The organism is Nitrosospira multiformis (assembly GCF_900110185.1).
GTDB classification, from domain to species: domain Bacteria; phylum Pseudomonadota; class Gammaproteobacteria; order Burkholderiales; family Nitrosomonadaceae; genus Nitrosospira; species Nitrosospira multiformis_A.
On sequence record NZ_FOCT01000014.1, the window covers coordinates 1 to 57671 of the forward strand.

Annotated in this window: 49 protein-coding genes and 1 pseudogene (1 of these 50 running past the window's edge); 28 read left to right on the forward strand and 22 right to left on the reverse strand. The window is 54.5% G+C overall.

Going from position 1 to position 57671, the window contains the following annotated elements; genetic code table 11:
- The first annotated feature begins 215 nt into the window (after positions 1 to 215).
- Positions 216 to 1460: a lipoprotein-releasing ABC transporter permease subunit gene (locus tag BMY01_RS13740; protein WP_074748666.1), complete on the forward strand. Its 1245-nt coding sequence runs from the start codon at positions 216 to 218 to the stop codon at positions 1458 to 1460.
- Positions 1453 to 2130 carry a lipoprotein-releasing ABC transporter ATP-binding protein LolD gene (gene lolD / locus BMY01_RS13745; protein ID WP_074748571.1) on the forward strand — a complete coding sequence of 226 codons (678 nt, stop codon included), beginning with the start codon at positions 1453 to 1455 and terminating at the stop codon, positions 2128 to 2130. The genes BMY01_RS13740 and lolD overlap by 8 nt, the downstream gene beginning before the upstream one ends.
- A gap of 112 nt (positions 2131 to 2242) precedes the next feature.
- Here the strand turns inward: lolD and BMY01_RS13750 are convergent, their stop codons facing one another.
- Entirely contained in the window at positions 2243 to 2839 is a 597-nt protein-coding gene (locus BMY01_RS13750) for a DUF2062 domain-containing protein (protein WP_074748574.1), read from the reverse strand.
- A gap of 136 nt (positions 2840 to 2975) precedes the next feature.
- On the opposite strand from BMY01_RS13750, the gene BMY01_RS18650 reads away from it, so the two are divergent.
- From BMY01_RS18650 to BMY01_RS13760, 3 genes are all read left to right on the forward strand, one after another.
- On the forward strand, positions 2976 to 3101 hold the full coding sequence (locus BMY01_RS18650) for a hypothetical protein (RefSeq protein ID WP_302848433.1): 126 nt from the start codon (positions 2976 to 2978) through the stop codon (positions 3099 to 3101).
- Positions 3101 to 5500 (forward strand): DNA internalization-related competence protein ComEC/Rec2, encoded by a 2400-nt coding sequence (locus tag BMY01_RS13755; protein WP_074748576.1) that lies wholly within the window; start codon positions 3101 to 3103, stop codon positions 5498 to 5500. Before BMY01_RS18650 ends, BMY01_RS13755 begins: the two co-directional genes overlap by 1 nt.
- 86 nt (positions 5501 to 5586) lie before the next feature.
- The gene (locus BMY01_RS13760) at positions 5587 to 7776 is read left to right on the forward strand and encodes a RelA/SpoT family protein (protein WP_074748578.1); all 2190 of its coding nucleotides are present in this window, start codon (positions 5587 to 5589) and stop codon (positions 7774 to 7776) included.
- On the opposite strand, the gene BMY01_RS17525 is transcribed toward BMY01_RS13760, so the two are convergent.
- Positions 7710 to 8096: a hypothetical protein gene (locus BMY01_RS17525; protein WP_139176924.1), complete on the reverse strand. Its 387-nt coding sequence runs from the start codon at positions 8094 to 8096 to the stop codon at positions 7710 to 7712. The two genes, BMY01_RS13760 and BMY01_RS17525, sit on opposite strands and share 67 nt — an antisense overlap.
- Before the next feature lie 505 nt (positions 8097 to 8601).
- Here BMY01_RS17525 and mraZ point away from each other — a divergent pair.
- The 16 genes from mraZ to ftsZ all read left to right on the forward strand — a co-directional run bounded on the left by mraZ (position 8602) and on the right by ftsZ (position 26827).
- Positions 8602 to 9045, forward strand: a complete 444-nt coding sequence (gene mraZ / locus BMY01_RS13765; protein ID WP_074706155.1) for a division/cell wall cluster transcriptional repressor MraZ — start codon at positions 8602 to 8604, stop codon at positions 9043 to 9045.
- A gap of 3 nt (positions 9046 to 9048) precedes the next feature.
- Positions 9049 to 9999 carry a 16S rRNA (cytosine(1402)-N(4))-methyltransferase RsmH gene (rsmH, locus tag BMY01_RS13770; RefSeq protein ID WP_074748580.1) on the forward strand — a complete coding sequence of 317 codons (951 nt, stop codon included), beginning with the start codon at positions 9049 to 9051 and terminating at the stop codon, positions 9997 to 9999.
- 40 nt (positions 10000 to 10039) lie between these two features.
- Positions 10040 to 10357 (forward strand): cell division protein FtsL, encoded by a 318-nt coding sequence (gene ftsL / locus BMY01_RS13775; RefSeq protein WP_074748582.1) that lies wholly within the window; start codon positions 10040 to 10042, stop codon positions 10355 to 10357.
- On the forward strand, positions 10354 to 12117 hold the full coding sequence (locus BMY01_RS13780) for a peptidoglycan D,D-transpeptidase FtsI family protein (protein WP_074748584.1): 1764 nt from the start codon (positions 10354 to 10356) through the stop codon (positions 12115 to 12117). Before ftsL ends, BMY01_RS13780 begins: the two co-directional genes overlap by 4 nt.
- Positions 12114 to 13688, forward strand: coding sequence for a UDP-N-acetylmuramoyl-L-alanyl-D-glutamate--2,6-diaminopimelate ligase (locus BMY01_RS13785; protein ID WP_074748587.1), 1575 nt, complete (start codon positions 12114 to 12116; stop codon positions 13686 to 13688). Before BMY01_RS13780 ends, BMY01_RS13785 begins: the two co-directional genes overlap by 4 nt.
- Entirely contained in the window at positions 13685 to 15100 is a 1416-nt protein-coding gene (locus BMY01_RS13790) for a UDP-N-acetylmuramoyl-tripeptide--D-alanyl-D-alanine ligase (protein ID WP_074748589.1), read from the forward strand. The genes BMY01_RS13785 and BMY01_RS13790 overlap by 4 nt, the downstream gene beginning before the upstream one ends.
- Before the next feature lie 88 nt (positions 15101 to 15188).
- A complete protein-coding gene (gene mraY / locus BMY01_RS13795) occupies positions 15189 to 16274 on the forward strand; it encodes a phospho-N-acetylmuramoyl-pentapeptide-transferase (RefSeq protein ID WP_074748592.1) in 1086 nt (361 codons plus the stop codon).
- 10 nt (positions 16275 to 16284) lie between these two features.
- On the forward strand, positions 16285 to 17748 hold the full coding sequence (gene murD, locus BMY01_RS13800) for a UDP-N-acetylmuramoyl-L-alanine--D-glutamate ligase (RefSeq protein WP_074748594.1): 1464 nt from the start codon (positions 16285 to 16287) through the stop codon (positions 17746 to 17748).
- 4 nt (positions 17749 to 17752) lie between these two features.
- A complete protein-coding gene (gene ftsW / locus BMY01_RS13805) occupies positions 17753 to 18913 on the forward strand; it encodes a putative lipid II flippase FtsW (RefSeq protein ID WP_074748668.1) in 1161 nt (386 codons plus the stop codon).
- A gap of 19 nt (positions 18914 to 18932) precedes the next feature.
- Complete coding sequence (gene murG, locus BMY01_RS13810; RefSeq protein WP_081353947.1) at positions 18933 to 20006, forward strand: undecaprenyldiphospho-muramoylpentapeptide beta-N-acetylglucosaminyltransferase; 1074 nt, start codon at positions 18933 to 18935, stop codon at positions 20004 to 20006.
- Between the two features lie 62 nt (positions 20007 to 20068).
- Complete coding sequence (gene murC / locus BMY01_RS13815) at positions 20069 to 21550, forward strand: UDP-N-acetylmuramate--L-alanine ligase (protein WP_074748598.1); 1482 nt, start codon at positions 20069 to 20071, stop codon at positions 21548 to 21550.
- Entirely contained in the window at positions 21551 to 22597 is a 1047-nt protein-coding gene (gene murB / locus BMY01_RS13820; protein WP_074748600.1) for a UDP-N-acetylmuramate dehydrogenase, read from the forward strand. It abuts the gene before it with no gap.
- Positions 22587 to 23507, forward strand: coding sequence for a D-alanine--D-alanine ligase (locus tag BMY01_RS13825; protein WP_074748602.1), 921 nt, complete (start codon positions 22587 to 22589; stop codon positions 23505 to 23507). The genes murB and BMY01_RS13825 overlap by 11 nt, the downstream gene beginning before the upstream one ends.
- Positions 23497 to 24207 carry a cell division protein FtsQ/DivIB gene (locus BMY01_RS13830; RefSeq protein ID WP_074748604.1) on the forward strand — a complete coding sequence of 237 codons (711 nt, stop codon included), beginning with the start codon at positions 23497 to 23499 and terminating at the stop codon, positions 24205 to 24207. The genes BMY01_RS13825 and BMY01_RS13830 overlap by 11 nt, the downstream gene beginning before the upstream one ends.
- 79 nt (positions 24208 to 24286) lie before the next feature.
- The gene (gene ftsA, locus BMY01_RS13835; protein ID WP_074748670.1) at positions 24287 to 25525 is read left to right on the forward strand and encodes a cell division protein FtsA; all 1239 of its coding nucleotides are present in this window, start codon (positions 24287 to 24289) and stop codon (positions 25523 to 25525) included.
- A gap of 132 nt (positions 25526 to 25657) precedes the next feature.
- Entirely contained in the window at positions 25658 to 26827 is a 1170-nt protein-coding gene (ftsZ, locus tag BMY01_RS13840; protein WP_074748606.1) for a cell division protein FtsZ, read from the forward strand.
- Positions 26828 to 27215: 388 nt separating this feature from the next.
- Here ftsZ and BMY01_RS13845 read toward each other — a convergent pair whose 3' ends face one another.
- Positions 27216 to 27668 (reverse strand): DciA family protein, encoded by a 453-nt coding sequence (locus BMY01_RS13845; protein ID WP_074748608.1) that lies wholly within the window; start codon positions 27666 to 27668, stop codon positions 27216 to 27218.
- Positions 27669 to 27693: 25 nt separating this feature from the next.
- On the opposite strand from BMY01_RS13845, the gene BMY01_RS13850 reads away from it, so the two are divergent.
- Together BMY01_RS13850 and secA are read left to right on the forward strand one after the other, a co-directional pair.
- Positions 27694 to 28611 (forward strand): M23 family metallopeptidase, encoded by a 918-nt coding sequence (locus tag BMY01_RS13850; RefSeq protein ID WP_074748610.1) that lies wholly within the window; start codon positions 27694 to 27696, stop codon positions 28609 to 28611.
- Between the two features lie 90 nt (positions 28612 to 28701).
- Positions 28702 to 31455, forward strand: a complete 2754-nt coding sequence (secA, locus tag BMY01_RS13855; RefSeq protein WP_074748612.1) for a preprotein translocase subunit SecA — start codon at positions 28702 to 28704, stop codon at positions 31453 to 31455.
- A 341-nt stretch (positions 31456 to 31796) separates the two neighbouring features.
- Here secA and BMY01_RS13860 read toward each other — a convergent pair whose 3' ends face one another.
- The 7 genes from BMY01_RS13860 to BMY01_RS13890 all read right to left on the reverse strand — a co-directional run bounded on the left by BMY01_RS13860 (position 31797) and on the right by BMY01_RS13890 (position 38546).
- Positions 31797 to 32363, reverse strand: a complete 567-nt coding sequence (locus BMY01_RS13860) for a cytochrome P460 family protein (RefSeq protein WP_081353948.1) — start codon at positions 32361 to 32363, stop codon at positions 31797 to 31799.
- 202 nt (positions 32364 to 32565) lie between these two features.
- On the reverse strand, positions 32566 to 34677 hold the full coding sequence (locus BMY01_RS13865; protein ID WP_074748614.1) for a M3 family metallopeptidase: 2112 nt from the start codon (positions 34675 to 34677) through the stop codon (positions 32566 to 32568).
- A gap of 62 nt (positions 34678 to 34739) precedes the next feature.
- Positions 34740 to 36014: a dihydroorotase gene (locus BMY01_RS13870; protein ID WP_074748616.1), complete on the reverse strand. Its 1275-nt coding sequence runs from the start codon at positions 36012 to 36014 to the stop codon at positions 34740 to 34742.
- 5 nt (positions 36015 to 36019) lie between these two features.
- Positions 36020 to 36970, reverse strand: coding sequence for an aspartate carbamoyltransferase catalytic subunit (locus BMY01_RS13875; protein WP_011381769.1), 951 nt, complete (start codon positions 36968 to 36970; stop codon positions 36020 to 36022).
- On the reverse strand, positions 36963 to 37472 hold the full coding sequence (gene pyrR / locus BMY01_RS13880) for a bifunctional pyr operon transcriptional regulator/uracil phosphoribosyltransferase PyrR (protein ID WP_074748618.1): 510 nt from the start codon (positions 37470 to 37472) through the stop codon (positions 36963 to 36965). The genes BMY01_RS13875 and pyrR overlap by 8 nt, the downstream gene beginning before the upstream one ends.
- Positions 37459 to 37914 carry a Holliday junction resolvase RuvX gene (gene ruvX / locus BMY01_RS13885; protein WP_074748620.1) on the reverse strand — a complete coding sequence of 152 codons (456 nt, stop codon included), beginning with the start codon at positions 37912 to 37914 and terminating at the stop codon, positions 37459 to 37461. The genes pyrR and ruvX overlap by 14 nt, the downstream gene beginning before the upstream one ends.
- A 71-nt stretch (positions 37915 to 37985) precedes the next feature.
- A complete protein-coding gene (locus tag BMY01_RS13890; RefSeq protein WP_011381766.1) occupies positions 37986 to 38546 on the reverse strand; it encodes a YqgE/AlgH family protein in 561 nt (186 codons plus the stop codon).
- 203 nt (positions 38547 to 38749) lie between these two features.
- On the opposite strand from BMY01_RS13890, the gene BMY01_RS13895 reads away from it, so the two are divergent.
- Positions 38750 to 39214 carry a sodium:proline symporter gene (locus BMY01_RS13895; RefSeq protein ID WP_074748622.1) on the forward strand — a complete coding sequence of 155 codons (465 nt, stop codon included), beginning with the start codon at positions 38750 to 38752 and terminating at the stop codon, positions 39212 to 39214.
- Here BMY01_RS13895 and BMY01_RS13900 read toward each other — a convergent pair.
- The 10 genes and pseudogenes from BMY01_RS13900 to BMY01_RS13945 all read right to left on the reverse strand — a co-directional run.
- Entirely contained in the window at positions 39202 to 39651 is a 450-nt protein-coding gene (locus BMY01_RS13900; protein WP_074748623.1) for a hypothetical protein, read from the reverse strand. The two genes, BMY01_RS13895 and BMY01_RS13900, sit on opposite strands and share 13 nt — an antisense overlap.
- Before the next feature lie 533 nt (positions 39652 to 40184).
- A complete protein-coding gene (locus BMY01_RS13905; RefSeq protein WP_074748625.1) occupies positions 40185 to 40673 on the reverse strand; it encodes a pilin in 489 nt (162 codons plus the stop codon).
- A gap of 55 nt (positions 40674 to 40728) precedes the next feature.
- Positions 40729 to 41154, reverse strand: a complete 426-nt coding sequence (locus BMY01_RS13910) for a universal stress protein (RefSeq protein ID WP_074748626.1) — start codon at positions 41152 to 41154, stop codon at positions 40729 to 40731.
- A gap of 30 nt (positions 41155 to 41184) precedes the next feature.
- A complete protein-coding gene (locus tag BMY01_RS13915) occupies positions 41185 to 41916 on the reverse strand; it encodes a TerC family protein (protein ID WP_074748628.1) in 732 nt (243 codons plus the stop codon).
- 46 nt (positions 41917 to 41962) lie between these two features.
- Positions 41963 to 43195 carry a patatin-like phospholipase family protein gene (locus tag BMY01_RS13920; protein WP_074748630.1) on the reverse strand — a complete coding sequence of 411 codons (1233 nt, stop codon included), beginning with the start codon at positions 43193 to 43195 and terminating at the stop codon, positions 41963 to 41965.
- 52 nt (positions 43196 to 43247) lie between these two features.
- Complete coding sequence (fumC, locus tag BMY01_RS13925; RefSeq protein ID WP_074748632.1) at positions 43248 to 44636, reverse strand: class II fumarate hydratase; 1389 nt, start codon at positions 44634 to 44636, stop codon at positions 43248 to 43250.
- A 264-nt stretch (positions 44637 to 44900) separates the two neighbouring features.
- Positions 44901 to 45179: a hypothetical protein gene (locus BMY01_RS13930; RefSeq protein ID WP_074748634.1), complete on the reverse strand. Its 279-nt coding sequence runs from the start codon at positions 45177 to 45179 to the stop codon at positions 44901 to 44903.
- A 325-nt stretch (positions 45180 to 45504) separates the two neighbouring features.
- Positions 45505 to 46731, reverse strand: coding sequence for a ribonucleotide-diphosphate reductase subunit beta (locus BMY01_RS13935; protein WP_074748635.1), 1227 nt, complete (start codon positions 46729 to 46731; stop codon positions 45505 to 45507).
- 29 nt (positions 46732 to 46760) lie between these two features.
- Positions 46761 to 49592, reverse strand: a complete 2832-nt coding sequence (locus BMY01_RS13940) for a ribonucleoside-diphosphate reductase subunit alpha (RefSeq protein ID WP_439331408.1) — start codon at positions 49590 to 49592, stop codon at positions 46761 to 46763.
- Between the two features lie 492 nt (positions 49593 to 50084).
- Positions 50085 to 50576, reverse strand: a pseudogene (locus tag BMY01_RS13945) (methane monooxygenase/ammonia monooxygenase subunit C); the annotation flags it as partial.
- Positions 50577 to 50685: 109 nt separating this feature from the next.
- Between BMY01_RS13945 and BMY01_RS18415 the strand changes: the two are divergent.
- The 3 genes from BMY01_RS18415 to BMY01_RS13955 are packed head-to-tail and all read left to right on the forward strand — an operon-like array spanning position 50686 to position 52476.
- Positions 50686 to 51168: a type IV secretion system protein gene (locus tag BMY01_RS18415; RefSeq protein WP_254772755.1), complete on the forward strand. Its 483-nt coding sequence runs from the start codon at positions 50686 to 50688 to the stop codon at positions 51166 to 51168.
- Entirely contained in the window at positions 51165 to 52007 is an 843-nt protein-coding gene (locus BMY01_RS18420; RefSeq protein WP_254772756.1) for a type IV secretion system protein, read from the forward strand. The genes BMY01_RS18415 and BMY01_RS18420 overlap by 4 nt, the downstream gene beginning before the upstream one ends.
- 16 nt (positions 52008 to 52023) lie before the next feature.
- Positions 52024 to 52476 (forward strand): transglycosylase SLT domain-containing protein, encoded by a 453-nt coding sequence (locus BMY01_RS13955; protein WP_074748638.1) that lies wholly within the window; start codon positions 52024 to 52026, stop codon positions 52474 to 52476.
- Between the two features lie 304 nt (positions 52477 to 52780).
- Here the strand turns inward: BMY01_RS13955 and BMY01_RS13960 are convergent, their stop codons facing one another.
- A complete protein-coding gene (locus tag BMY01_RS13960; RefSeq protein ID WP_074748640.1) occupies positions 52781 to 54154 on the reverse strand; it encodes an SIR2 family protein in 1374 nt (457 codons plus the stop codon).
- Between the two features lie 424 nt (positions 54155 to 54578).
- Complete coding sequence (locus tag BMY01_RS13965) at positions 54579 to 56474, reverse strand: AIPR family protein (RefSeq protein ID WP_139176925.1); 1896 nt, start codon at positions 56472 to 56474, stop codon at positions 54579 to 54581.
- Positions 56475 to 57463: 989 nt separating this feature from the next.
- Between BMY01_RS13965 and BMY01_RS13970 the strand changes: the two genes are divergently transcribed.
- Positions 57464 to 57671, forward strand: partial view of a TonB-dependent receptor gene (locus tag BMY01_RS13970; RefSeq protein WP_081353950.1) — the 5' end (the start) only. Its footprint extends 1709 nt past the window's final position; the window shows 208 of its 1917 coding nt (coding positions 1-208); its start codon is at positions 57464 to 57466; the stop codon falls past the right edge of the window.

The following is a 57671-nucleotide window of genomic DNA, read 5'->3' on the forward strand; positions in this document are numbered from 1 at the left end:
GCCTCACGGAAGCTTGGGCGGAAAAACGCCTTATGAACGCTTGATTGAAAAAATGAGATAATTTTTTCGGTCAGCCGAGGTTGTGCTTATCACAACTATGGCATGTAGAGGCCGCTCACATGCAGTCTCTGACCACAACACTCAAGCTCTCCTGTTAACCCTGAGCAGAATGTGGCACACTTCGCAGTTACGTCGTAATCATGCTATATCGATCCGTGTCCTCGTACGAACTCTTCATCGGTTTGCGTTACACCCGCGCCAAGCGCCGCAATCACTTCATCTCGTTCATTTCCCTCATTTCCTTGCTCGGTATTACGCTTGGGATGACAGCGCTCATTACCGTTATGTCGGTTATGAACGGATTTCAGAAAGAAGTCCGCTCGCGCATCCTCGGTGTCGCGTCCCATATCCAGGTGAGCGGGGTGGACGGCACGCTGACGGATTGGCGGAAAGTTGCGGAAGAAGCGCGGAGGCATCCGGAGGTGGAGGCCGCTGCACCCTACATCGGCGCCCAGGGGATGGTGTCGTTCGATCAGGCCGTGAGCGGTGTGGCCGTGCGAGGCATCCTGCCCGGGATGGAAGATCATGTGGCGGATCTCGGACGGATGATGATAGACGGCAGACTGGAAAACCTGGGGCCGGGAGAGTTCGGCATGGTCATCGGCCGCGAGCTGGCACGCTCGCTGGGGGTTTTTACGGGTGACAGGATCGTATTGATCTCGCCACAGGGACAAGTGACGCCTGCGGGAATCATTCCGCGCCTCAAACAGTTCACGATTACCGGTATATTCGAAGCGGGCCATTTCGAATACGACTCCGGCCTCGTACTCATCCATCTGGCAGATGCACAAAAGCTGTATCGCATGGAAAACCAGGTATCAGGCGTGCGCCTCAAGTTGCATGATCTTTTCAAGGCGCCGCAAGTCGCGCGTGAGCTTGTGCCGCTGATTTCAAGCGACGTCTATATCAGCGACTGGACTCGCCAGCACGCCAATTATTTTCGCGCCATACAGATCGAGAAACGCATGCTGTCTCTCATTCTTGCACTGATCATCGCAGTGGCGGCGTTCAATATCGTCTCCACGCTGGTGATGGCCGTGACGGACAAGCAATCAGATATCGCGATATTGCGCACGCTGGGTGCGAGTCCGCGCAGCATCATGAAAATCTTTATCGTGCAGGGGACCTGGATCGGGGTGGTCGGTACCGCATTGGGCGTAATCGGGGGCGTGTTGCTTGCCTACAATGTGGAGGCGGTCATTGCAATGATAGAGCGATTGTTCAGCGTGCAGTTCCTGTCCAGCGAAGTCTACGTCATCAGCGAAATCCCATCCGACCTCCAGTTCGATGACGTGATCTCCGTCGCCATCGTTTCCTTCGTGTTGACGCTGCTGGCAACACTCTACCCGAGCTATCGCGCTTCAAAGATCAATCCGGCCGAGGCGCTGCGGTATGAGTGACAATATCATTTCCTGCCGCAGCCTGCGGAAGAGCTATTATCAAGGCCAGATCGAGGTGCCGGTCCTGATGGGAATAGACCTGAAGGTGGGAAAGGGAGATACCGTCGCTATCGTCGGCGCATCAGGCTCGGGAAAGAGCACGTTACTGCACCTGCTCGGGGGCCTCGATGTGCCTACCGGGGGCGAAATTCGCATCCTGGGACAGGAAATTGCTGGCATGGGTGAAGCAGAGAGATGCGAGTTGCGTAACAGGTCACTCGGTTTCGTTTATCAGTTTCATCATCTGCTGCCCGAGTTTACCGCATTGGAAAACGTGGCTATGCCGCTTCTGATCCGTCGTACGCCCAAGACCAAAGCCTACGAAAGCGCCCGCGGAGTCCTGCAGCAGGTTGGTCTGGGACATCGGCTGACGCACACCCCTGGCGAGCTTTCGGGAGGCGAGCGGCAGCGGGCTGCCGTGGCGCGTGCACTGGTGACCCGTCCAGCGTGCGTGCTTGCGGATGAACCTACGGGCAATCTCGACCGGCGAACCGCGGGAGAAGTGTTCGATCTGATGCTCGAGCTCAATCATGATGCCGGCGCGAGCCTTGTCATTGTCACACATGATCCCGATCTCGCCAGAAAGGCCGGCCGAACCCTGCATCTGGAGGATGGCATCCTGACCGTCTGAGGCGCCGGCACCGGGTTTGGGGTCTGCTCCTATCCAGCAGCTTCCAGGAGGGTCCATGAGCCTCTATCAGGCTTCATCCCGGTATCGGTTGAATGGCGGTAACGACTTTGTTCTATCCGCTATCTCCATCCATTCCACTCATATTCTGCTCATTCTTCTGTCTGCGCCGCCTTGCACGCTTGCGCCATTCATAAATCGCGAACAAACGCCACCCGGCGCGCACAGCAAAATAGCCCGTTGAAGAAAGTAATAGAGCCAGCAGCAACATTCCGACCAGCAAAGGCTTGCCGAGTGATACGACCCAGTCGATCAGGGCAGGTCCCCACTCACTGATACTTTTATCCATCAGGTGCAATCCCACCTCGGGCATGCCGTTCGACGTGCCTCCCGTTAAAAAAGCGCCGATTTCGTAGGCAACCACATAAATCGGCAGGATGGTAAAGGGATTGGAATAAAGCGTCGTTATGACTGCTACGGGAAGATTGACCTTGAAGGCAACGGCGAATAACGCGGCAAAAAAGAATTGCACGGGATTGCTACCGGGGATGAGGCCGGTGAACAATCCGACGGCAAAGCCGCCAGCGACCGACCTCCGGTGCAGATGCCAGAGATTGTGATGTTGCAGTCGCTCTCCGAAAAGGGCAACAAACCGGTTGCGCCGGATGGTTTCATGGGAAGGCAGGTATTTTTTGAAAAATTTTCGAGACACAGGGTGACATGAAATATATACAGGGACAGGAGCTAAGGAGCTCGAAAATCCTCCGGTCCGCCGAGCGGAAGGGTCCTTATGCAAACATACACCACTTGGTCAGCCGAAGCTATGGGCATATGAAATTCTGCATACGATGAGAAAGGCATTTGTGGACGCGACGCTGTCACCTCCCTTGTCTGTTTTCTTCGATTTCTCCAACGATTTTTATCCCGGCTACCGGAGCCGCCTGTATGCTCTACTGATGGCAGGAAATCCCTGATGCGACTTTGTATTCTGGCATTTGTTGCCGGAGTGGTGCTGCTGCAACAGCAACCGGTGCTGCCAGCGCTTGCAGGTGCGTGGGCTCTTTTCCCCGGCATGACGTGCGGAATTCTGCTGCTTCGCTGCCGCGCCCCTGTTTTTGCTCGCATCGGCAAGATGCTTTGGGTTTGCCTTTTCCTGGGAGCGGGTTTTTTCTGGGCGGCTGCTTTTGCGCAATGGCGCTTGAGCGACGCGCTTTCGCCCGAGTGGGAAGGGAGAGATATCCAGGTAATTGGCGTAGTTGCGGAGTTGCCGCAAAGCGGCAGGAACAGTGTCCGCTTTACTCTCGATGTGGAGCAGGTGTTGACGGAAGGCGCAATCGTGCCCGCCCGCCTTTCTCTTTCCTGGTATAACGAGCGCGGGAGCGGCTTTACGCCAAGGCCTTCAACACCTTCTCTGAATGTTGGGGAACGCTGGCGGCTTACTGCACGCCTCAAGCGTCCCCATGGAACCGCCAATCCGCATACTTCCGACTTCGAGCAGTGGGCGCTGGAGCGCAACGTTCGAGCCACAGGCTATGTGCGCAAGGATGACGAAAATATACGCCTGGAGAAAGTGGTGGGGCGTCCCGCTTATCATGTCGAGCGTCTGCGCCAGGATATCCGTGACCATTTCCTTGTCGCGCTGCCCGGCCGAGCTTATGCCGGTACCCTGGTTGCGCTGGCAGTGGGGGATCAACGGGCGATTCCGCACGAGCAGTGGCAGGTATTCACGCGGACCGGTATAAACCATCTCGTCAGTATATCCGGCCTTCATATCACCATGCTGTCGGGGCTTGTGTTTACGATAGCATACTGGCTATGGCGCAGAAGCTATCATTTGACGCTGCGGTTGCCAGCCAGGAAAGCCGCAGTCATAGCCGGACTGGTGGCAGCGCTCGGTTATACGCTGCTGGCCGGTTTTGCGATTCCGGCACAACGCACGCTCTACATGCTCGCCGCGGTCGCCGTTACCCTATGGCTCGATCGTTCCATTGCCATGACCACAGTCCTGGTCTGGGCATTGCTTGCAGTCGTGGTTCTCGATCCGTGGGCAGTGCTTTCACCCGGCTTCTGGTTATCCTTTGGTGCCATCGCGGTCATCATGCTGGTATCTGTCGGCCGCGTTGGCAGGCCGCACTGGCTGAGTAGCTGGACAACGGTGCAGTCGGCCATAACCCTGGGCCTGATACCTCTTTTATTGGCGATGTTTCAGCAAATATCGCTGGTTTCCCCAATCGCCAACGCGGTGGCGATTCCACTGGTGAGTCTTGTCGTGGTGCCGCTAACCCTGTTGGCGACCCTGCCGCCCCTCGATTTTCTGTTGATACCGGCGCATGCGGCGCTGGACAGTTGTATGATTGTGATGGAATGGCTGAGCAATGCGCCTCAGGCAGTCTGGAGTCAGCAAGCACCTCCTTTCTGGACAGTAGTCGTGGGAACGGCGGGTATTTTCTGGACGCTGTTGCCCGGAAGGTGGGGCTGGCGGCTCGGCATCGGTTCCGGCTTTCCTGCTCGCTGGCTCGGCCTCGTCGCGCTACTGCCGATGTTCCTGTTGCCTCTCCCAAAGCCGGAGCAGGGAGAACTTTGGCTGACCGTGCTGGATGTCGGTCAGGGACTGGCGGTGTTGGCGCGCACGGAAAAGCATACGCTACTCTACGATACAGGTCCTGCCTTCACGTCCGAAGCCGATAGCGGTAGTCGAACCGTCGTTCCTTTTCTGCGGGGGGAAGGGATAAGGCATCTCGATGCAATGATCGTGACGCATGCCGACTCGGATCACAGCGGCGGAGCGCTATCCGTGCTGCAAGCAGTACCCGTGGGCGGGCTCGTCTCATCGTTGCGCGACGGTCACCCCATACAACAGAGTGCTTTCAACAGTCACCGGTGTAGGGCCGGACAGTCGTGGGAATGGGATGGCGTTCGCTTCGACATGCTTCATCCGATGGAAGAGAGCTACAATAATCTTCGCCTCAAGAGCAACGCCTTGAGTTGCGTGTTGAAAATTACCACATGGCACGGAAGCGTGCTTCTGCCGGCGGATATCGAGAAAAAATCCGAATATCAATTGCTCAAGCGTTATGGGGAGGCGCTTTCCTCAACGGTATTGATCGCTCCTCATCATGGAAGCAAAACTTCTTCCACCGAGGAGTTCGTGCGCAGGGTGAATCCGCGGTGGGTAGTATTTACCGTAGGTTATCGCAACCGTTTTGGGCATCCAAAAGAGGAAGTCGCGGAGCGGTATCGATCGGTGGGAAGCAGATTGTTGCGTAGCGATACCGATGGTGCCATATTGCTGCGCTTTGGCGGTAATGACCTTGCCGTGGAGCGATGGCGCGTGCGGCGGATGCGTTATTGGCACGATTCAGCAACGTTTTAACCGGAAATAAAGCAATTATGAAAGGACATGAGTGACATGGGGGCTCAATTGAAAAAGGCCGCTCCAATACTCACTCCACCCGCTCTATGAGCGCTTCCTCCCTCATTCTCGGAAAAGGGGACGAACCTTTCCGGCTCCAATCCCCGGGTTCAATCTTCTCCCCGGCAGAAATCGACCTGCTCCGGGAGGCGCAGGCTTTTTGCGAACCCCTCTATAGGGATAAAAGCCTGCCTAACGGTGAATTGCTCTCTTTGCATGTAGAGGGAGTCGCGGCGATTCTCGCCGGATTGCGGGTGGACAGCGATACACTGGCAGCAGGGGTGCTTCATGCAGTTCCGGAGTATCTGGAGGGGTATGAAGAAGAATTGGCAACCGCTTTTGGTCCAACCGTCGCTCATCTCGTGGAAGGTGTGAGGCGCGTCGGCCGAATCCAGGTGCTGCGATCAGCAACCAGCGCGGACAATATCGGGAATGGCAGCGCGCAGATTGAAGCATTGAGGAAGATGTTGCTTGCAATGGCGGAAGACATCCGGGTGGTGATCATCGCTTTGGCCGACCAGTTGCAGACGATGCGCTACATCGCTGCCAGCAATGTTGCCGGAAGATGGGAGGCCGCCGAGGCCACCCTGAACATTTTCGCGCCTCTCGCCAATCGCCTGGGGTTGTGGCAAGTGAAGTGGGAGCTGGAGGATCTATCGTTTCGGATCACCGAACCCGAACGCTATAAAAAAATCGCCACGTTGCTGGAGGAGACCCGCCGCAGCAGGGAACAATATATCGCGCTGGTGGTTGACAGGTTGCAAAACGAACTGGATCAGGCCGGAATCAAGGCTCAAATCACAGGACGTCCCAAGCACATTTACAGCATTTACAGAAAAATGAAACGCAAGGGTGTGGATTTCAAGGAAATCCAGGATACCCGGGCCGTTCGTATTCTCGTGGATGAAGTCAGAGATTGCTACGCGGTATTAGGGTTGGTGCACAACCTTTGGATGCCGATTCCCAAGGAGTTCGACGACTATATTGCCAAGCCGAAAGGCAATGACTACCGGTCGCTGCATACTGCGGTAATCGGTCCGGAAGACAAAGTGGTCGAGGTGCAGATCCGGACCCATGAGATGCACCGTCATTCGGAGATGGGTGTCGCTGCGCATTGGCGCTACAAGGAAGGTGCAAAGCGGGACGCGCGGTATGAGGAAAAGATCGCCTGGTTAAGGCAGATACTGGAGTGGAAGAATGATGTCGAGGACGCGGGAGAACTGGCTGAGCATTTCAAGGTCGCCCTGTTCGAAGATTCGGTCTATGTGCTGACGCCGCAAGGGAAGGTGATCGCACTGCCCAAGGGAGCCACTCCCGTGGATTTTGCATACCATGTGCATAGCGACCTGGGGCACCGTTGCCGCGGCGCTAAGGTGGATGGGATCATGGTGCCCCTCGATTACCCGCTGCAAAATGCGCAAAGGGTGGAGATCATTTCGATCAAGCAGGGGGGGCCCAGCCGCGACTGGCTCAACCCTGCATTGGGTTATATCAGGAGCCAGCGCGCCCGGGCGAAAGTCAGGCAATGGTTCAGCAGTGAAATGCGTACTGCTTCCCTCACACAAGCCCGGGCTTTGGTGGAAAAGGAACTGCAGCGCCATGGCATGACTGCGATGAGCCTGGATAAGCTGGCAGTGGAGTTCAAATTTGCCAGACTGGATTCCTTTCTTGCAGCCGTTGCAAGGGGTGATATCAATGCACGCCAGCTATCGGCATTCTTGACGGGGGAGACGGAATCCGGTCTACCCGCCCCCGAAACGCCAGTCATCAAAAAGCAGATCCTCACCTCGGAACCGCAGGGGGACGTACTCGTCGTCGGGGTCGACAAGTTGCTCACCGTACTGGCAAAGTGCTGCAAGCCTGTACCCCCTGATCCCATCATTGGTTTTGTCACCCGTGGGCGGGGAATCACCATCCACAGGGCGAATTGCGCCAATGTGTCTCGGTTGTCAGGAGAAGGGGTGGCGCGCCTCGTCAGTACGCAATGGGATTTATCCAAAGATGCGAGTTACGTCGTGGAGGTGGACATTCGGGCGCAGGATCGTCAGGGATTGCTGAGCGACATTTCCGGTGTTCTATCGCGCGAAAAAATTGATGTCGTCGCTACCCGCGCTCATAGCCGCGACCTGAACGCGACCATGCAATTCGTGATCAAGATTGGCAACGTGGATCAATTGCGGCGCGTTCTCGGGCTAATAGCAGGCGTCCCCGGAGTCATATCGGCCTCGCGCAGATAAACGTAATTCAAGTTCTGCAGCGCACGGTCAGCACTCCGATACTCCGCACAGCAATTGATCGCAACCCGACCAATGGCAGCAGGTTCGCTCGCAGCTCCCCCAGCAGATGGAGTCAAACGGCCAGGGAAGACAGGTACGATCATCACGTACCGTGCAACCCTCTCCCGGTGGAGTGCACGGCCGCCGGGAGCAAGCTGTGCCATCAGGGCGGCAGCAACGCTGCGACCACCCGCTGGAGGGGTTGCACTCGCAATTTCCGCACACCGGGGGCTGTGAGAGGCAGCCGCATTCCACCCGGCAGAGCCGGATGCACTGAGCATGCTCTCTGCCCGTAAGGCCCTCGCAACCCTGCTGGCATTCATCGATACAGTCAAGGTCGCAGGCTTGCGGTCTTACAGCATCTATTTTATGCGAGCGCCTGACTCCGGGACTCGCCGTTGTCCGATAATTCGCTCTTGTCCTGTAAACCGAACGTTCGGCGGTAAAGCCTGGTATCTTTGGTATGTTCATCATTCCTCCAAGCAGGTGTGGACGCGGGACAGACAATACGTTTATAGACGGCCACGCAACAAAAGCAAGTGTGTATAAAAGTTGTTGCGAAGGCGTTACCGGGCCGAATGCAGACCTCTCCCATTGGCCGCTTGTAACCGGCATATTTATCTTTTCCTACAGTCGAGGCCGGGAATTTCCATACTTCCCTACCTTTTATAATCCCTCATTCTCTTCCTTGACTTTGGCTTTTTTTTTAACTACAGTGGGTAAAAGTGGGTAGAAGTGGGAGACGATTTTCTGCGGTTTTCTTCCGTAGAGTAAAGAAGGGGAGCAATGTTTCGCGGTGGGACACCTGTCAGTCTGGATAACAAGGGTAGACTCGCCGTGCCTGCAAGATACCGGGAGACGCTCATATCCCTTTGCGCCGGTCATTTGATTGTCACTGCCGACCCATCCAAGTGTTTGTTGATTTATCCTCAGCCCGTATGGGAGCCCATAGAGCAAAAGCTCAACAGTCTTTCCAGCTTTAATCCGCAAACCCGCAGTTTGCAGCGACTTCTCGTTGGCAATGCCTGCGATGTGGAGATGGATGGCGCCGGTCGCATTCTTGTGCCTCCCTCTCTGCGGGCATTTGCAGGTTTGAACAAAGAGGTGGTTCTGGTGGGACAAGGTGCGAAATTCGAGCTGTGGGATAGCGAGAAATGGAATTTGCAGATGGAGAGCGCGCTCGCGTTCAGAGACGGCATTCCCGAAGAACTCGAAGGTTTTTCACTGTAATTTGTGGCTGAGGCAGGGAAGCACACCACTGTTCTGCTACAGGAGGCGGTGGAAGCGCTGGCACTCAAGCCGGATGGGATATATGTGGATGGAACATTTGGTCGGGGCGGACACAGCCGGCTGATACTGGAGCGCCTGGGGAAGAACGGAAGATTGATCGCGTTCGATAGGGATCCGGCCGCTTGTGCGGTTGGACGGAGTTTTGGAGACGAACGCTTCTGCATGGTTCACAGCAGTTATTCCAGGTTGCAGGAGGTGCTGCGGCAGTTGAATATCGATCAGATCGATGGGGTATTACTGGATCTGGGCGTGTCGTCACCGCAACTCGAGGATGCCACCCGCGGCTTCAGTTTCAGCATGGAGGGACCGCTCGATATGCGCATGGATACAACAGAGGGGCAGACAGCAGCTCAGTGGTTGGCTTCGGCGTCGGAAGTCCAGTTGGAAGAGGTGATAAAAGAATATGGCGAAGAGCGGTTTGCTAAGCAGATTGCAAGAGCGATTGTTAAGGCTAGAGCGCGACAACCTCTCGTCACTACCGGTCAACTTGCCGCGATCGTGGCAGCGGCCATACCCGCGCGCGCGCGTGAGCCAAAACAGAATCCGGCGACGCGTACCTTTCAGGCCATCCGGATTTACCTCAATCAGGAGCTTGAAAGGCTGTCGCTTGCCTTACCGCAGTGTGTCGAGATGCTGAAGACGGGTGGCCGGTTGGTCGTCATCAGTTTTCACTCGCTGGAAGATAGAATAGTGAAGCGTTTCATACGTGAAGGAGCAAATCCCGACAAACTGCCGAAGCACTTGCCGCTGCGTGCCGACGAGGTGCGGCGTTTCAGCAGGGCAAATCTGCAGATGGTTGGGAAGGTGGTACGGCCCGGCGTGGCGGAGGTCGAATGCAATCCTCGCGCCCGCAGCGCGGTAATGCGCGTGGCGGAGCGGATAAACACCACTTAGCGGAATCTCGTTGCGCGTTTTTGGTTGATGAGAGGTTGGTGTGATCAGAATAAATATTTTGTTGACCTTAATTCTCATCGCTTGCGCGCTGAGTGTTGTGACTTCACAGCACAAGGCGCGCAAGCTGTTTGTGGAACTGGAAAAGGAGCAGCAACTGGCGAGGCAACTGGCGGAGGAATGGGGGCAGTTGCAGCTTGAGCAAAGCACCTGGGCGACGCATGCCCGTATTGAAAAAATTGCCACGGGGCAGCTGCAGATGCGCTTGCCGGACCCCAAGCGTATCCAGACCATACCCCTGAGTCAGCCCGTGGGGGAACCTGTCGATTCGACCGACTCCAAGGAAGCATCGAAATCATGAAAGCCAATCAAAAGCCGCCTGTTATCCTGCCTGTGAAGCGCTCACGCCTCCTGGTGGGTTTATTGTTGCTTGGATTCGCTGGGCTGGCAGGACGCGCTGCTTATCTGCAGGGAATGCACAACGGGTTTTTGCAGCAGAAGGGCGAATCGCGTTATGGCCGCGTGCTCGAAATGAACGCAAACAGGGGAATGATCACCGATCGGTACGGCAAGCCCCTGGCGATAAGCACCCCCGTGGAATCCGTATGGCTGAGCCCGCAGGATGTGGTTGCCACCCCCGAGCAGTTAAGCAGGCTCGCGGATCTGATCGATATGAATGCGGGCGAGCTTCACAAACGCCTGGATGGGCTGGCAGGAGTCTCCCAAGGTTCCCGGGCAACATCCCGACGCGATTTCGTATACCTGAAGCGGCATTTGTCGCCAGCCGTGGCAGCCGGCGTCGTCGAACTGAAAATCCCCGGCATATTTCTCAAACGCGAGTATCGGCGCTACTACCCTGCGGGAGACCTGACTTCGCACGTCCTCGGGTTCACCGATCTGGACGACAAGGGGCAGGAGGGTATCGAGCTGGCCTGGCAGGATGAACTTGCCGGCAAGCCGGGAAGCCGCCGAGTCATCAAGGACCGCAAAGGCCATATCATCGAGGACGTCGAAAGCATCCGGGCGCCGAAGCCGGGGCAGAACATGGCGCTGTCGATAGATAGTAAAATACAGTACCTCGCCTACCGTGAATTGAAGCAGGCAGTGGAAACCCACAAGGCCAAGGCCGGCGGCCTGGTGGCGCTCGATGTGAAGACAGGCGAAGTCCTGGCCCTGGTGAATCTCCCGACCTACAACCCGAACAACCGGTCCAACAGGAATAGTGCGCAGTCGCGTAACAGGGCTGTCACCGATATGTTCGAGCCAGGTTCCACGCTCAAGCCGTTCACGGTAGCGGCAGCGCTGGAAGCAGGGAGAATCACCCCGGACACTGTATTTCAAACCGCGCCGGGCTCATTCACCATAGGTAAGGCGACCATACGCGATGCGCACAGGACAGAGGCCTTGACTGTCACGCAGGTGATCCAGAAGTCCAGCAATGTGGGTTCAGCAAAGATCGCGCTCTCGCTTCCACCGCAGACACTGTGGGAAATGCTGAATGGAGCAGGATTCGGAGAGCTGCCTGGCTCCGGTTTTCCGGGCGAGGTGAGCGGCAAGTTGCGGCCTTATAAAACCTGGCGTCCCATTGAGCAGGCGACCATGTCGTATGGTCACGGCATTGCAGTGAGCCTGATGCAGCTTGCTCGTGCTTATATGATTTTTGCCGCGGAAGGTGAAATAAAACCGGTATCGCTGCTGAAGCTCGACTCGCCTCCCGTCAGCAAGCGCGCGATTTCACGCGACACAGCGCTGGCCGTGAGCCGTATGCTCGAGATGGTGGCGCAACCAGGGGGTACCGCTCCACAGGCCCAGGTCAGCGGATATCGGGTGGCGGGGAAGACTGGCACCGCGCATAAGCTGGAAGGCAGAGGCTATGCAAAAAACCGCTATCTTTCGACCTTTGTCGGTTATGCGCCCGTTTCGAATCCAAGATATGTCATTGCAGTGATGCTGGACGAGCCATCAGCTGGACAATATTACGGAGGTACGGTGGCGGCACCGGTTTTCAGCCGGGTGATGCACGGTATCCTGCATATGCAGAACGTGCCGCACGATGCCCCGGGGGGCAATATGACGTCTCTGACAGCTGCCCCACCCAAGGGCAACAAGGGTGATGTATGAGTTCCAGGTCGGACAGGAAGATATCGGAATGTCCCGGCCGCTCGGGAGCCGATTTTGATTTCCCTGCGCTTGACCGGCTTGGTGTCAGGATGGAGCATCTTGCGGTTGACAGCCGCACCGTGAAGCCGGGAGATACTTTTCTGGCCTATCGCGGAGAAAAAACGGATGGACGTAAATTCATTCCGCAAGCGATAGAGCGGGGTGCCCGCGCAGTAGTGTGGGAACGCGATGGCTTTGCGTGGGACCCGGAATGGAAAACACCTAACCTGCCAGTCTCGGATTTGAAATCCGAGGCGGGGTTCATCGCAGACTATTTGTATGATCATCCCTCACAAAAGCTATGGCTCATCGGAGTGACGGGAACGAACGGCAAAACGTCCTGCAGCCACTGGATTGTGCAGGCGATGGCGGCACTGGATCGTAAAGCCGCAGTTATCGGCACGCTGGGAGCCGGTTTTCCCGAAGAAATGGAATTTTCTGCAAATACCACCCCCGATTCCGTGTTATTGCAAGCTAAAATAGCTAATTTTTTGCGGCGGGGCGCGGAATGCGTGGCAATGGAAGTCTCGTCGCATGGGATTGTGCAAGGACGGATAAACGGCGCAACGTTTGCAGTTGCCATGCTTACCAATCTTTCGCGCGATCACCTCGATTATCACGGTACCATGGAAGTGTATGCAGCTGCCAAAGCGCGGTTGTTTCACTGGAGCGGGCTCAAGTATGCCGTGCTGAACCTCGACGACGTATTTGGCATGCAGCTTCTGCACGATCTGGAAGGAACTGGAATCGGCATGATCGGCTATGGGTTTACTGATACAGCAAGCGCGCACCCCAATCCTGGCTCCTTCAGGAGGGTATGGGGTCGCAATCTCCGGGCAAGCATGGCGGGATTGGAATTCGACATTGAATTTGAAGGGGAATGTCTGAAATTTAAAACGCAAGTGCTGGGCAGCTTCAACGCTTCCAACTTATTAGGGGTGCTCGCTACCCTGCTTGCAAGCGGTATTGCTTTCCCAGAAGCGGTCCGAGCCTTGCAGAAAATCCAGCCTGTAGCAGGGCGCATGCAGCAGATAGGTGGGGAGGGAGATGAACCCCTCATCGTTGTGGATTACGCTCATACTCCGGACGCTATGGAAAAGGTATTGACCACGCTGCGGGAAGCGGTGGACGGCGGTTTCCCTGCCGGGAAGTCGGAGACGGGATCAGGCAGGCTTGTCTGCGTATTCGGTTGCGGGGGCGAGCGCGATCAAGGCAAGCGTCCCCTGATGGGGGAAGTGGCGACCCGATTGGCTGATGAAGCCATCATCACCAGTGACAATCCTCGAAGCGAGGATCCGGATTCCATTATTCGTGACATCGCCGTTGGAGCTGCCGCCAATCATCGCATCGAGAAGGATCGGGCCGGTGCGATTCATCGCGCGATACAGGGCGCGCATAAGGGCGATGTCATATTGATCGCGGGTAAGGGGCACGAAACCTGGCAGGAGGCAGGGGGTAAAAAGTTTCCTTTCAGCGATGCAGAGGTCGCGAGAAGAGCATTGATGACGGAGAAAGCGCAGGCGCAGATATGATGAGTTTGCAGGAGGCGGCCCAGGTTCTGTCCGCAACTTTGGCCGGGGAGCAGCATGATCGACCGGTTGCGGGCGAGATCGATTTCACGGGGGTGAGCACGGATAGCCGCGCACTTGCGCGGGGTGATCTGTTTGTTGCTTTGGTCGGCCCCAACTTCGATGGTCACGATTTTATCGTCCAGGCACGGGACAGGGGTGCAATGGCGGCCTTGGTGCAGCAGGACAGACTGACCGGGGATCAGGAATACGGGATTCCCCTGATACAGGTGCAGAATACACGGCTGGCATTAGGACAACTGGCGGCATACTGGCGCGCGCGCTTTACCATACCCTTGGTTGCAGTAACGGGAAGTAATGGCAAGACGACCGTAAAGGAGATGATTGCCTCCATTTTAAGGCGCGCTGCGGAGCAGGCGCCGGAGGGGATGCGGACAGATGCTCCGGATGCAGTGCTGGCAACCCAAGGCAATCTCAACAACGATATAGGCATGCCCCTCACACTTTTGCGATTGCGTGAGTGGCATCACTATGCCGTCATAGAGATGGGCATGAACCATCCGGGCGAAATCTCATACCTTTCCCGCCTTGCAAAGCCTTCGGTGGCGCTCATCACCAATGCTGGCGATGCGCACATTCAGGGACTTGGGTCAGTTGAAGCAGTAGCTCGCGCAAAGGGCGAGATCTTCGAAGGACTCGACCAGCAGGGAATAGCGGTTATCAATGCAGATGACCCCCATAATAGATTGTGGCGTGAACTTGCGGGTAACAGGCAGATAATCGATTTTGGTCTGAAGAGTAAGGCAAAAGTGAGTGCAGGCTACAAACTGGCTTTTTCCGGCGCGCAAATAACACTGATTTTACCTCAAGGGGTCGAGGAGGCGACTCTGCAGGTACCGGGCGAACATAACGTGCGAAATGCGCTGGCTGCCGCGGCTGCGGCCGTAGCCGTCGGTGTGCCTCCGAAGACGATCGCATCGGGATTGAGCATATTTGGTGGAGTGAAAGGAAGAATGCAAAGGAAATGCGGTGTGCGCGGCGCAACGCTGATCGATGATTGTTACAACGCCAACCCCGACTCGGTACGGGCGGCTCTGGCGGTACTTGCAAGGGCGGAAGGTAAAAAAGTCCTGGTGCTGGGGGACATGGGAGAACTGGGCGACAAAGGAAGAGAGTTTCATGAACAGATCGGTGACGAAGCAAGAATTGCGGGGATAGACGAACTCATGGCTTTAGGAGATTTGAGTGCGTACGCGGCGGAAAAGTTCGGCATTGGAGCTCGCCATTTCAGAAAAATGGAGGACTTGCTGGCAGATATAGAAACGTTGCCAGGGCCGGATGTCACCCTGCTGATCAAAGGATCGCGTTTCATGCAGATGGAGCGGGTCGTAAAGCGTCTGGAAGCCGGGTTATGAGTTTACGGGTTGTGAATCAGGTTATGGACGTCATAGTCCTCTTCGGAGATTCTGGTAAATCCCGGGGTATTTCACACGGACGGCTGTCATGCTGCTAGAGCTTGCTCAATGGCTTGCCGGAGACATCCGCTTGTTCAATGTGTTCAGTTACATTACGTTGCGTACGGTTCTGGCTGCGCTCACCGCGCTGGTAATCTCGTTTATTGTGGGTCCGGCGATGATACGGAAACTTACCGCCTACAAGATCGGCCAAGCGGTTCGCGATGACGGCCCCCAGACACATCTGGTCAAGGCGGGCACACCCACCATGGGTGGAGCGCTGATACTCGTCTCTATCGCCATTACCACCTTGCTCTGGGCTGATCTCAGCAATCGCTACGTGTGGATTGTCCTGATTACAACCCTGGGTTTCGGCATGATCGGCTGGGTGGATGATTACCGCAAGGTGGTATATCGCAATCCGAAAGGACTTTCCGCCCGGGCGAAGCTTTTCTGGCAATCGGCCATTGCGATTTTGGTGGCGTTCTACCTGGTGCTGACGGCCGAGCTGCCCGCGCAGACAACCCTGATCGTTCCCTTCTTCAAACAGGTGGCCGTTCCGCTTGGCGTGACAGGATTCGTGGCACTCACCTATTTTGTCATCGTCGGTACCAGCAATGCAGTAAACCTGACCGACGGGCTGGATGGTCTCGCTATCATGCCTACCGTGATGATCAGCAGCGCTCTGGCGATTTTTTCCTATGTAGCCGGCCATGCGGTATTCGCAAAATATCTCGGTATGCCTCATATCCCCCAGGCCGGTGAACTTGCGGTTTTCTGTGGGGCCTTGGCGGGGGCAGGTCTTGCTTTTCTGTGGTTTAACGCTTATCCCGCAGAAGTCTTCATGGGAGATGTCGGGGCGCTTGCCCTGGGCGCGGCACTTGGAATCGTGACAGTGATAGTGCGACAGGAAATCGTTATGCTCATCATGGGAGGCGTATTTGTAGTGGAAACTCTGTCGGTCATGCTGCAGGTGGCTTCATTCAAGCTGATCGGCAAGCGCATTTTTCGCATGGCGCCGTTACATCATCACTACGAATTGAAAGGCTGGAAGGAAAACCAGGTAGTGGTCCGGTTCTGGATCATTACCATGATGCTGGTGCTGTTCGGTTTGTCTTCCCTGAAGCTGAGATGAAGTTGAAATCATGAATCTGCAAGGCAGAACTGTCCTGGTGCTGGGCCTCGGAGAGACCGGCCTTTCCATGGCAAAATGGTTGTTTCGGCGGGGAGCGCTGGTGCGAGCAGCTGATACCCGAAACGAGCCACCGGGCATGAGGGCGTTTAACAGCGCGCTGCCGCAGGCGGAGGTTTTTACAGGTTCCCTGGCTGCCAGCGCCTTTTCCGGTGTGGATTTAATCGCAATCAGTCCTGGTCTGCCCCTGTCGGAGCCGCTTGTGCAGCAGGCGCTGAAAGAAGGCATCCCGGTGGTCGGGGATATGGAGCTTTTTGCCTGGGCAGTCGGAGCAGTCGGAGATGCGGGGGGTGGCAGGCCAAAACTTGTCGGGATTACCGGCTCCAATGGCAAAACCACGGTGACCGCCATGACAGGGGCAATGTTAAAAAAAGCGGGGTGGGACGTCGAAGTGGCGGGAAATATCGGTCCTGCGGTCCTGGACGCGCTGATGCGCCGGGAAGATGCTGGAAAAATGCCGCAGGCGTGGGTGCTGGAGCTTTCCAGCTTCCAACTGGAAACCACGAAGAGTCTGGGAGTGGATGCGGCCGCAGTGCTGAATGTAAGCGAAGATCATCTTGACCGCTACGCGGGGATGCAGGAATACGCCGCTGCCAAGGCACGGATATTTCTTGGTGGCAGCAACGAGACCGGTGCTGGAGGCAAGGCTGACAGCGAGGGCGTGCAAATCCTGAATGGCGATGATCCTGTCGTCCGGCAAATGACGTTAGCGGGAAGACCTCATGTCACTTTCAGCCTTGGCACGCCACAAAGTGACCGCGATTTCGGCTTGCTTCGCGAAGGTGGAGACACCTGGCTGATGCAGGGAGACACGCCTCTCATGAAAGCCGGCGAACTCGCCATTACTGGCCGGCACAATTGCGCAAATGCGCTGGCGGCACTGGCGCTATGCCGCGCCCTGGCTGTCCCGTTTGAGCCTTTGTTACAGGCGCTCCGCGAATTCAGGGGTTTGCCTCATCGAGTTGAAAAAGTGGCGGCCTTCAGTGGTATTACCTTCTACGACGATTCAAAAGGTACTAACGTAGGTGCAACGGTAGCTGCTTTGAAAGGTCTTGGGCAGCCCGTGGTTTTGATTGCCGGCGGAGATGGGAAGGCGCAGAATTTTTCGCCCCTGGCTGCCCCGATAGGCGAGCATGGGCGCGCGGTGGTGCTCATTGGGCGGGATGCGGAAAGAATCGCAGTGGCGATAAATGAGTGCGGAGTGCCTCTGCATCGTGCTCAAACGATGGAAGAGGCGGTTCGAAAAAGTTTTCAGCTGGCGCGGGAGGGCGATGCAGTCCTGATGTCCCCGGCATGCGCAAGCTTCGATATGTTCGACAACTATGTGCATCGGGCAGAGGCGTTCGTTGCGGCGGTAAGAAGCATGCAGGCCGCACGTGCAGGCAGCAATTCAGCCACGGTTGCAGGACGGCATTGATCAGATGATTTATCAGTACGGTACCGGAAAGCAGAAAGTTCTGCCTGCGGATTTCGACCAGGCCCTGATCTGGACAGCAATACTCTTGCTGAGCCTTGGGCTGGTGATGGTTTACTCCGCCTCGATTTCGATTGCCGAGGCCGAGGGCAGCGGTTACCCGGCCTATTTTCTCATCCGGCACGCGGCCTATGTCGCGGCAGGTTTGCTGGTGGCAGTGATTGCGTTCCAGGTTCCCATGGAGTCGTGGCAGAAATATTCCTTCCAACTGTTTCTGCTGGGGGGGTGCCTGCTGGCACTGGTGCTGGTTCCCGGCATAGGCCGCGAAATCAACGGTAGCCGCCGCTGGATATCCTTGCTGGTGGTGAATCTTCAACCGTCGGAATTCATGAAATTGTTCATGGTGATCTACGTCGCCAATTACACGGTGCGCAAATCCGCCTTTCTGGGAAGTTTTCGCAAGGGTTTTCTTCCCATGCTGATCATTACGCTCATCGTGGGGGGTCTCCTGCTGCTCGAGCCGGATTTTGGCGCCTTCGTTGTCATTACCACTGTCATGATGGCGATATTGTTTCTGGGAGGAATGGACCTGAAACTATTCGTCGGGCTGATTGGTTTCCTGATTGTTGGCCTCCTTGCCCTGGTCTGGAACGCCCCTTATCGCATGCAGCGTTTCTTCGGGTTTCTGGATCCCTGGGATGATCCTTATGGAAAAGGATACCAGTTGAGCCACGCTCTGATTGCATTCGGACGCGGTGAATGGCTGGGTGTCGGCCTGGGCGGAAGTGTCGAAAAGCTTTTCTATCTGCCGGAGGCGCATACCGATTTTCTTCTGGCTGTAGTTGCAGAGGAACTTGGTTTCGTCGGCGTCTTGATCGTGCTGGCGTTATTCAGTTGGGTAATCGCACGCGCGTTCATCATCGGCCGTCAGTCGGCAGTCAGGGGGCGTTATTTTCCCGCACTCGTGGCGCAAGGTATCGGTGTATGGCTGGGAGTGCAGACATTCATCAACATGGGCGTGAATATGGGAGTGCTCCCGCCGAAGGGACTCACCCTGCCGTTGATGAGTTTCGGTGGCAGCAGCATAGTTGCGAGCTGTCTCTCGCTGGCGGTGTTGCTGCGCGCGGATTGGGAAAACCGGCAGTTGGCGAGAGGTTATCGGATATGAAAAATACAGGAATGGCGTCTTGAGCCATACGATTCTCATTATGGCAGGGGGAACCGGCGGACATGTATTTCCCGGTCTTGCCGTGGCGGAGTATTTGAAGGGAGCCGGGTGGCGTATAGTCTGGCTTGGAACTGAAGGGGGAATGGAAACAACGCTGGCGCGGCAGCAGGGGCATGCCCTGGAGACGATTCGTTTCTCCGGATTGCGGGGGAAAAACGTTCGCACCTGGTTGTTGCTGCCCGCGCGTCTGTTGCTGGCATTCTGGCAAAGCGCAAGAGTAATACGGAAGGTTCGGCCGGACGTGGTGTTGGGTATGGGCGGCTATCCCGCATTTCCGGGGGGAATGATGGCTTCGCTGCTCGCGCGGCCGTTGCTGATACACGAGCAAAACTCCATTCCGGGACTTGCCAACAGAATCCTCTCGAGACTCGCCGACAGGGTATTGCTGGGATTTCCCGATGCGATCAAAGGTGAAAAAAAAGCGATGTTTTGTGGCAATCCCGTACGTGACGAAATCACCAGGCTGGCGCCGCCTGCACAAAGGTATGCGGATCGCAGCGGAAGTATCAAGCTGCTGGTGGTAGGGGGAAGTCTGGGCGCTCAGGCACTGAATACCATCGTACCGCAGGCATTGAAGCGGATACCTGAAGGGATGCGCCCGCAGGTGACGCATCAGGCGGGGGCCCGGCATCTGGAGGCGCTGAAGCGGAATTACTCCGAAGCGGGAGTGGAGGGTGAACTGGTTACGTTTATCGACAATATGGCGTCCCGCTATGGAGAGAGTGATCTCGTGATCTGCCGCGCGGGCGCGCTCACCGTCGCGGAGTTGGCCGCAGCGGGTGTAGCCAGCATTCTGGTGCCTTTTCCCTATGCTGTGGATGATCATCAGACCACGAACGCAAAATTTTTGAGCGGGAAAGGCGCTGCGATATTGCTGCCCCAGAGCCAGCTGACTCCGGAAGGACTGGCGGAGCTATTGGTAGGTATGGGCAGGGACCAGTTTATGGAAATGGCATGCCGGGCGAGAGAGCTGGCGCAACCCCATGCTACCCGGTGCGTGGCCGAGACGTGCATGGAAATGGTTGCAGTTTAAGGTGATCATGTTGCCTTCGTCTTACAACTATTGCACTTGCTTTATGTGTAAACAACGAAAGTATGAAACACAAAGTTAAGCATATTCATTTTGTGGGCATAGGCGGGTCCGGCATGAGCGGAATCGCCGAAGTACTGCTCAATCTGGGATACAAGATCAGCGGCTCGGATATACATGACAGTGTGACCACCCGGCGACTGAAAAAAATGGGGGCGGCGGTTTACATCGGTCATGCCCGCACTCACGTGGCATCGGCGGATGCAGTCGTAACCTCGACCGCGATTCTGCCCAATAATCCGGAGGTTCTGGCGGCACGGGAGAGCAAAGTGCCAGTGGTTCCACGCGCCATCATGCTGGCCGAGCTCCTGAGGTTGCGGCAGGGGATCGCTATCGCGGGTACGCATGGCAAAACCACCACCACCAGTCTGATCACCAGTGTTCTCGCGGAAGCGGGCATGGATCCCACATTCGTTATTGGTGGCCGGCTGGAGGCTGCCGGCTCTCACGCGAAGCTGGGTCGTGGCGAGTTCATCGTGGTGGAGGCGGATGAATCCGACGCTTCATTCCTTCACCTGCAGCCCGTACTGGCGGTGGTCACCAATATCGATGCCGACCACATGGATACCTACGAGCATGATTTTGGCAAGCTCAAGCAGGCGTTCGTGGATTTTGTACAGCATCTGCCCTTTTACGGCATGGCGGTGCTGTGTGTGGATGATGCCCACGTACTCGAGATCATGCCTGCCATTACCAAGCCTGTAACCACGTACGGGTTATCGGAAACGGCGCAGGTGCGCGCCGCGGATATTCGTCACAGTGAAGGTCAGATGCACTTTACCGCCCTGATAGGGGTTAACGGCAAAACTCGAAAACTCAAAATCGTGCTGAATCTGCCCGGCTTGCACAATGTGCAAAATGCGCTGGCGGCGATAGCCGTGTGCAATGAGGTTGGACTGCCGGATGTTGCCATCGTTCGGGCTCTGGCGGATTTCAAGGGGGTTGACCGGAGATTCCAGCGTTACGGCGAAATTCCCCTGACCGATCACGAAACCGGCAGAAACGGAAGTTTTACCCTGATCGATGACTACGGCCACCATCCCGTGGAGATGGCAGCCACAATCGCCGCAGCGCGCGGCGCATTTCCGGGACGCCGCCTGGTACTGGCGTTTCAGCCGCATCGTTATACACGCACGCGCGACCTGTTCGAAGATTTCGTCAAAGTCCTGTCCACCGCCGATGTACTGCTCCTGACGGAAGTTTATTCCGCTGGCGAAGCGCCCATAATTGCCGCAGACAGCAAATCGCTGGCACGGTCGCTGCGCGTGCTCGGCAAGGTGGAACCCATCTTTGTCGAGCGGGTGGACGAACTGGAGGAGGCGATTCACAGCATCGCCAGGGATAAGGATGTGGTGCTGGTAATGGGAGCAGGATCGGTGGGAGGAGTGGCTCCCACCCTTTCCCGGGATTCGCAGGCCGAAGCGCGTCTGCCGGTCAGTCCTAAAGAAAACAGGGAACCCGCAGTGCTTTTGTTACAGGGCTCCTGAATGGATATGTCGGAAATCAACTTCTCCCTTGATTATGCCGGCGTTCGTGGCGAACTGCGCCATAATCAGCCGATGAAGAACTATACTTCCTGGCATGCGGGCGGGAGTGCAGAGCGCATCTATCTGCCGGCGGACTTGGCTGATCTCGCGGCGTTTCTGCGCGGCCTGTCCTGGAATGAACCGGTATATGTGGTGGGACTCGGCAGCAATCTCCTGGTGCGCGACGGCGGGGTGCGGGGCAGCGTCGTTGTACTGCACGCCCGCCTGAACGATTTGCGGCTGGAACAATCCGACACCGGTCAAATGCTGATTTATGCCGGGGCAGGTGTCGCGTGCGCCAAAGTCGCCCGGTTTGCTGCGCTGCACGGGCTGGGAGGTGCGGAATTTCTGGCAGGTATTCCCGGTACGGTGGGCGGCGCATTGGCAATGAACGCCGGATGCTATGGGACCGAAACCTGGGATATCGTCTCGAGTGTGCAAACCATAGACCGCTCGGGCATGTTGCGCAGACGACCGCCTGGGAATTACGAAATTGGCTATCGGCACGTGGCGTTGAAGGTAGAGGAGAGCAGCGGAAGCCAAAAGGCCGGCGGCACAGAAAATGTCTCTGCCGATTCTCTGATGGACGAATGGTTCTCGGGCGCATGGTTCGGGTTGCCGTGGGACGATGCAGCGTCAGTTCGGCAGAAGATCAAGGAGTTGCTTGCCCGCCGTATCCATACTCAGCCTTTAAACCTGCCTAATGCCGGGTCCGTGTTCCGCAATCCGGAGAATGACAAGGCGGCACGAATCATCGAGTCGTGCGGACTGAAGGAGTTTCGTATCGGTGGCGCCATGGTTTCGCCGCGACACGCAAATTTCATTGTGAACACCGGCGGCGCTACTGCCTCCGACATAGAAGCGGTGATTGCTGCGGTACGTGAAACCGTAAAAAAGCAGACCGGCATCGAACTGAAACAGGAGGTGCGCATTATCGGGCTCCCCGCCAGACCCGAGTTACGTGTCTCCCAGACTGCTTACAGAAAGGATGGTGGATATGGCGGGTAGTCATGACTTCGGGAAAGTCGCGGTTCTCCTCGGAGGACGATCAGCGGAGCGTGAGATTTCCCTTGAAAGTGGTAAAGCCGTACTCGATGCCCTGCGCCGCTGCGGAGTGGACGCTCATCCATTCGACCCCTCCGAACAGCACGTGGACGCGCTTTTGCAGCAAGGATATGCGCGTGCTCATATCGCCCTCCATGGCCGTTATGGCGAAGACGGGACAGTCCAGGGTGCGCTGGAGTTGCTGGGGATTCCCTATACCGGGAGCGGCGTGCTGGCCAGCGCTTTGGCGATGGACAAATGGCGTACCAAATTGCTCTGGCAGTCCGCGGGCATCAACACGCCGCGCCATATCCTGCTCGATGAGCAGAGCGATTTTGATGCAGTGGCAAAAGAGCTGGGTCTGCCGCTGATTGTAAAACCTTCGCGAGAGGGTTCCACCATTGGCTTGAGCAAGGTAAGGGAGGCAGGGGAAGTCGCTGACGCATGGCGCCTTGCTGCCCGCCATGATGCCATGGTGCTGGCGGAGCAGTTTATCGAAGGAATCGAACTCACGGCTTCCATTCTCGGAGATGTTGCGTTGCCGCTGGTGCGAATTCAGGTCGAGGGTGATCTGTACGACTACGAAGCCAAATACCTGTCGGACAGGACGCAGTATTTCTGCCCGAGCGGCGTGCCCGAGGAGCAGGAGTGCCTCATTCGGAAACAGGCATTGCAGGCGCACAGATTGTTGGGCTGCGAAGGTTGGGGAAGGGTGGATTTGATACTGGATAAATCGGGGACTCCCTATTTTCTCGAAGCGAACACGTCCCCCGGGATGACCACCCATAGTCTTGTTCCCATGGCGGCAAAAGCGGCAGGAATATCCTTCGAAGAGCTGGTGCTGAAGATACTGGGACTGGCCCATGTGGGATAACCATCAGGCGTTGAATCAGGTGGCGGACTGGCTGTTTACGTTGGCGGGACTGACAACGATCTACCTTATGGTCCAGTGGATGATCCATCTGCCGCTGCTGCCTCTGAAGGAAGTCCATATCAGGAGCAACAGCGGCAGCGGCGAGCTGAGGCACGTGACGCGAGAACAGGTTTCTGACGTGGTTCATCGCGAAGTGGGAGGAAATTTTTTAACCATTGATCTTGAGGCTGCGCGGCACACGTTCGAAAAACTGGCCTGGGTAAGGGTGGCAAGTGTTCGGCGGATCTGGCCGAATGGGCTCGACGTGGTGGTCGAGGAGCAGGTGCCGCTGGCACACTGGGGCGACAGCGCTCTGGTCAACAGGCAGGGAGAGATATTCAATGCTACCTCGAATGAGCCGATGCCGATATTTGAAGGACCAAGGGAGAGTGTTCGTGAAATGGTGCATCAGCATGCAGTTTTTACCAGATTGCTACAGCCGTTGAAGCAGGACGTCGAGCAGGTGGAACTTTCACCCCGGCGCGCATGGCGGGTTCGTCTCGGGAACGGAACGATACTGGAGCTCGGGCGAGAGCACCTGGAGAAGCGGTTGGAGCGCTATGTACAGACGCACGATCTGGTCGTGGCGCGATTGAATCAACGTTTGAGTTATGTAGACTTACGTTATGTCAGTGGTTTCGCAGCGCGTGGAACGCGATAGCAGTGAAGCTCCCCAGGAGCAGACAGGCAGGATTTCCGGAAATCCCGTGGAGCGGGAGGAAGCAGGGATTGCAAGGCAAATGAATAGAGGCAGTGAAGCTAAAAATCTGGTTGTCGGCATTGATATCGGCACTTCGAAGATTGTGACCGTCGTCGCTGAAATGAAGCCCGAAGGCGGATATACAGTGATCGGCATGGGCAGTCATCCATCACGGGGTCTGAAGAAAGGTGTGGTCGTCAATATCGATGCAACCGTGAACGCGATTCAACGCGCGCTGGAGGAGGCGGAGTTGATGGCGGATTGCAAGATCCGCGAGGTTTATACCGGTATTGCAGGGAGTCACATCAAGAGTTTCAATTCGCACGGGATGGTGCCTATCAGGAACAAGGAGGTATCCCGGCAGGATGTGGAGCGGGTGATGGAGACGGCAAAGGCCGTGAATATACTGAACGACCAGCAGGTGCTCCATGTGCTCAACCAGGAATTCATCATAGACGAGCAAGAGGATGTTCTGGAACCAATTGGCATGAGCGGCGTACGGCTCGAAGTCAAGGTTCATATCGTTACGGGTTCGGTATCGGCTGTTCAGAACATCCTGAAGTGCGTGCGCCGCTGCGGGTTGGAAGTGCGCGACCTGGTGCTGCAGCCTCTTGCTTCCGCAATGGCCGTTTTATCGGAAGATGAGAAAGACCTGGGGGTTTGCCTCCTGGATATCGGCGGAGGTACGACCGATATCGCGATATTTACCCGGGGTGCCATTCGCCACACCGCGGTGATTCCGATTGCCGGAGATCAGATTACCAATGATATTGCGTTGGCGCTGCGCACCTCTCCCAGCGATGCCGAAGACATTAAGTGCCGCTACGGATGCGCGTTGCGCAGCATGGCTGATCCGCACGAAATGGTGGAAGTGGCGGGGGTGGGCAACCGGAGTGTCCGTCATCTGTCGAGACAGACATTGGCGGAAGTCATCGAGCCGCGCGTGGAGGAGCTCTACTCGCTCGTGCAGGCCGAGCTGCGGCGCAGCGGTTTCGAAGAATTGCTGTCATCAGGGATCGTGATCACGGGCGGCAGCAGTTCTCTGGAAGGAATGGTGGAGCTCGGTGAAGAAATATTTCACATGCCGGTGCGACTGGGATTGCCCAAATACCACGGCAGTCTCGAGGAAGTGGTGGTCACACCAAGATGCTCCACTGGAATAGGCTTGATCCTCGCAGGAGTGGACCAGCTGCAACAGCACGAGCAAACCAGGCTGGAGGGCAATTCATTCTCGCGAATCCTGGACAGGATGAAAAGCTGGTTTCAGGTCAATTTCTGAGGTGCTGGCTGCGTGCCGGCATGGAGAGTTTGAAAGCAACACTTTGCACCTGGCAAGTGCGAGCGCGAATTGCATACCGCCAGGGGATCGACGAGTAACGTTTATTGTTTGAACATAAAAGGGAGGTATGTGATGTTCGAAATCATGGATACACAAACACAGGAAGCTGTTATCAAGGTCATCGGCGTGGGTGGGTGCGGGGGTAATGCTGTAGATCACATGATGGAAAACGGTGTGCAAGGCGTCGACTTTATTTGCGCCAATACCGATTCACAGGCATTGAAGCGCAATCAGGCGCGTACCCTGGTGCAATTGGGATCGACGATCACCAAGGGATTGGGGGCCGGCGCCGATCCAGAGATTGGACGGCATGCCGCACTCGAGGACCGCGACCGCATTGCCGAGCTGATTGAAGGGGCGGACATGTTGTTCATTACCGCAGGCATGGGCGGCGGAACCGGAACAGGCGCTGCGCCGGTAGTGGCTCAGGTTGCAAGGGAAATGGGAATTCTGACCGTCGCCGTGGTCACGAAACCTTTTGTATTTGAAGGCAGGCGCGTGAGAGCGGCCCAAGCGGGACTGGAAGCGCTTGCGCAATACGTTGATTCCCTGATTGTGATTCCCAATGACAAGCTGATGGCAGTGCTGGGAGAAGAAGTCAGCATGCTGGATGCATTCAAGGCAGCCAACAACGTGTTGTATAGCGCCGTCGCCGGTATCGCCGAAGTGATCAATTGTCCAGGACTCGTCAATGTCGATTTCGCCGATGTGAAAACGGTGATGTCCGAAATGGGTATGGCCATGATGGGGTCAGCGATTGCCTGTGGTCCCGATCGCGCTCAGGCCGCAGCCGAGCAGGCAGTTGCAAGTCCCTTGCTGGAGGATATCAATCTTGCCGGTGCGCGTGGGGTACTGGTAAATATCACCGCCAACGCCGCAATGAAGATGCGCGAGGTACATGATGTAATGAACACGATCAAGGACTTCACCGCCGAGGACGCTACCGTAATCGTCGGAACCGTCATTGACGACGATATGCATGATGATCTGCGTGTGACCGTGGTGGCGACCGGTCTGGGCGGAGTCGGCCTGGGAGGCGCCACTCGCGTCCCACCCAAGCCCTTGAGCGTTGTCCACCCGCGGACCGCCATAGATAATATCGACACCATGAATTGGAAGGACTCGGAAGGTCCTGCTTCGATCCGAACCAACAGGCAGCGGGATGCAGCTGTCGAAGCGATGAGGCAGTCAGGGGTGGATATACTGGATATTCCAGCATTCCTGAGAAAACAGGCCGATTGAGCAACGGCTACCGGTTACATCCGGTCTGGAGCGAGATTCTCCAGCAGCATTGGCTGCACTGAATATTTTTGCCTTCTGATCTACTTGACGCACGTTCAGAAGCGCAGATGGGCAGAACAGGTTGTAATCATCGGGAGTTTTTTCTTGCAGGTCGTCTCGGCAAACTGAGCGACCCGCTATTTCCTGCGATGGAATATTCTCCTTCGCTTAGGTAGCGTTCAGCGCAGCGCTCGTTCATGCGCGGCAATTTGCCGATTTCAATCTGATGGCTGGATATCCCGCCTTCTGTCCTTGTTCTCTTCCGATTTTGCTCCCCTTTGGTCGGCTCGCGGTTTTGTTCGGGTTCCAGGGATAAAAACAGGGATAGAACAAGGCATCGCCTTTTCTTTCAGAGTCTCCTTCCCTGTTTTTCCAGCAGCGACTCCACCGCGGTTTTCAATGGCGAATCTTCCAGACCCGCAGCCAGGACATTCAGGCTCTTGATGCCCTCTTTATCTATTTGGCGTTTTTTGTCCGGGAAATCATTTCCGCGAATGTCGCTGTAATTTGCTTGCACAGCAATCCGAATTGCAGTAACCTCGTACCCGGCTGCCTGAAGCTTTAATAATAATGATGGCAGCATGTGTCTGAGTTTTGCAGCAATCGCACCGTTATCCGCGCAAATTGTCAGGCTTCCTTCAGAGAAGCCACCTAAAGCGCAGTGCTTGCCCAAGTTAGGGGGCATAATTTTCTTAAATGCCCGTTGCATCTCGGTTAACTTTTCCACGTGATTGAATAACCGCTGATGCTCAGGCGTCAGCCTCAGGGTCCCAAGGTAGAAATCGATCTTGCGGGCAGTCATGGCTGAATCATGATTAGGGGAGAAGATGAATATTATTCTAATTTCCAATAATTCGGCAAAAGCAAAAACCCTGACTTTAACCACTAAGCACCTTACGCTCGTGGTTTTAGGGTTCCTTTTTGCTTCCATGCTGATGGCGATGGTACTCAACTATATATCCTTGCAATATGCAGACAAGATCGACAGTCCCACATTGAGATCACTGGTTTTAAGCGCACAGCAGGAGGAGCAGCAGAAAACGCAGTCTTATCTGCGTGACAGCCTCAATGCCATGGCGATCAAGATGGGCCAGATGCAGGCCCAGCTACTGCGGCTCGATTCCGTTGGCGTGCGACTGGCAGAGCTAGCCGGCATGAAGCCGCAGGAATATCTGTTCAACCAGAATCCGGGGCAGGGAGGTACCTTGTCTACACAGCAATTACAGGATATCTCATTTACCGAATTCAACAGTCAGATACAGGAGTTGGCACGGACGCTGGATGATCGCACCGACAAGCTCGATGCCCTGGATTCGCTGCTGATGCAGGACAGGCTCAGGAAGAAGTTTCTTCCATCGGCAATGCCGGTAGAGGGGAAGGCGTACTCTTCCGGTTTCGGCCTGCGTATCGATCCTTTTTCCGGAAAGCGCCATTTTCATGAAGGCATCGACTTCATAATGCCTGCCGGATCGCCCGTTCTCGCAGCGGCGGGGGGCGTGGTAGTGTATTCCGATTATCATCCTGAGTATGGTAATATGATTGATGTTGACCACGGCAATGACTTTGTCAGCCGCTATGCTCATGCCTCCAAGCGCTTGGTGAAGGTGGGCCAAGTGGTGGTGCGTGGACAGAAGATTGCGGAAGTGGGCAGCACAGGCCGCTCTACCGGTCCGCATCTTCACTTTGAAGTCAGGCATAGAGGCTCGCCGCAAAATCCGTCACGGTTCCTGAAGATGCCGGGTTGAGCCGGGATAAATACTTTGCAGTGGGGGGTGAGGCCGAAAAAACCTCACCCCCTATTTTTTTGACGATCGCTTAATAGAAATAGAATTTTCATGCTCAACAATCTGCTCAAAAAAGTGTTCGGGAGCCGTAACGACAGGCTCATCAAACAGTATTCACAGACCGTGACGGCGATCAATGCGCTGGAAGCGAAGATCGCGGCGCTGAGCGATGCTGAATTGCGTGGAAAGACCGAAGAGTTCAGGCAGCGCATCGGGGAAGGAGCCGATCTCGATATGCTGCTGCCGGAGGCATTTGCAGTCGTGCGCGAAGCAGGCAAGCGCGTGCTCGGAATGCGTCATTTCGATGTGCAGTTGATTGGCGGTATGGTGCTTCACGACGGCAAGATTGCCGAAATGCGGACAGGTGAAGGCAAGACACTGATGGCAACTTTGCCTGCTTACCTCAATGCGCTGGCGGGCAAGGGGGTGCACCTCGTCACCGTGAACGATTATCTGGCAAAGCGCGATGCCGAATGGATGGGGCGCATCTATCGATTCCTGGGGATCAGCGTAGGCGTGATTCTGTCCCAGATGGATCATGGCAACAAGCAGGCAGCCTACGCGGCCGATATAACCTATGGCACCAACAACGAATACGGATTCGACTACCTGCGCGATAACATGGTGACTCATCCGCTCGAGCGGGTGCAGCGTATGCTCAATTTTGCCATAGTCGATGAAGTCGACTCCATCCTGATCGACGAGGCGCGTACTCCTTTGATCATTTCGGGGCAAGCGGAAGGCAACACGGACGTTTATGTGCGCATGAACACGCTGATTCCAAAACTGGTCCGGCAGGAAAACGAGGACAGTCCGGGGGATTTCAGCGTGGATGAGAAAGCCCAGCAGGTATTGTTGAGCGAGTCAGGGTTCGAGCACGCGGAAAAATTGCTGGTCCAGAGCGGACTGCTTCCTTCCGGAACCAGCCTGTATGATCCCGCCAACATCAGTCTCGTTCATCACCTTTACGCTGGTCTGCGCGCGCACGCCTTGTTTCATCGGGACCAGCACTATGTGATTCAGAATGGCGAAGTCGTTATCGTCGATGAGTTTACCGGACGGCTCATGTCAGGCCGGCGTTGGTCCGAAGGCTTGCATCAGGCGGTGGAGGCAAAGGAAGGCGTTACCATCCAGAAGGAGAATCAGACGCTCGCCTCGATCACCTTCCAGAATTATTTCCGGATGTACGAGAAACTGGCAGGCATGACCGGTACTGCCGATACCGAAGCTTACGAATTCCAGCAGATTTACGGACTGGAAACCGTGATCATTCCGACCCACCGTCCCATGATACGTGTCGATCGGATGGACCAGGTATTCCGCACGATGGACGAAAAGTACCAGGCAATCATCGCGGACATCAAGGACTGTCAGGAGAGAGGGCAACCTGTTCTGGTGGGTACCACCTCGATTGAAAACAACGAACTGCTTTCCTCCCTTTTGACTCGCGAGAAATTGCCGCATCAGGTGCTGAACGCGAAGCAGCACGCGCGGGAGGCGGAAATCGTTGCCCAGGCGGGTCGTCCGAAAATGATCACCATCGCCACGAACATGGCCGGGCGAGGCACGGACATCGTGCTGGGCGGCAATCCCGAGCCTGAGTTCGAGCGCATCCGTTCCGACGAAAGCCTGGGCGAATCAGAGAAAACAGAACGGATTGCCGAACTGCAACAGCAGTGGCAGACCCTCCATGATGAAGTGCTGGAAAAAGGAGGGTTGCATATCATCGGCACCGAACGCCATGAATCTCGTCGCGTAGATAATCAGTTGCGTGGCCGGTCCGGCCGCCAGGGAGACCCTGGTTCCAGCCGGTTTTTTCTATCGCTGGAGGATGCATTGTTGCGCATTTTTGCCTCCGACCGGGTAGCAAGCATCATGCAGCGGCTCAACATGCCGCAGGGAGAAGCCATTGAACACCCCTGGGTGACGCGCGCAATCGAGAACGCGCAACGCAAGGTGGAAGCGCGCAATTTCGACATACGCAAGCAACTGCTAGAGTACGATGACGTTGCCAATGACCAGCGCAAAGTCATCTACCAGCAGCGCAATGAACTGCTTGAGTCGGAAGATATAACCGAAACGACAACCGCGATGCGGGCAGACATGCTGCGCAATCTCATCACACTCCATGTGCCGCCGCAAAGTGTCGAGGAGGAATGGGACATTCCAGGACTGGAGAAGGCGCTGGCCGCCGAGTATCACCTGACCCTGCCCTTGCGGGAATGGCTGGAAAAGGAACCGGATTTACATGAGGATAGCCTTCATCAGCGCATCATAGAGGCGGCGAATGCGCTCTATTCCGGCAAGGTGGAGCAGGTGGGAGCGCCTATCATGCATCAGTACGAGCGCGCGGTCATGCTGCAAAGCCTTGACATGCACTGGCGCGAGCATCTCGCCTCACTGGATCATCTGCGCCAGGGAATTCATTTGCGTGGATATGCGCAGAAAAATCCCAAGCAGGAATATAAGCGCGAAGCTTTTGAACTCTTCACGTCCATGCTCGAAGAAATCAAGGCGGAAGTCAGCAAGACGCTCATGGCCGTACAGATCAGAAGTGAGCAACAGGTGGAAGCCGTGGCGGAAACCCACCACGCCCCAGTCAATGTACAGTACCATCACGCTGCTTTTGAAGAAGCGCTGGGTGAAGAAGAAAGTCCCGAGAGTATTGGGGAAGATATCGAAGGCCGGGAGCGTCCGCAGAAACATCAGCCGTTCGTCCGCCAGGGAGAAAAGATTGGACGTAACGACCCGTGTCCCTGTGGCTCAGGAAAGAAATATAAACAGTGTCATGGCAAGCTGAATTAATCTCTCCGTTTATCTGCGCAGCTCCGTCTATTTTGGTCTGCAATATGGCGCAGCGCGAAGAACATCTCAGTTACGGTAACGGCTATGCGTGCGGCGATAAAGAAGCCGAGAGGGGGCGATGCTGATACCAGTCCCTCCGCCTAACGGGATAGCCGGAAAGAAAAGGGACTGACAGAAACGGGGCTCGGCAGGATAGCAGGATGTAATCCGACTGCCTTAAGTGGACTCTCGTCGGTTTTGCCGCCGAGAGGCGACTCGGCGGCGGGATGCAGCCAGCGGTTGCTTCCTGAAACAGTTTCAATACACAGTCTTAATGCGCGGTTTCAATACGTCGATGCCGATCAGCCTGCCCGCTTCTGGAAATACTCGTCGTAGCGGAAAATATAATCTTTGTCTTTCAAAGGCAGGTGGCATCCGCGGCAGGTATTGAGATCATCGGGCGCTTTGGTTTTACCGTCCGCCATATACATTGAATATACCCAGTCTCCATTCCTGAGTTCTGGCGGTACGCTTTCACCCCACCCGGCTCCTTTCGCCATCACGCCGACTTTCTGCAATTCCCCTTTGACGAGCTTGCCGTCCGGTCCCTTGAGCGGCGTTCCGTCAGCCGCCTCGCCTGCCTTATAGATTTCCATCACCGTAATGGTTCCGTTAGGGAAGGCCTCTCCCATCTTGGTCTCGTAACCGGTAGGGTTGATATAGATTTCCCGGATTTGCTTATTGTCCGGGCGCTGTACTTCGGATAGAAACTTGGGCCAGCTTTTATAGTTATCCGGCAACGGCAGTTCACCGTCACTATATTTCTGCGTCTGCTCCTCCACTTTCGGTGCGGGCGGCTTTTGCGCGCAACCCGCCAATGCTATTGTCAGCATCATTGCCGTAATGACTTCCCGTGTCACACCTTTCATCTGATTTTCTCCTATAGTCGATGCTGCTGAGTTACTTATGGTTTTTCACATTCCTGGATTCAAATAATCGAATTGCCGGGATTTTCTCGCGATTGCAGGTTGTAACCGGTATAGGGGAAAGCATGAGCCTCGTATTCTGGATTCCGAATCCAGTTGCAGGATGAGGTTGATTTAAGTTTCATTGCCCTTTTTTCTCGGCGTGTCATGCAGGCGCTGGCGCCATGCCGTTATGCCGCAGGAGCGCATTTATTTCTGGCCCGCGTCCCCGGAACGCAATAAAAGATTCCAATGCCGGCCGGCTTCCACCTACTGCGAGAATTTCTTTCCAGAAGCGTAGTCCGGTTTCAGAATCGACTACGGTACCCGCGGGATTTTCCTCGAACATGCTGTATGCATCCGCGGACAATACTTCCGCCCATTTGTAGCTGTAATATCCGGCGGCATAGCCTCCGCCGAAGATATGCGAGAAACTGTTGGGAAAGCGGTTGAATGCGGGAGGAATGATGATGGCAACCTGCTCGCGGATTTCATCGAGCAGTTGCTGCGCGGTTTTCCGGCCATACGGATCGAAATCGAAATGCAAATGCATGTCGAACAATGCAAACTCGAGTTGCCTGAGCATCTGCAGGCCGCTCTGGAAGTTCTTCCCCGCCAGCATCTTGTCGAAAAGTTCACGCGGCATGCACGCGCCCGTATCCACGTGCCTTGCCATCCTGCTGATGACCTCCCATTCCCAGCAGAAGTTTTCCATGAACTGGCTGGGCAACTCCACCGCATCCCATTCTACGCCATGAATGCCGGATACGCCGAGGTCATCCACCTGGGTTAACAGGTGATGGAGGCCATGTCCGAATTCATGAAACAGAGTAATGACTTCATCATGAGTGAACAGGGCAGGGCGAATTTTCTCTCCATGAGAGACAGGTCCGGAAAAATTACAGTTGAGGTATGCGACGGGCGCTTGAACCGCGTATTCCCGATTGTCCGCGCTCCCAATATACCGGCGGCGGCTGATCGCATCATCCATCCAACCTCCTCCCCGCTTGCCGGGTCGTGCGTAGAGATCGAGATAGAATCGGCCGATGAGCTTTCCCTCACTGTCGGCTATATTGAACAGTTTGGCATCCGGATGCCAGAGTTGAATCGTGGTCGCTTCCACCGGAGTGATGTTGATGCCGTAAAGATTCTCCACCAGACCAAACATACCCGGCAGCACGCTCGTTTCCGGGAAATAATGCTTTACTTCCTGTTCTGAGAAGGCATAACGCTCGAGGCGCAGCTTTTCGCTGACGTACGCCAGATCCCACGCTTCGAGGGTATCCAGTTGCAGCTTGTCGGCTGCAAACTGGCGCAACTCCTTCAGGTCGCGTTCGGCATAGGGCTTGGCCTTGTCGGCGAGCTCGCCAAGAAAGTCCAACACCTGGGCCGGAGTAGACGCCATCTTCGTCGCCAGCGATACTTCGGCATAGCATTCGAATCCGAGCAACTGCGATTCTTCCTTGCGCAGTTCAAGTATTCGGGCAATGAGTGGAGTGTTATCCAGATTGCCCATATCCTCGGATGGAAGGGCGGCTGCGCTCAGTTCGCTGGCACGGGTGGAGTAGGCGCGGTACATTTTTTCACGCAGCTCCCTGTTGTCCGCGTATTGCATAAGAGGCAGATACGAAGGCGCGTGCAAGGTGAACTTCCAGCCAGTCGCATTATCTCTTTCCGCAACTTCTCTCGCTGTTTGCAATACATCATCAGGAATACCGGAAAGCTCACCGGCGTCCTCCACGTGCAATACAAACGCGTTGGTGGCGTCCAGAAGATTGTCGTTGAAGCGCGAGCCCAGCGCTGACAGCTCTTCCTGAATCTGGAGGAAGCGCGCTTTCTTCTCGGCAGGCAGTTCTGCTCCGCCCAGCCGGAAGTCCCGCAACTCATTCTCGATGACCTTTTTCCGGGCGGTGCTCAGTCCTTCGAACTCCCTGCTGCCGCGCAATTCCTTGAATTTTTCGAACAGCGCCTGATCCTGGGCCAGCTCCGCATAATACTGCGTGACAAGAGGCAGGTTGGCGTTATAAGCCTCGCGTAGTTCCGGGGTGTTTACCACCGCATTCAAATGGGATACCTGCCCCCATGCACGGGAGAGCCTCTCGTTGGCATCCGCCATGGGTTGAACGAAGTTATCCCAAGTCGGCAAATCGGTGTCCTCCCGTATTCGTCCAATGAGGGCGCGATTTTCATCCAGCAATTGACTTACAGCCGGTGTGATATGTTCGGTACGAATCTCGGCAAAGCGCGGCAATCCGGAAAAATCGAGCAGAGGGTTCATTGATGGAAATTCAGTCAGTTTGAAAGAAGAGAACTCGAAAATACATGCCCATGTTGCAACGCCTAGTCCACGTAAACAACGTTTCCGTTGATCAGCGTATATTTTACTTTGCCTTGCAGCTCCCAGCCCAGGAATGGCGTGTTCTTGCCCTGGCTTTTGAGTGTCGAGGCTTCAATCGTCCAGTAATGATCAGGGTCGAAAATACATAGATCGGCATCACCCCCGGGCGTGAGATGGCCCCCTTCCACCCCAAGGATGCGGGCGGGTTCCCCCGTGATCTTCGATAACGCGGCTACCAGAGGCAGCTTCGTTTCCGCTGCCCATTTCAGTGTAAGCGGCAGCAGTAATTCGAGGCCGGTTGCGCCGGCCTCGGCCTCGGCAAAGGGCAGCAGCTTTGCATCCTCGTCCACGGGAGCGTGGTCGGAGCATATGGCATCTATAGTGCCATCCAGCAGTCCTGTGCGCAAGACATCGCGGTCCCCCAGACTTCTTAACGGGGGTACCAGATGACAGTTGGAATCGAAGAAGCCGATATCCATTTCAGACAGGTGGACGTGATGGGCGGCCACGTCGCAGGTAATAGGCAATCCCTGCTTTCGGGCTGCGCGTGTCATGGCCACCCCTTCCGAGCTGGAGATACGGCACAAGTGCACCCTGGCTCCGGTTTCTTTTGCCATCAGGATGATGTGGGACAGGGCGACAGTTTCGGCGCAGACGGGAATGGCGGCCAGCCCAAGGCGCGTCGCCACTTCCCCATCGTGGGCAACTCCGCCATCAGCGAGATTTACATCCTGGGGACGCAGCCACAGGCAAAACCCGAAGGTGGACGCATACTGCATTGCCTGCATGAGCACCCGGTTGTTGGGAAGCGGCTTGTCCGACTGGCCGAATGCAACACATCCCGCGCTGTGCAGCTCAGCCATCTCAGTCAACCATTCCCCTTTCAAGCCACGGGTAAGCGCTCCAATGGGATAAACACGCGTCTGATTGCGGCTCCTTGCGCGGTACTTCAGCATTTCCACCAGCCCGGGTTCGTCCAGCACAGGGTCGGTATCGGGAGGACATGCCAGGCTTGTAACGCCTCCCGCCACCGCGGCTCCCATTTCTGATTCAAGCGTCGCCTTGTATTCTAGGCCGGGTTCCCGCAGCCGGGCCGACAGATCCACAAGTCCGGGACATACGATCAATCCCTGCGCGTTTATTTCCCGGCGTGCCTCAAAGCCTGGCGGGACGGCGCCGAGAGAGGCGATTTTGCCCGACTGGATGTAAATGTCCGTTACGCGATCGAAGCTGTTTTTCGGGTCGATGACGCGACCATTGCGGATGGCGATATTCATGACTTTCAGCTTCCAGCCAGAATGGACATTACCGCCATGCGCACTGCGATGCCGAATGTTACCTGGGGCAGGATTACAGATTGCTTTCCATCAGCTACAACCGAATCGATCTCAACCCCGCGGTTCATGGGTCCGGGATGCAGAACGATTGCATCCGGCTTCGCCAGTGCCAGTTTCTCGGGAGTGAGCCCGTAATATTTGAAGTATTCTTCAGTGCTCGGAAGACGCGCGCTGAGCATGCGTTCGTTTTGCAGACGAAGCATCATCAGCACATCCACGTCTTTCAGTCCTTTCGCCATATCATGGTAAACATGCACGCCCAGACGTTCGACCTTGGCGGGCAGCAATGTCTTGGGTGCGATGACACGTACTTCCGGTACCCCGAGCGTCGTCAACGCATGAATCTGTGAGCGGGCCACGCGGGAATGAAGGATGTCGCCCACTATGGCGACGCGCAAGTTATGAAAGTCGCGCTTGCAGCGACGAATGGTAAACATGTCGAGTAGCGCCTGCGTGGGATGCGCGTGCCGGCCATCTCCTGCATTGATGACGTGAATGTCAGAGCGGACATGCTGCGCAATGAGGTGCGCGGCGCCGCTCTGAGCGTGCCTCACCACGAACATATCGGCATGCATGGCGGAAAGATTGTTCACTGTGTCCAGCAGTGTCTCTCCTTTGGATTGGGACGACGCCGCAATGTTGAGATTGATGACATCAGCAGACAACCGTTTTGCGGCAATTTCAAAGGTGGTGCGTGTACGCGTACTGGGTTCGAAGAACAGGTTGAATATGGATTTTCCGCGCAACAACGGCACTTTCTTGACGTCACGTTCCGTGACTCCGACGAACGGTTCGGCAGTATCGAGAATATTCAGGAGAATGGACGCGGGCAGTCCCTCGGTAGTCAAAAGGTGCTGCAGTTGACCGCTTTTGTTCAGCTGTGGATTATTACTCATTGCCCTGGCGCTTGTCGTACAGGCTCAAGCCCAGCTTTCCATCCGCTTTCTTTTCCAGCGCCAGCATTTTTGCAGGGGGCACGTCCAGCGTTGCGCCAATATACTGTGCAGCAATGGGAAGCTCTCTCCCGCCCCTGTCTATCAGTGCAGCCAGGCGAATGCTGGCCGGCCGCCCGTAATCGAATAGTTCGTTGATGGCAGCGCGGATCGTTCGTCCTGTATAAAGCACATCATCCACGAGAATGATGTGGCTCCCTTCCACTTTGAACGGGATGTCCGAAGGTCTGATCTGGGGATGCAAGCCGATCTGTCCAAAGTCGTCACGATAGAAGGAGACATCCAGCGCTCCCAGGGGGAGCGCCAGTTGCAGATCCCTATGCAGCCTTTCCGCAAGCCATACTCCGCCGGTATGAATTCCCACGACTGCGGTATCAGCGGAAATGCCTTGCCGTATCCGGGCAGTCAGCACAGTCAGCAGGTCTTCCGCTTCAGGTAATTGCATTTCGTTGATCAAAATAAGATTGCAATATCAGTTGAGCCGCGATCTGATCCAGCACCTGTTTCTGCCTCCTGCCTCTGACACTCGCTTCGTCCAGCGCTGAACTGGCGCTGATCGAGGTATAACGCTCATCCTCCAGGACAGTGCGAATGCCAAAGCTGGCCTGAAGACGATGCGCGAAGCGGCGGCTTCGACGGGTAAGCTCGTGCTCTGCACCATCCGCATGAACCGGCAGTCCAACCACCAGTAAAACAGGCTCCCACTCCTTGATTAACCGGGCGATGCTTTTCAAGCATTCCTCCTTATTCTTGTTGGATAGGGTAACAAGAGGATGGGCCAATCCCAATTCCAGATTCCCGATCGCGACGCCGATCCGTTTTTCGCCGAAATCGAAGGCCAATGCCGTGCCGGCGTGTGGCTGGCTCGCTTTTTCAGCCTCCTCCATTTGATATTACCGACCGTCAGCTTTGCCTGTAATGGCCGAAGTATTGCTCCCTCGTTGAATGAACGCTACTTTCAGGCATGACCCACTTCATCCGACAGGCTCGAAAAGTCCACTCCAAGCAATCGCATCGCGGCCGTCAAACGTTCTTCTGCCGGTAACTCAAAAATGATGGCGGGGGATGCAGGCACCGTCAGCCAAGCGTTCCGCGATAATTCGTGCTCTATCTGGCCCGGTGCCCATCCGGAATAGCCTAGCGCGACCAGGAGTTGCCTGGGGCTCTCGCCGTTTGCTATCGCCCGTAAAATGTCGAGGGAGGTGGTAAGTCCTACATCGTCATTCACTGCCATGGTCGATTGCCATTCACCCACGGGTTGATGGAGGACGAAGCCACGATCGAGTTGTATCGGACCACCGAACATGATTGGAAATCTTCGCGTCAATTGATCATCGGAAGAAATATCAAGCTGATCCAACAGATCTTTCAAGGTGAGATCGATCGGTCGGTTCACCACCAGGCCCAATGCGCCTTGGTCACTATGCTCGCAGATATAGGTCAGCGTCTTCGCAAAGAAGGGATCTGTCATGGCGGGCATGGCAATGAGGAAATGATGGGTCAGGTCGACACTTTGCATGAGGTGAATGATTATGCGGTTACCATCTCGTGGGATTGTATTCCGGAGTGGGCTGGCGGCTGCTTGTCCGTTTCATGTTCACCCATAAAAGGACTGTCCGGCCCCGAACCTTCAAGGTCAAGTTTCCGGGAAGTTTACTATTATTGTAGAACGAATACGTTTTCAGCGGTGAAACTGTGAAGAACCTTTTCTCACTACCGTAAATGTCCATCAATCCTGGCGCGGCAGCTACTGCCGGAATCATCGCTGGTGTCGTTGCCACCGGTGCTCAACTTGTTCTTTGGTGGGTATTCACTGATGCACTCCCCTCCATTTTTTACCGGGATGCCCGACTGACGGCGGCAATGCTAATGGGCCCCGCTGTCCTCCCGCCACCCGCCACATTCGAGTGGAAAGTCATGATCGTTGCAACCTTTATTCATTTCATGCTCTCCATTGCCTATGGCCTGATTCTGGCGCCCCTCATTTCCCGTCCTGGCATGGTGACTTCCATGCTGGCAGGCGCCATCTTCGGGTTGATCATCTATGTAACGAATATGTATGGAATGACCTTCATTTTTCCCTGGTTCTCGGTAGCACGGGACTGGATCACCCTGGCTACCCATATCGTATTCGGAATCTCGCTGGCCGTTCCTTACAAATTATTGTCCAGGCCTCATTCCGCATGACGCAAAAGGTTTGAGACAAGCTGGTGAAAAGTTTTTTTCGGATCTGATTCCCTGCCCGGGTTCGTTTCCGCGGCAATACATTTGTCATCGTTAATCTCGTTGCGGCAGAACTCCTGGTAATTATCCCAATCCCTGTTATACGCCGGGATATCCTGCTGCCGCACATTCGATCTGAAGTCCTCGATGATTTCATGCATGACCGGCAAGCGTGCCCGCAGATAAGTATCGATACTTCTCGGCCAGTTGGTAGGTTCAGGATACAGGCCCGAGAGGGTGGATAAAATGGCCGAGCGGAATTCTTCAGCGGCCTCTGTCCGACGTTTGCGGGTGAACATCTCATAAATACCGGCCACTACAATCCCCGCCCCCAGCAAAACCAGGGGCCACATGGGTACGTGAGAAAAGTATGCAGATATTTGATCGCTAAATTCGTTCATGTATTTTTCCGGTTATCTTATTGCTATAGAAACGTATCAAAACGTGGGTGTATCACCTTTTTCTTTTTCTTCCGGGTTCCGAAGTGAGCTTGGCCGGATATGCCAGTGCTCAGAGAAGTGGGAGTGTAGTGAGCCAGGAAAAAGTATGGCTTTGCCCTAATGGAGCACGACTATTCGACGATTATATGCTTTGGAAAGTGGGGGTCAATGCTCCATGACATGATTTTCCAGCAGCAGCTTTGCCTGCTCTTCGGATAACCGCCAATCGGACTGAATGTCACAGGTGTAAACTCCGGTGGATCCCGGATTTGAAAAGACTAACGAGGGATGAATTTGACAGGAAAGCGCTCAGCTTCTGGCGGTCAAAGCGCCCCACAGGTAATTGCAGGATGTAAACCGGGACTGTAACTGGGAGCGAATCGACCTTACCAGGAACTATTGGAGCAGGTTTGTAACCCCTGATGAGTGGCGAAGCGGCCACGGTGGTCGAGGCGGACGAAGTGGACCGCAAATCCTCTTTTTCGGGCTCCCTCCTATTTGCAGGATGACGGTCGGTGCTGGGGCAGGACAGTACCCGGGACAAGGTCGGGAATCCCGGAGACAGGATCGGTATTATCATTGCAGAACCATTCCTTGCCGTTTGCTGTCGCCAGAACCAGTGTTCTACCGGATCCCTCCGTCACCAGGCCCGGACTCACCCCGGTATTCCTGAATTTTGCTATTACCTCAAAACCTTTTTCCCGGGATTCCGGTGTGAGGCTTGCGACATACTTTCCGGTCCGTGTGGGCACCAGGTTGTCGAACTCTTCAGAGGTAGGCCATCTTCCCTTATCCGAATAAAACGCGGCAACAGGAGATTTAACGCTGCCGAGAAGATCGAGCGCTTCGGTTACCTGGTCGCGGGCCTGGGAATCCTCATAGAGTCGAAATGCAGGTGGGATAGCGATCGTCGCAAGGATGCCAATGAGGGCAACTACCATCATTGACTCGATCAAGGTTAGGCCCTTCTGATCCTGCTTCATTCTAAAAAAGCTCCTTCTTGGTTAAATGCATTACTATCCCCTGATATCCGCCATCCTATTTGATCAGGAGCACCGGTATTGTCGAAAGCTGTATGACCTTGCTGGCAACCGAACCCAGCAATATTCCTTTCACCGTTCCAAGTCCACGCGGGCCAAGCACGATCTGATCGAAATTCATTTCTTCCGCATAACGCAGAATGATGTTTGGCGGATGTCCTGAAGAGACATGGAACCGGTAGCCGATCCCGGCCTGGTCGAGCAATGCTCGCGCCGATGACAGTTCTTTCGTACCTTCTTCCTGGTAATACAGATCTATGCTCTTCTTGTCTATGAACATCGGCACGTTGCCGCGCAGGGGGAATTGCACGTTCAGCAAATGTATTTCGGGTGTTTCCCTGTATGAAGGAACCAGTTTGATGAACCGCCCGACTGCATTGTCCGACGCCGCTGAACCATCTACCGGCAACAGGAGTTTCAGCATGTTTTCTCCCTCATAACAGTTAATTTGCGCCTACGAACGCGGTTTATCGTTTATGTCATCCATCAGGTCGACAATCGCGACTCTTCTTGCCCCGGTTTTGTCGGCAAGCCATTTCCCGACGATCACGATCAGCAGAGTGCCTGCCGCGGGTGCGACCCAGTGTAGAAAAGCCGCGTTGTTATTTACCCATTCCCTGCTGACCGCGTCGGTAACGCTCATGTGTCCCGCGATCCAGCCAAGCAAGCCCGCACCGATGAAGATAGTGATGGGAAATTTTTCCATGAGTCTCATTACCAGCTTGCTGCCCCAAACGATGATGGGCACACTTACCACCAGGCCAAAGACCACCAGAATGACACTGTCCCTGGCGGCGCCGGCAATGGCAATCACATTATCCAGGCTCATCATGGCATCGGCGACAATGATGGTTTTAATCGCGCCCAGCAAGGTTGCGCTTGCGCTGATCTCATGCCCGTTCCCTTCCGGCTCGGGTTGAAGCAACTTGATGCCGATCCACAATAGCAGCAGTGCCGCTACGATTTTCAGGAACGGAATTGCCATCAAGGTGAAGGCGAAGTAGATCAGCACGACCCGCAGCGCAATGGCGCCGAACACTCCCCAGAAAATGCCGAGATTTCGCTGCTTTTCGGGAAGCCGCCGGCATGCAAGCGCGATAACCACCGCATTATCGCCTCCCAGAACGATATCAATGGTGATAATCTGGAGTACGGCAATCCAGAATTGCGGACTGGCAAGGTCCATAAGAAGTCTCTGAAAAATAGGGAATCAGGTGAAGCGACCAGGCTGTTCAGCCTATCCCCGGAACTGGATTGCGGATTATACCAGCGTCGGGTAAATCTGCTTGTGTCGGTCCATCGATTGGCGCTGCATGGAGAAACCGCAAGAGTTCGGCTTTGCGCGGCAGGGTATCCTGATAGCCGAGATCGATGAGCGCGCGGCAGAAGGGTTCTTCAAACAGAACATAGCTCAGGAGAGAAGAGCCATCGCGTCTCATTGCGCCGATGGCCCGGTAAAAAAGCCGGATGGTATGCGGCAGGGTGGCAGCGTGCTGCTGCGCGATTTCAGTGAATTCGACACTGGGGGAAATGACCATGTGCTGAATCTGGCGCAGCGGTATGTCGTGATTTCTCATGTTTTCTTCGGGAATCATGCGTAGCGTTCGGTTGATGCGCTGCAACCGTTCCAGGTCGACATAAAGGTTGTCGAGAAAAATACTGCTCATGATATGGCCGCCGATCTGTGCGAGCGTGGGATAAGTGTCTACCTTGACACGCTCAGGCTGCGTTTCCTCTATCTTGCGCACGCCAATCACCAGCACACGGTCTGCCCCGAGATGCAGCGCGGGACTCAACGGCGCAAGCTGGCGCATGGAACCGTCTCCGAAGTATTCGCGGTTCAGCCGCACGGCGGGAAAAAGAAGCGGAATGGCGGAAGAGGCGAGCAGGTGCTCAATTTCGATAGGGACGGCGACACCGATGCGGCGTTCCCGCTTCCATGGTCGTATGCTGTCCGCACCCTGGTAGAACGTCACCGATTGTCCGCTTGTATAGCCCCAGGCGGTAATGCCGAGAGCATGCAAGGCGCCTGTATCGATACTCTTCTGAATGCCTTGAAGCGGCAGGCTGTTTTCCAGCAGTTGCGCAAGCGGCGAGTTGTCGAGCAGGGAGGTTGCACCTTGCTTTCTCAGACTGCCAAACAGGAGAGAGGCGAGCCAGCGTACTGCATTTACGTATACGCCGAGAGGGTCTGTCCGGTAGGCCTGGTTGACGTGTGCGTTTTCCCATACGGCCGACAGGCGTCGCACACCATCCTGAAAGTTCCGGGCCGAGATGGCGAGAACCGCGGCATTGAATGCGCCAGCGGATGTGCCGCAAATTACGGGAAAGGGGGTGCGCGTTCTCTTCGGCAGCATCGCCGCGATAGCCTGCAGAACACCCACCTGATAGGCCGCGCGCGCGCCTCCTCCAGTCAGGACAAGGCCCACTTTCGGTGCCCGTGAGGATGACGGGAGCAAGCTCATTCACCCTGATGGCAGAAGCCGCAGGAGCAGCAACACTTATTCAACCCGAGGATCATTGCGGCTGAATCATGTCTTCCGGTCTTACCCAATCCTGAAATTGATCGATGGTAATGTGGCCGGTTGCAACGGCTGCCTGTTCCAGCGTAGTGCCTTCGCGATGCGCTTTCTTCGCGATTTCAGCCGCCTTGTCGTAGCCGATGTGGGGCGCGAGTGCAGTCACCAGCATCAGCGATTTGCGCAGCAATTCGTCTATGCGATCGATGTTTGCGGTGATTCCGATCGCGCAATGCTCGTTGAAGCTTATCATACCATCCGCCAGCAGGCGCACGCTCTGCAGGAAATTATGGATGATAAGCGGTTTCATGACGTTGAGCTCGAAATTTCCCATTGCACCGCCCATATTGACGGCGACATCATTGCCCATCACCTGGCAGCACAGCATGGTAAGCGCCTCTGACTGCGTCGGATTGACTTTGCCCGGCATGATGGAGCTGCCCGGCTCGTTTTCAGGAATTTTCAGTTCGCCGATTCCGCAGCGCGGGCCCGACGCAAGCCAGCGGATATCATTGGCGATTTTCATGAGCGAGGCTGCCAGGGTCTTGAGCGAGCCGTGCGCATGGACGAGCGCATCATTGGCGGCGAGGGCTTCGAATTTGTTGGGAGCTGTCACAAACGGCAGGCTCGTCAATCTTGCCAATTCCGCTGTGACCCGCACCGCAAACTCAGGATGAGCGTTTAATCCGGTGCCCACCGCCGTCCCTCCCAGAGCCAGTTCATATACATGCGGAAGCGCGGCGTCGACATGCTCCAGCCCGTGGTCCAGTTGGGAAACATAGCCCGAGAATTCCTGTCCCAAGGTGAGGGGAGTAGCATCCTGCAAATGGGTGCGACCGATTTTGACAATGCCTGAAAATGCCTCCGCCTTGGTGGCCAGCGTATGCCGCAACGCAGCAATGCCAGGCTTCAACTGATGATTGAGGGAGCAGGCGGCCGCCACATGCATGGCAGAGGGAAACACATCATTGGATGACTGCCCCTTGTTTACATCGTCGTTGGGATGAATCCTGCAATCCGGCCCTCTTCCGCCTCCCAACAGTTCAGAAGCGCGGTTTGCCAGCACTTCGTTCATATTCATGTTGGTCTGGGTTCCGGAGCCGGTCTGCCACACGACCAGCGGAAACTCTGCATCATGAGTGCCTGCGATCACCTCATCCGCAGCCTGGATGATGGCAGTAGCGCGCTCGTCATCCAGGACCCCTAGATCACGATTTACGGCAGCTGCCGCACGCTTCACGAGTGCCAGAGCGTGAAGCAGCGCAGGTGGCATGCGTTCGCCTGAAATTCTGAAATTCTGCAAGGAGCGCTGGGTCTGGGCGCCCCACAGCGCATGCGCGGGCACCTGTATTGAGCCCATCGTATCCCGTTCATCACGGTAATTCATCTCAGCCTTGGATCAAGGAAAGACAGGCGGCCATATAAGAAACACCTGGGCGCGCGCATTCTCCGGCTCAGGCAGGAAATAAAAGCAGCCGGAAAGGGAAACTGCGGAGAGGCCGCATGCTTGACCTGCGCGCACGGAAATCCGGCGGGTGCAGAGATTGAAAACTGACTCAGAGAAAGTTTATTCGTACTTATTCTGAAGAAGAGCACGTCCAATCGCCGGAGCATGGTGCGACGAGAACGTGCCAGATCAATCAGATACTGATCAGTTTTCGAGCCGGAAGGATTCTTCGCCGGGTTGACCGGTTTCAGGATCGATCCAGTCGGATATGCCGAGCTCGTCCTCGGCCTGCTCCAGAGTCTCTCCCGGTTCATAGTCCGAGTCGGCGTTGTACTCCATATCCTGGATGGCTTCAAGTAAGGTGGGGAAGGGACCAAATACCCTCTCACCCTCTTTTTCGTCATGCCAATAAAAACCATCAGGCCGTTCAACAACGCGCGTGGTGTCGTAGTCGCGGGACCCTTGTGGAATTGTACGAGCCATTACCACCTCCATCAGATAGAGATTCGAATGAAAGTCAATGTTAACCTCGTCCTTAAAATTTTACCAGCGTAAATAATCAGTGTATGGAAAACGTATTGATGGTAGGCATCCCGTTGATGCAAGCCTGAATGGGTCGGCCAGATATTCCGTGCGTGGAGATTGAGGGAAATCAGAATACGATGTGGCAGACGATCAGCCTTCGGAATCGAGGCTTGCTACCAGGCGACGCTAAAACCCGAAATGCGAAGAGTTGTTTTCAGCGGGGAGTGAGAGCAGGCAGGCCCTTCGTGACGCGCCTGCTGCCCCCCACTATTATTCTAGTTGTTCAGTCCCAGTTCAGCACACCACCGGTCTGATACTCGGTAACGCGTGTTTCAAAAAAGTTCTTTTCCTTTTTCAGGTCGATCATTTCAGACATCCAGGGGAAGGGGTTGCTCGCTCCCGGATAGAGAATGTCCAGACCTATCTGCTGGCAGCGGCGGTTGGCGATATAGCGCAGGTATTCCTTGAACATGGGCGCGTTCAGTCCCAGAACGCCACGCGGCATGGTGTCCTCGGCATAACGGTATTCCAGTTCCACCGCTTTTTGCATCAGCGCACTGATTTCGCTGCGAAATTCTTTCGTCCACAAATGCGGGTTTTCCATTTTGATCTGGTTCACGACATCGATGCCGAAATTGCAGTGCATGGATTCATCCCGCAGAATGTATTGATACTGCTCGGCTGAGCCAGTCATCTTATTCTGCCTTCCCAGCGCCAGGATCTGTATGAAACCCACATAAAAGAACAGGCCTTCCATGATGCAGGCGAATACGATCAGGCTTTTCAGCAGTTTCTGATCCGCTTCGAGGGTGCCCGTCCTGAATGATGGATCAGTTAACGTATCGATAAAGGGAATCAGAAATTCGTCCTTCTCGCGGATGGATCTCACTTCGTGATAGGCGTTGAAAATCTCGCCTTCGTCCAGCCCCAGCGATTCGACGATGTACTGATAGGCGTGCGTATGAATCGCCTCTTCAAATGCCTGGCGTAACAGGTATTGGCGGCATTCCGGATTGGTGATGTGCCGGTAAGTGCCGAGTACGATGTTATTGGCGGCGAGCGAATCCGCGGTAACGAAGAAGCCCAGGTTGCGCTTGACTATCCGCCGCTCATCCTCGGTCAGCCCGTTCGGATCTTTCCAGAGAGCGATATCGCGGCTCATGTTGATTTCCTGAGGCATCCAATGGTTGGCGCAGGCCGCCAGATACTTCTCCCACGCCCACTTGTACTTGAAAGGCACCAGCTGGTTGACATCCGCCTTGCAATTGATGATGCGCTTGTCTTCCACCGATACGCGCCGATGGATGTCCTCTGCAAAATAGTCCTTTTCTCCCACGCTATTCCCTGCATGCGACCCAGCCACATCGCTCGTGTTACCTTCTGCCTCGGTCCCGTTCGTGTCGGCAAGGCGGCTTGTTGCTTCAGGCCCCCCCCTGGTTCCGTCAAGCAATCCCGGATCGCCGTTTCTCCGCGGCGCCGATGGCATGATTTCATCCTCGAATATCAACATATCTTTCTCCTAACATTACATTTTAATTGTTATTGGCATGATTCACATTCCGGATCATCGACGGAACAGAACGACACATCTGTCGCCGGCGCTGCCGCACTCATGGCTGGCAGGCTCCCTTCTGCGGGCACTGCATTCAAAGAGCCCGCCTGGACTGTAGATTTTTCTGCTGACGTTGCTCCGAGCGAGCGCAGATAGTAGGTCGTCTTCAAGCCACGCAACCAAGCCAGTTTGTAGGTTTCATCCAGCTTTTTGCCGGAAACGCTGGCGATATAGATATTCAGGGACTGGGATTGATCTATCCATTTCTGCCTGCGCGCTGCCGCTTCGATCAGCCACTGGGGTTCCACCTCGAAGGCAGTGGCATAAAGCCTGCGGAGATCAGTCGGTACGCGATCTATCTTGCCCAAGGCCCCATCGAAATACTTGATATCAGAAATCATGACCTCGTCCCATAGCCCAAGCTTTTTCAGGTCGCTTACCAGATACTGATTGGCAATGGTGAATTCTCCCGACAAATTGGATTTGACGTAAAGATTCTTGAAGGTTGGCTCGATGCTGGCAGAAACGCCGACAATGTTGGAAATGGTCGCGGTGGGCGCTATTGCCAGGCAGTTGGAGTTACGCATGCCATGGTTTCTAATGCGTTCGCGCAGCGCTTCCCAGTCCAGCGTCGATGATCTGTCCGCCTCGATGTATCCGCCGCGTTCTTCCTGCAGCAGGTCGAGCGTATCCTGAGGCAGAATGCCGCGGTCCCACAGACTGCCGCGATAGGAGGCATAACGTCCCCGCTCTTCGGCCAGTTCGGTCGAGGCCCAGTAGGCATGGTAAGCCATCGCTTCCATGGTACGGTCCGCAAATTCCACTGCTTCGTCCGAAGCGTAGGGAATGCGCATTCTGTGCAGGCAATCCTGGAAACCCATGATACCCAGCCCGACAGGCCGGTGCCTGAGGTTGGAGTTGCGCGCCTTGGCCACCGCATAGAAATTGATATCGATCACATTGTCCAACATGCGCATGGCGAGGCTGACAGTACGCTTGAGCTTGTCGGCGTCAAGCTTCCCGGCATCATCGATGTGGGCCGCCAGATTGATCGAGCCCAGGTTGCATACCGCGATTTCCTGATCATTGGTATTGAGCGTTATCTCAGTGCAGAGATTGGAACTGTGCACCACGCCGATATGGTTTTGCGGCGAGCGGATATTGCAGGCATCCTTGAAGGTGATCCATGGGTGCCCGGTTTCAAACAGCATGCTCAGCATTTTGCGCCATAACTGCACCGCGGGTATCGTCTTGTACAGGCCGAGCTCGCCGCGCGCGACTTTATCCTCGTAGGCGAGATAAGCCTGCTCAAATGCCTTGCCATACTTCTCGTGCAGATCGGGTACGTCGGAAGGCGAAAAGAGTGTCCATTCGCCCCCTTCCATTACCCGTTTCATGAACAGGTCGGGAACCCATGTGGCCGTGTTCATGTCATGCGTGCGCCGGCGATCGTCCCCGGTATTCTTGCGCAGTTCCAGAAACTCCTCGATATCCAGGTGCCAGGATTCGAGGTAGGCACAAACGGCGCCCTTGCGTTTGCCACCCTGGTTTACCGCCACGGCTGTGTCGGATACCACCTTGAGAAAGGGGACTACGCCCTGGGATTTGCCATTGGTGCCCTTGATATGCGATCCCATTGCCCGAACACGCGTCCAATCATTGCCCAGTCCTCCGGCATACTTGGCAAGCAGTGCGTTTTCCTTGATTCCCTCGTAAATACCATCCAGGTCGTCCGGCACTGTCGTGAGATAGCACGAAGACAATTGCGAGCGACGCGTACCGGAATTAAACAGGGTGGGGGTGGAACTCATGAAATCAAAGTTAGACAGCACATGGTAGAACTCTATCGCCCGTGCTTCACGATCGATTTCGTTCAATGCAAGCCCCATCGCCACCCGCATGAAAAATGCCTGCGGCAATTCGATGCGGCGCTCCTGTATATGCAGAAAATAACGGTCATACAAGGTTTGCAAGCCGAGATAGCCAAATTTAAGATCGCGCTCCGCATGGAGGGCTTGTGCCAGCCGGGGCAGGTCGAACTGCGCCAGCCGTTCATCCAGCAGTTCGGCCTCGATCCCGCGCTTTATGAAGGCCGGGAAATATTCCATATAGCGCCCAGCCATTTCCCTTTGCACGATTTCCTCGCCCAGCACCTCGAAGCGGAGCGAGTGCAGCAGCAATCGCGCCGTAACGTAGCTGTAGGCCGGCTCTTTTTCCAGCAACGCACGTGCCGACAGGATTACCGATTTCCTTACTTCCTCCATCGGCACCCCATCATATAAATCCTTGAGCGTGGCTTTAAGTATCAGCGCAGGATCGACCGCTTCACCCAGACCTTTGCAGCAGGACTCAATCAGCGCCAACAGGCTCGCGGTATCGAGCGGAACCCGGCGCCCATCCTCAAGCACGTTCAAGACGCTGCCGGCCACCTCCGCTGCACTCACTTCCTTTTGCTGCGCCCGCTTGCGCGCACGATCCTCGCGGTACAGCACATAGGCCCGCGCCACATCGTGCTCGCCCGAGCGCATCAATGCCAGTTCCACCTGATCCTGGATGTCCTCGATATGGAAGGTTCCACCTGAGGGCTGGCGGCGCATCAAGGCGTTCACTACATCTTCGGTCAGGCGCGCCACCACTTCGCGTACCCTGGCCGAGGCGGCCCCCTGGCTGCCCTCAACGGCGAGAAACGCTTTCGTCATGGCAATGGAAATCTTGTTCGGCTCGAATCCGGCCACTGAGCCATTGCGGCGAATGATCTTGTATTGGGAATAGTGCGGATCATGGCCGGGAGGGTTCGAAGAAAATTCGTGGCCTGCCATTGTCGGCCGGGACGTTTGATCTGTGGAAAGCTGCATGCTGGATGCTCCTCATTTGTAAGGGAAATGTGCCGAATCCCTAGGTAAAGCCTGATATTTTAGGTGTTGTGGAAATGCTGTGGAAAACCTGTGGACTACTATATATAGTAGTGCATGAGAGTGTGCTCAACTACCTCTAGTGTCCAAGGCTCAATAGTCCTATATTTTCTGACGAGTGTCAAAAGGTATTTTTGGGGTTTTTGAGGCCGCGATTTTCAGGACTTTGAGGGCTATATCCGGAAGGTGATGTTCACGAAAACTGAGGCACTCGGGGTGAAAAAGCCGGGCATGACGGCGAGAGGTGTAGAGTTGAGTTCCCTGGAGGAGGACTGAAAGAGAAGCGCCGGAGAGCTTCCGGTAATGCAGTTCTTGCCAAAAACCCCATCCCTGTGAAAGCGGATGGGGGATACCACGTTGGTTAGGACTTGGACTTAAAACCTGGTGCTTTAGATAACGTTAGACAACGTTATCCAGAATCACCCGGCTTTGCTTGTTCCACTGCACGTCCATGAGGTTGGAGAACCGTGCAATCACCTGAACGGCAATGCCGCCGGAGAACAGGGCTGCCCAGGCCAGCACCACGAAGCCCCAGTGCAGCGGTGCGCTGAAGAGTTCCTCCATGAACCAGAAGGCGTGACCCCACTCATTGAGGCCTACGTTCGGAAGGCTCATCAACGGGCCTGCGATGGCCATCAGCAGCGGAAATGAAGTTCCCTTGTTATAGAGCGGCAAGCGCGTACTCGCATACAGGAAAGTCGATACGCCCATGATGATATACATCGGGAACGCCCCATAGAACAGCGGTATATGGCTGGGCGTGAAGCTCGTGTCACGGATGATCACCTGGTGCCAGGAAGCATCCTGCTCGGTGAAGAAGCTCGATCCCCAGTAGACGGCGAACATGTACACGCCAAGCCACATCAGAAAATAGAAGTACCGCTTGATCTCCTTTTGGTATGGACGGCAGATCTTGATAAACAAGAGGCCTTGTTCAAGGAGTGCCCGAAAGGCTTACCCGAAGGGGATAAGCCAAGTCAAAAGAAGAGCTGGTGATGGTATGAAAAAGCGGATTTCATTTGAAACTGCTGTCCTGGTGTTACTGCTGGGATTGATGCTTACTTCGTCGCCTGTGCAGGCAGCAATCGGAAATGCCGATGTTCTGGATGACATACTCACGCGTTATCAGACGGCCGCCAGTGCGTGGGCAACAATCATTACCGAACGCGCATCCTGGCTTTTCTGGATGCTGGTGACGATCAGCATGGTCTGGACATTTGGCCTGATGGCATTGCGCCGCGCTGATATAGGCGAATTCTTCGCCGAGTTTCTCCGCTTCACGGTCTTTACCGGTTTCTTCTGGTGGTTGCTCATGAATGGGCCTGCTTTCGCCACCTCGATCATTGCCTCGCTCAAGCAGATCGGTTCCGAGGCTAGTGGACTGCGTGATGTGCTTTCCCCATCAGGCATCGTCGATATTGGCTTTCATATCTTCTATCGAGCACTGGATGAGTCCACGCTGCGCTTACAATTGACAGCATGACGGGGATCATTATGGCGGCGGTAATCCTCATTATTCTGGCCTTGGTCAGCATCAACATGGTGTTGCTCCTGGTATCTGGCTGGATACTGGCTTACGCCGGCATTTTCTTCCTCGGATTCGGGGGCTCGCGCTGGACTTCGGAGATTGCGATCAACTATTACCGCACGGTCCTGGGGGTGGCGATATCGCTCTTTGCCATGGTGCTGCTGGTGGGCATCGGCAAGACCTTTCTGGATGATTACTACCGCCACATGAGCATGGGCCTCAATCTCAAGGAGATGGGTGTAATGATGGTCGTGTCCATCATTCTTCTTGTGCTGGTCGACAAGATTCCCCCCATGCTAAGCAGCATTGTAGGCGGTGGGGCAGGGGGAATAGGCAACCTGGGTGCCGGGACCGCGATTGCCGCGGCCGCAACTGCAACAGGTGTCGCCACCGGTATGATGATGGCCTCGGCCGCCAATGCAGCAGGCGGAGCATCCGCCATCAAGGCCGCGTTCGATGCGGCGCAGGCCAGCATGGAAGGCGGCATGGGCATGTTCGCTGAAGAGCAGCCCAGGCAGGACACGCCCTTGGGCGGACTAGCTCAGGCAATGGGCACGCCTTCGCGCTTTGTGGCTGAAATGGGCTCTCATCTCGCTCGTGGAGGAATGGAGGTGGTCAAGAGCAGTATTGCTTCGCAAGGGGGGCGCGTGGCGCAGACCCCCGGCGGAAAAGTTGCCTCCGCCATTCGCTCCAATATTCCTGAGCCGCAATTCAAGGGCAATGCCTTTGCTGGATCGACAGAGACGAAGCTCGACGCCGAAGCGGAAGCCGCTGCTTTCCGGGACAGCAAGTAACAGGGGCAGGGGAGTGATGGAGCTGCCCACCGATTTGCCGGAGCGCGTCGTCTGTTCGATCCAGGCTGCTGTGAAATACGAAGTCCCAGCCAACATCCTTCTCGCTGTGGCAGAGAAGGAAGGAGGCCGGCCGGGTCAATGGGTGCGAAACGCAAATGACACCTACGATGTCGGCCCGATGCAGTTCAATACCGCGTATCTATCCGGCTTGGCCAAGTACGGCATCAGGCCGGAGCATGTGGCGCAGCCAGGGTGTTATTCCTACTTCCTTGCCGCCTGGCGTATCCACATGCACATCCGCAACGATCGGGGCGATTTGTGGACGAAAGTGGCCAACTACCATTCGTACACGTCTCATCTTAACGCTGCCTACCGGGCAGACCTGATGCGAAGGGCAGCTAGGTGGGAGAAATGGCTCAATTCCCGCTTTGCCACGAGGGAAGTAACCTTTCAGATGGACAAGCGATAGCAATGTGGATGATCGGCTTGGCCGAGCGTCCGGCTGCACTTCGCTTGACCCATGGACAACCCTGCTGGAAAACCTGATGGACGGATAACCCATCCACGAGGTTTCCCACAGGGATTGCCCACGGGCTTCCCGGACTTCACCCACATAAACCAAACCTTCCTGACGCGGCCGAGGCCTTGCCCTAATTATTGGGAGGAATTTTCTTGATATTGGGGGAATTTTCTTGAATGCTTCACCGCGGGACAAAAGGAGCTTGAGGTAACTGAATAAATCCGCGTAAATCTACTCTTCTTCGTACTTTATATTAAGAATGCACACCAGTCACCGAAGGATCGCTTAGGTCAGGTAAATTGTCGCCATTCTTAAATCTCTTAAGCAAATCAATACCTTCTTGAGAGTATCTTCTTGTCGGTGAAATATAGACATGAAATTTATTGTCACTTGCTCGCATATCAAACCCGGTAGCTTCAGAAAGTTTTTCTATAAGTTGATTTAACCTCTGCCAACCAAAGTCTGATCCAAGCTGACTAGCAGCTTGCTTCGGTAAAAACGGGTGCGTGAGATTAAGCAGAGCAGGATTATTTATCGCTGCAATGCCGTAGACTTTAGCAAGCTCACCTGGATTATTGAGCGCATGCTCAAGCATTTCAAAATTAATCTCCACCGTGTTTTTTGCTGCATCTTTTCGCACCAAACTAAATACCCGGTGAGTTATAGATCGCAGAAGCTTTATATTAACTTTTTCAAGTGGGGCTTCACTTTTAAATGCTTTAAAGACCCACTCAAAAGAATCAGCAGTAACACTTTTTATGCGAATGCTATTTCCATTTCCAATATCTATCACCTTTTCTCGACTTGGATAAACATTGGGATCAAGTTCAGAATTCCACTCCAAGATATATATGTTGTCAATTAACCCAGATTCTACAGGCAACATTCGATCAATTTCTTGAAGAATGCTCTTAATATTGGGATCATTCGCTGAATAGCCAATGAAGATCAAAGGGTGCTCTACAAAAAAAGTAAATAATTTTGCACTCAGGTATTTTTTATCAGTGGCGAATTTGTCGTAATCTTCATTCGTTAATACGATTGATTCCGGATCAGATACACAGCCGTGAATTTTAAAAATTTCACCTATTGACATATATGAGTGACGGATAACTTGTTGGCCAATCACTGGCTTATAATCTTTAAAAATAGCTTCGATTAATGTATCGTAATTTGTTGTTATAACCGCATGTGGACTAATTTCCTTTAGCGCAAGTATTTCACCATCCAACTCTTCAGACCCAAATGTGCCAGCTTTCCCTGGTTGTAATTTTTTCAGTTTCTGAGCAACGACATATTTAATAAAAATATCTGATCCACACTTTGGCGTAAAATATTCTTTTGGAAAACCGGATTTATCGCTATTCCATGCCCATTCTTTATAAGCAGCTGCAAATATACTGCCAATCTCCTTGTCTGATTTTCCAGACTGCCTGTAATAAGCATATTCCTGTTTAACTTCTGGGCATTCGCTTCCTAGTTCTGTTAGTAATTCTGCCCAGTTGGGAGTATCGCAGTAGCGTTTAGAGAATCCAGAGCCAATAAATAAAATTGGCTGACAGCCTTTTTTTTTGATCAACTCAGTAATATCTGCTATTAAGTCCGCTTGATATTTTTGATAGTCCATTTTCTTAAATAATTGATCATCTGGAGTTTCGGTACTCGCGGTCCCCGATCTCTAGGTTGAGAGGACAGGGTATTGATTTAGTTAAAAGAAAAAATAACTTTTTCGCTGGTTTGAAGCATGAGTTTGGAGGGTAATTGGGTTGATTGTGTTTATTTTAAGAACGTTATGGTTGAGCCAGCAATTGGACTTCAGTACACCATAAGATCGAGGAAATATGGGAAGGGCAGTCACTTTCACTAGTGTTGGGAAGGAATTTATTGCCCAAGGGCTAACCATTCATTGAAGCAAAAACGCAGACTGTACATTATTTAACACAAGAAAAAAGGCTGCTCTTTAGGGGCAGCCTTTCATCGTATTAGGGTTAATCCGCTACCTTGCTCGTTTCAGAATGTTTATAGGCATGGCAATATGTTTTTCTTTTGCCTTAGGTGCGATTAATCGCTGTCAGAATAGTCTGACGTTCAGAGACTCCCCCCATCAACTTACCCATTACTGCCTTGTTGACCGCAAGAGCGCTTTTGAACCGAGGTGTGTCAACATCAGACTTGCCGAGTTTTTCCCATTTTAGGAAAGCGTTTAAGTCAGAGTTGAATGTGTTCAGAAAAGCCGGTTCGGTGAATACGCTATCATCCGAACCTGGGGTGAAATAGCCGTCAATTACCTCTGCAGCCCGGTCAAGCAAGGCAGTTCGTGCTGCTTCATTCTCCAATACTTTGACTAATGCCGAGGATATGGCGCGAGGATGTAGTGGCTTGCTCGCGCGTGATAGTACATCGCGGAACAAGTCGATCACGACCATCAGAAACAGAAAACGAGTTTGACGCCGTGACTGTTTGATCGCACCGCGCCCAAAGCCCATAGCTGCGGTAGCTTCTTGCAACAGGTAGGCTGCGTAAAGGTCTACCGCGCCAAACTGACCGCCATCAGTTTCCGCCTCATTCACGATCCGTTTGAAAACGGATCCATCCGGCAGGAAGGGCGGGTTCTTTCCGAATGCCACTCCCGCCTCGCCTAACCACCCTGCACCGTATACTTTGATCAGATCAGCAGCATTGGCATGCTTGGTAAACTGCTTCGTTACTGGATTTGTGTTCTGCAAAGCCTTCTGAGAATCCCATCCGCCGCGTTGGATTTCAAGATAGAGATCGTAGTGGATGGCTAACTCTTCCTGCCATGTCTTGAAATCGCCAGTCAGGGCGAGGAAGTCTTTTTCACGGATCGCGTTTTGACTGTTGGTATAGCGCGTGATTGCCTGGAGCAGAGCGTCGCCACTTTCACCTACCTTGACCACTTTTACCACGACAACGCCCTGGGCCGCGTTGTTTTTCCACGCTTCCGTTTCCGGGTTTACACCCGTCCCACCGGCGTTTAGCCGGTTGTGGAAGACTTCCCAGATAGTGCGGGTCGTCTGGCAGCCGTTGACGATGTAGGGTTCAGCGATAGTCACGTGATCATCTGCCAGATCATAATTGTGAACGACAATAGTGATCCCGTTGTTGTAGAGACCAAACTTATCCGGCGCTTCGCGTAGCGTGTTTTGCATCGCCTTGTTCACTTTGCCGCGCCCACCTAAAAACCGGCGCACATTTTTTTCGTAAATCCGGTCCAGGTCGCCCGTTTGCTCCCGATAACGCTTTAAGAATTCATAGAGATTCAAGAGCCCGACCGAGCCAACAAGAAGATCAACACCGGACGGCACTAGCTGTGCATTCAACTCGACATTCAGAATCTCTTCGGCTGTAGACGTTTCCATTTCCTGGAGCCGAGCATGGATTGTCTCAATCGAGATTGTTTCGACATCAAAAATTGGTCCGAGTCTTGCCGTGCCCATTGCCCGAATATCAGTCAGAGTTCGCTTTTCGTTCTCGGTCAAACCATTTTCAGTGGCATAAACAAGAACTATCTTATCGGCAACTCCTCCTGAATTCCGGAAGTTGTTAAGCCGTTCCAGTAGTCCCCCCGCTAGTGAATTTAGCCGGGAACGCTTTCCATCAAGCGTTTCGATTACCTTCTGGCTTTCCGTAAGGAGAGTATTTGTTCCTGCGAATGCGGAGCCGTACTTACTTTGTACGAGATACCAGGTGTGCCCTGAGATACCAGTAGTATCGGAGATTTCCTCCGGCCCTGTGTCAAGGAGTGCAATATCGATTCCTCCATCCCCCGAACCATCGCAATAAATGAAATCAGCGGTTGTATCAGAAGTGTCCAGCCATTGGGTTACCAGTTTCAGGGCAAATCGCCGCCCAAGTTCTACCGTCGGCGGATCTCCCGCTTGCACATCTTTAAGCCAAGAGCGTTTAAACTCTTCAAGAGTTACCACAAAATCTCCCACAATATCTGACCTGATGACAAAGTTTCTAACGACTCTTTTATGAAGATATGTAGCCGGAAAGGACCCCGAACTTCAATAAAAATCTTATTATTTCTCCCTGCAATAAATGTAAAGATAAAGCTCTGGCAGATGCAATGACAAAAACAACTTGCTTTGATGTATTCGAACAATGTGCTGTGGCAGTTCATAACGGGAGCGGCAGTGACAAGCCTTGCCGGACTGGGTTACTTATTCACACTTTACACCTTTATTGAAAAGTAACGATTCTCTACTTCCCCTGCAAGATGTCTGAGTTACATTCGAAAAGAATGTGGTCAATATTTTGATGTGATTGACATCATCATAAAGGGGGCATGTCTATCAAGATGTAGTAATTCTCTCCCACCATAAGTGTAAGTAGCAGCAAATATCGTCAGCAATTGCTCGTATCAGTTGCGGTGTGCGGCGGTTTCGAAACAGTCTTTACTAAAAAAATTTATGAATGATAAAGGACGTTATCATTCATTAAAAAACGAGAATAATGATGTCAACCAGCATCGCCATGTCTGGCATCCCGCTATAAGGCATTCGAGAAGCACCTTCACGTGATACGCTTTCTAGGCATCACGTGCCGCCTGTGGAACAGGCCTCTGCGCTTTCGGCCTCACTCTAATTAATTCCCCCAAACCTCTATAGAGGCTGCGTATAAATATGCGCGCAGCCCGTCCCTCTCTTAGTATTCCTTCTGCCCAGGGAGGCAGAAAAACACAGCCGAGCTCCCGTCTCAGGTGCGGCAAATTGTCACATGCGACAATTTGCCACATTTTTAATCGACGTGTTTTGTTTTATATTCCATGAACACGGATGAGCATATGTAATAGCAGCATATGCCTTCTGATTTTTTTGCCTACCTGTCGCTTTACGCGGCAGCAGGATCTTCTTTTATAAAAGAATTACTTCAAATGAAAACAATAATAAAACTTGGAGTGATTATCGTAATGACTCTGATTACACAATTTGCCAACGCTCAAGACGCCGCATCATCGGGAGAAACGCCTCAGCCAGGAACTCGGCAGTTGCCCCCTGTTGTGGTAACCGCCAATCCGATCATAGATCGCGTTCGTATCGACGGTTTTTCCAGCACATCGGCAGTCGTCACCGAAAGCCAGCTTCACGATCAGAATGCTTTTGATCTTGCTACAGCGC

Excerpts from the sequence above, each read along its gene's own strand:
- BMY01_RS13870 (WP_074748616.1), bottom strand. The coding sequence starts at position 36,014 with ATGAATATCGCCATCCGCAATGGTCGCGTCATCGACCCGAAAAACAGC.
- BMY01_RS18420 (WP_254772756.1), top strand. The coding sequence starts at position 51,165 with ATGACGGGGATCATTATGGCGGCGGTAATCCTCATTATTCTGGCCTTG.
- BMY01_RS13760 (WP_074748578.1), top strand. The coding sequence starts at position 5,587 with ATGAGCGCTTCCTCCCTCATTCTCGGAAAAGGGGACGAACCTTTCCGG.
- BMY01_RS13910 (WP_074748626.1), bottom strand. The coding sequence starts at position 41,154 with ATGCTGAAACTCCTGTTGCCGGTAGATGGTTCAGCGGCGTCGGACAAT.
- pyrR (WP_074748618.1), bottom strand. The coding sequence starts at position 37,472 with ATGCAATTACCTGAAGCGGAAGACCTGCTGACTGTGCTGACTGCCCGG.
- BMY01_RS13890 (WP_011381766.1), bottom strand. The coding sequence starts at position 38,546 with ATGCAAAGTGTCGACCTGACCCATCATTTCCTCATTGCCATGCCCGCC.
- BMY01_RS13935 (WP_074748635.1), bottom strand. The coding sequence starts at position 46,731 with ATGTTGATATTCGAGGATGAAATCATGCCATCGGCGCCGCGGAGAAAC.
- ftsZ (WP_074748606.1), top strand. The coding sequence starts at position 25,658 with ATGTTCGAAATCATGGATACACAAACACAGGAAGCTGTTATCAAGGTC.
- ftsA (WP_074748670.1), top strand. The coding sequence starts at position 24,287 with ATGAATAGAGGCAGTGAAGCTAAAAATCTGGTTGTCGGCATTGATATC.
- BMY01_RS13940 (WP_439331408.1), bottom strand. The coding sequence starts at position 49,592 with ATGGCAGGCCACGAATTTTCTTCGAACCCTCCCGGCCATGATCCGCAC.
- BMY01_RS13785 (WP_074748587.1), top strand. The coding sequence starts at position 12,114 with ATGAGTTCCAGGTCGGACAGGAAGATATCGGAATGTCCCGGCCGCTCG.
- secA (WP_074748612.1), top strand. The coding sequence starts at position 28,702 with ATGCTCAACAATCTGCTCAAAAAAGTGTTCGGGAGCCGTAACGACAGG.
- murB (WP_074748600.1), top strand. The coding sequence starts at position 21,551 with ATGGATATGTCGGAAATCAACTTCTCCCTTGATTATGCCGGCGTTCGT.
- BMY01_RS13865 (WP_074748614.1), bottom strand. The coding sequence starts at position 34,677 with ATGAACCCTCTGCTCGATTTTTCCGGATTGCCGCGCTTTGCCGAGATT.
- BMY01_RS13930 (WP_074748634.1), bottom strand. The coding sequence starts at position 45,179 with ATGGCTCGTACAATTCCACAAGGGTCCCGCGACTACGACACCACGCGC.
- BMY01_RS13780 (WP_074748584.1), top strand. The coding sequence starts at position 10,354 with ATGAAAGCCAATCAAAAGCCGCCTGTTATCCTGCCTGTGAAGCGCTCA.
- BMY01_RS13920 (WP_074748630.1), bottom strand. The coding sequence starts at position 43,195 with ATGAGCTTGCTCCCGTCATCCTCACGGGCACCGAAAGTGGGCCTTGTC.
- BMY01_RS18650 (WP_302848433.1), top strand. The coding sequence starts at position 2,976 with ATGAGAAAGGCATTTGTGGACGCGACGCTGTCACCTCCCTTGTCTGTT.
- BMY01_RS17525 (WP_139176924.1), bottom strand. The coding sequence starts at position 8,096 with ATGCTCAGTGCATCCGGCTCTGCCGGGTGGAATGCGGCTGCCTCTCAC.
- BMY01_RS13825 (WP_074748602.1), top strand. The coding sequence starts at position 22,587 with ATGGCGGGTAGTCATGACTTCGGGAAAGTCGCGGTTCTCCTCGGAGGA.
- BMY01_RS13905 (WP_074748625.1), bottom strand. The coding sequence starts at position 40,673 with ATGAAGCAGGATCAGAAGGGCCTAACCTTGATCGAGTCAATGATGGTA.
- murD (WP_074748594.1), top strand. The coding sequence starts at position 16,285 with ATGAATCTGCAAGGCAGAACTGTCCTGGTGCTGGGCCTCGGAGAGACC.
- BMY01_RS13830 (WP_074748604.1), top strand. The coding sequence starts at position 23,497 with ATGTGGGATAACCATCAGGCGTTGAATCAGGTGGCGGACTGGCTGTTT.
- BMY01_RS13915 (WP_074748628.1), bottom strand. The coding sequence starts at position 41,916 with ATGGACCTTGCCAGTCCGCAATTCTGGATTGCCGTACTCCAGATTATC.
- BMY01_RS13850 (WP_074748610.1), top strand. The coding sequence starts at position 27,694 with ATGAATATTATTCTAATTTCCAATAATTCGGCAAAAGCAAAAACCCTG.
- BMY01_RS13900 (WP_074748623.1), bottom strand. The coding sequence starts at position 39,651 with ATGAACGAATTTAGCGATCAAATATCTGCATACTTTTCTCACGTACCC.
- lolD (WP_074748571.1), top strand. The coding sequence starts at position 1,453 with ATGAGTGACAATATCATTTCCTGCCGCAGCCTGCGGAAGAGCTATTAT.
- BMY01_RS13755 (WP_074748576.1), top strand. The coding sequence starts at position 3,101 with ATGCGACTTTGTATTCTGGCATTTGTTGCCGGAGTGGTGCTGCTGCAA.
- BMY01_RS13955 (WP_074748638.1), top strand. The coding sequence starts at position 52,024 with ATGGAGCTGCCCACCGATTTGCCGGAGCGCGTCGTCTGTTCGATCCAG.
- BMY01_RS13875 (WP_011381769.1), bottom strand. The coding sequence starts at position 36,970 with ATGAGTAATAATCCACAGCTGAACAAAAGCGGTCAACTGCAGCACCTT.
- ftsW (WP_074748668.1), top strand. The coding sequence starts at position 17,753 with ATGATTTATCAGTACGGTACCGGAAAGCAGAAAGTTCTGCCTGCGGAT.
- BMY01_RS13860 (WP_081353948.1), bottom strand. The coding sequence starts at position 32,363 with ATGAAAGGTGTGACACGGGAAGTCATTACGGCAATGATGCTGACAATA.
- murC (WP_074748598.1), top strand. The coding sequence starts at position 20,069 with ATGAAACACAAAGTTAAGCATATTCATTTTGTGGGCATAGGCGGGTCC.
- BMY01_RS13895 (WP_074748622.1), top strand. The coding sequence starts at position 38,750 with ATGTCCATCAATCCTGGCGCGGCAGCTACTGCCGGAATCATCGCTGGT.
- ruvX (WP_074748620.1), bottom strand. The coding sequence starts at position 37,914 with ATGGAGGAGGCTGAAAAAGCGAGCCAGCCACACGCCGGCACGGCATTG.
- mraY (WP_074748592.1), top strand. The coding sequence starts at position 15,189 with ATGCTGCTAGAGCTTGCTCAATGGCTTGCCGGAGACATCCGCTTGTTC.
- fumC (WP_074748632.1), bottom strand. The coding sequence starts at position 44,636 with ATGAATTACCGTGATGAACGGGATACGATGGGCTCAATACAGGTGCCC.
- BMY01_RS13845 (WP_074748608.1), bottom strand. The coding sequence starts at position 27,668 with ATGACTGCCCGCAAGATCGATTTCTACCTTGGGACCCTGAGGCTGACG.
- mraZ (WP_074706155.1), top strand. The coding sequence starts at position 8,602 with ATGTTTCGCGGTGGGACACCTGTCAGTCTGGATAACAAGGGTAGACTC.
- BMY01_RS13960 (WP_074748640.1), bottom strand. The coding sequence starts at position 54,154 with ATGGACTATCAAAAATATCAAGCGGACTTAATAGCAGATATTACTGAG.
- BMY01_RS18415 (WP_254772755.1), top strand. The coding sequence starts at position 50,686 with ATGAAAAAGCGGATTTCATTTGAAACTGCTGTCCTGGTGTTACTGCTG.
- BMY01_RS13790 (WP_074748589.1), top strand. The coding sequence starts at position 13,685 with ATGATGAGTTTGCAGGAGGCGGCCCAGGTTCTGTCCGCAACTTTGGCC.